The 54,379-nt window shown below is 68.5% G+C and carries 57 protein-coding genes, 1 tRNA gene, 1 other RNA gene and 1 pseudogene (2 of these 60 only partly in view); 18 read left to right on the top strand and 42 right to left on the bottom strand.

Annotated elements, in window-relative coordinates:
• Window positions 1-23 carry the 3' end of an ROK family transcriptional regulator gene (locus BLW44_RS11215; protein WP_060925790.1) on the top strand. The gene continues 1,123 nt to the left of window position 1, outside the view, so only the last 23 of its 1,146 coding nucleotides appear in the window; the start codon falls outside the window, past its left edge; it ends in the stop codon at window positions 21-23.
• Window positions 24-73: 50 nt separating this feature from the next.
• Here the strand turns inward: BLW44_RS11215 and BLW44_RS11220 are convergent, their stop codons facing one another.
• The 8 genes from BLW44_RS11220 to BLW44_RS11255 all read right to left on the bottom strand — a co-directional run bounded on the left by BLW44_RS11220 (window position 74) and on the right by BLW44_RS11255 (window position 10,297).
• Window positions 74-1,339, bottom strand: a complete 1,266-nt coding sequence (locus tag BLW44_RS11220) for an alpha-L-fucosidase (protein ID WP_060925789.1) — start codon at window positions 1,337-1,339, stop codon at window positions 74-76.
• A gap of 203 nt (window positions 1,340-1,542) precedes the next feature.
• Window positions 1,543-2,571, bottom strand: a complete 1,029-nt coding sequence (gene ilvC, locus BLW44_RS11225; RefSeq protein WP_060925788.1) for a ketol-acid reductoisomerase — start codon at window positions 2,569-2,571, stop codon at window positions 1,543-1,545.
• A gap of 46 nt (window positions 2,572-2,617) precedes the next feature.
• Window positions 2,618-3,127, bottom strand: a complete 510-nt coding sequence (gene ilvN, locus BLW44_RS11230) for an acetolactate synthase small subunit (RefSeq protein WP_056278631.1) — start codon at window positions 3,125-3,127, stop codon at window positions 2,618-2,620.
• 2 nt (window positions 3,128-3,129) lie between these two features.
• On the bottom strand, window positions 3,130-4,932 hold the full coding sequence (locus BLW44_RS17785; protein ID WP_060925787.1) for an acetolactate synthase large subunit: 1,803 nt from the start codon (window positions 4,930-4,932) through the stop codon (window positions 3,130-3,132).
• Window positions 4,933-4,992: 60 nt separating this feature from the next.
• Window positions 4,993-6,711 carry a dihydroxy-acid dehydratase gene (ilvD, locus tag BLW44_RS17790; RefSeq protein ID WP_060925786.1) on the bottom strand — a complete coding sequence of 573 codons (1,719 nt, stop codon included), beginning with the start codon at window positions 6,709-6,711 and terminating at the stop codon, window positions 4,993-4,995.
• A 9-nt stretch (window positions 6,712-6,720) separates the two neighbouring features.
• Window positions 6,721-7,518, bottom strand: coding sequence for a trehalose-phosphatase (otsB, locus tag BLW44_RS11245; RefSeq protein WP_082724450.1), 798 nt, complete (start codon window positions 7,516-7,518; stop codon window positions 6,721-6,723).
• A gap of 46 nt (window positions 7,519-7,564) precedes the next feature.
• The gene (locus tag BLW44_RS11250; protein ID WP_060925785.1) at window positions 7,565-8,974 is read right to left on the bottom strand and encodes an alpha,alpha-trehalose-phosphate synthase (UDP-forming); all 1,410 of its coding nucleotides are present in this window, start codon (window positions 8,972-8,974) and stop codon (window positions 7,565-7,567) included.
• Window positions 8,975-9,025: 51 nt separating this feature from the next.
• Window positions 9,026-10,297 (bottom strand): MFS transporter, encoded by a 1,272-nt coding sequence (locus tag BLW44_RS11255; protein WP_082724449.1) that lies wholly within the window; start codon window positions 10,295-10,297, stop codon window positions 9,026-9,028.
• 219 nt (window positions 10,298-10,516) lie between these two features.
• Here BLW44_RS11255 and BLW44_RS11260 point away from each other — a divergent pair, with 219 nt between their 5' ends.
• Window positions 10,517-10,795 (top strand): hypothetical protein, encoded by a 279-nt coding sequence (locus BLW44_RS11260; protein ID WP_060925784.1) that lies wholly within the window; start codon window positions 10,517-10,519, stop codon window positions 10,793-10,795.
• A 58-nt stretch (window positions 10,796-10,853) separates the two neighbouring features.
• Here BLW44_RS11260 and BLW44_RS11265 read toward each other — a convergent pair whose 3' ends face one another.
• The 3 genes from BLW44_RS11265 to BLW44_RS11275 are packed head-to-tail and all read right to left on the bottom strand — an operon-like array spanning window position 10,854 to window position 13,505.
• Window positions 10,854-12,056, bottom strand: coding sequence for an acetyl-CoA C-acetyltransferase (locus BLW44_RS11265; protein ID WP_060926023.1), 1,203 nt, complete (start codon window positions 12,054-12,056; stop codon window positions 10,854-10,856).
• A gap of 26 nt (window positions 12,057-12,082) precedes the next feature.
• Complete coding sequence (locus tag BLW44_RS11270; protein ID WP_167347447.1) at window positions 12,083-12,730, bottom strand: 3-oxoacid CoA-transferase subunit B; 648 nt, start codon at window positions 12,728-12,730, stop codon at window positions 12,083-12,085.
• Window position 12,731: 1 nt separating this feature from the next.
• Window positions 12,732-13,505 (bottom strand): CoA transferase subunit A, encoded by a 774-nt coding sequence (locus BLW44_RS11275; protein ID WP_060925783.1) that lies wholly within the window; start codon window positions 13,503-13,505, stop codon window positions 12,732-12,734.
• 102 nt (window positions 13,506-13,607) lie between these two features.
• Here BLW44_RS11275 and BLW44_RS11280 point away from each other — a divergent pair, with 102 nt between their 5' ends.
• From BLW44_RS11280 to BLW44_RS11295, 4 genes are read left to right on the top strand one after another with little or no spacing between them, the layout of a single operon-like run.
• Window positions 13,608-14,396 (top strand): IclR family transcriptional regulator, encoded by a 789-nt coding sequence (locus BLW44_RS11280; RefSeq protein WP_060925782.1) that lies wholly within the window; start codon window positions 13,608-13,610, stop codon window positions 14,394-14,396.
• Between the two features lie 36 nt (window positions 14,397-14,432).
• Window positions 14,433-14,870, top strand: coding sequence for a MarR family winged helix-turn-helix transcriptional regulator (locus BLW44_RS11285; RefSeq protein WP_060925781.1), 438 nt, complete (start codon window positions 14,433-14,435; stop codon window positions 14,868-14,870).
• Window positions 14,867-16,093: an MFS transporter gene (locus BLW44_RS11290; RefSeq protein ID WP_060925780.1), complete on the top strand. Its 1,227-nt coding sequence runs from the start codon at window positions 14,867-14,869 to the stop codon at window positions 16,091-16,093. The genes BLW44_RS11285 and BLW44_RS11290 overlap by 4 nt, the downstream gene beginning before the upstream one ends.
• Window positions 16,094-16,144: 51 nt before the next feature.
• Entirely contained in the window at window positions 16,145-16,618 is a 474-nt protein-coding gene (locus BLW44_RS11295) for a YbaK/EbsC family protein (RefSeq protein WP_060925779.1), read from the top strand.
• A gap of 5 nt (window positions 16,619-16,623) precedes the next feature.
• Here BLW44_RS11295 and BLW44_RS11300 read toward each other — a convergent pair whose 3' ends face one another.
• Together BLW44_RS11300 and BLW44_RS11305 are read right to left on the bottom strand one after the other, a co-directional pair.
• On the bottom strand, window positions 16,624-17,034 hold the full coding sequence (locus BLW44_RS11300; RefSeq protein WP_060925778.1) for a protease inhibitor I42 family protein: 411 nt from the start codon (window positions 17,032-17,034) through the stop codon (window positions 16,624-16,626).
• A gap of 114 nt (window positions 17,035-17,148) precedes the next feature.
• Window positions 17,149-17,221: transfer RNA gene (locus tag BLW44_RS11305), tRNA-Lys, on the bottom strand.
• Between the two features lie 148 nt (window positions 17,222-17,369).
• Between BLW44_RS11305 and BLW44_RS11310 the strand changes: the two genes are divergently transcribed.
• Together BLW44_RS11310 and BLW44_RS11315 are read left to right on the top strand one after the other, a co-directional pair.
• The gene (locus BLW44_RS11310; RefSeq protein WP_060925777.1) at window positions 17,370-18,167 is read left to right on the top strand and encodes an inositol monophosphatase family protein; all 798 of its coding nucleotides are present in this window, start codon (window positions 17,370-17,372) and stop codon (window positions 18,165-18,167) included.
• A 22-nt stretch (window positions 18,168-18,189) separates the two neighbouring features.
• Window positions 18,190-18,753 (top strand): hypothetical protein, encoded by a 564-nt coding sequence (locus BLW44_RS11315; RefSeq protein WP_060925776.1) that lies wholly within the window; start codon window positions 18,190-18,192, stop codon window positions 18,751-18,753.
• Between the two features lie 18 nt (window positions 18,754-18,771).
• On the opposite strand, the gene BLW44_RS11320 is transcribed toward BLW44_RS11315, so the two are convergent.
• The gene (locus tag BLW44_RS11320) at window positions 18,772-19,086 is read right to left on the bottom strand and encodes a DUF7882 family protein (RefSeq protein ID WP_060925775.1); all 315 of its coding nucleotides are present in this window, start codon (window positions 19,084-19,086) and stop codon (window positions 18,772-18,774) included.
• Between the two features lie 73 nt (window positions 19,087-19,159).
• Between BLW44_RS11320 and BLW44_RS11325 the strand changes: the two genes are divergently transcribed.
• Window positions 19,160-20,014 carry a hypothetical protein gene (locus BLW44_RS11325; protein ID WP_060925774.1) on the top strand — a complete coding sequence of 285 codons (855 nt, stop codon included), beginning with the start codon at window positions 19,160-19,162 and terminating at the stop codon, window positions 20,012-20,014.
• A 92-nt stretch (window positions 20,015-20,106) separates the two neighbouring features.
• On the opposite strand, the gene ssrA is transcribed toward BLW44_RS11325, so the two are convergent.
• Window positions 20,107-20,476, bottom strand: a transfer-messenger RNA (tmRNA) gene (gene ssrA / locus BLW44_RS11330).
• A 141-nt stretch (window positions 20,477-20,617) separates the two neighbouring features.
• Between ssrA and BLW44_RS11335 the strand changes: the two genes are divergently transcribed.
• Window positions 20,618-21,286 (top strand): SIMPL domain-containing protein, encoded by a 669-nt coding sequence (locus BLW44_RS11335; protein ID WP_060925773.1) that lies wholly within the window; start codon window positions 20,618-20,620, stop codon window positions 21,284-21,286.
• 25 nt (window positions 21,287-21,311) lie between these two features.
• Here the strand turns inward: BLW44_RS11335 and hflX are convergent, their stop codons facing one another.
• Complete coding sequence (hflX, locus tag BLW44_RS11340; protein WP_060925772.1) at window positions 21,312-22,823, bottom strand: GTPase HflX; 1,512 nt, start codon at window positions 22,821-22,823, stop codon at window positions 21,312-21,314.
• 68 nt (window positions 22,824-22,891) lie between these two features.
• On the opposite strand from hflX, the gene BLW44_RS11345 reads away from it, so the two are divergent.
• On the top strand, window positions 22,892-23,533 hold the full coding sequence (locus BLW44_RS11345) for a class I SAM-dependent methyltransferase (protein WP_060925771.1): 642 nt from the start codon (window positions 22,892-22,894) through the stop codon (window positions 23,531-23,533).
• 29 nt (window positions 23,534-23,562) lie between these two features.
• On the opposite strand, the gene dapF is transcribed toward BLW44_RS11345, so the two are convergent.
• The 18 genes from dapF to BLW44_RS11435 form a co-directional block, all read right to left on the bottom strand.
• Window positions 23,563-24,435, bottom strand: a complete 873-nt coding sequence (gene dapF / locus BLW44_RS11350) for a diaminopimelate epimerase (RefSeq protein ID WP_060925770.1) — start codon at window positions 24,433-24,435, stop codon at window positions 23,563-23,565.
• A 65-nt stretch (window positions 24,436-24,500) separates the two neighbouring features.
• A complete protein-coding gene (locus tag BLW44_RS11355; protein WP_060925769.1) occupies window positions 24,501-25,028 on the bottom strand; it encodes a dihydrofolate reductase family protein in 528 nt (175 codons plus the stop codon).
• Between the two features lie 54 nt (window positions 25,029-25,082).
• Window positions 25,083-26,018: a tRNA (adenosine(37)-N6)-dimethylallyltransferase MiaA gene (gene miaA / locus BLW44_RS11360; protein ID WP_060925768.1), complete on the bottom strand. Its 936-nt coding sequence runs from the start codon at window positions 26,016-26,018 to the stop codon at window positions 25,083-25,085.
• Window positions 26,015-27,562: a tRNA (N6-isopentenyl adenosine(37)-C2)-methylthiotransferase MiaB gene (gene miaB, locus BLW44_RS11365; protein ID WP_060925767.1), complete on the bottom strand. Its 1,548-nt coding sequence runs from the start codon at window positions 27,560-27,562 to the stop codon at window positions 26,015-26,017. The genes miaA and miaB overlap by 4 nt, the downstream gene beginning before the upstream one ends.
• 83 nt (window positions 27,563-27,645) lie before the next feature.
• Window positions 27,646-28,242, bottom strand: coding sequence for a regulatory protein RecX (locus tag BLW44_RS11370; RefSeq protein ID WP_060925766.1), 597 nt, complete (start codon window positions 28,240-28,242; stop codon window positions 27,646-27,648).
• Between the two features lie 318 nt (window positions 28,243-28,560).
• Window positions 28,561-29,604: a recombinase RecA gene (recA, locus tag BLW44_RS11375; RefSeq protein ID WP_060925765.1), complete on the bottom strand. Its 1,044-nt coding sequence runs from the start codon at window positions 29,602-29,604 to the stop codon at window positions 28,561-28,563.
• Window positions 29,605-29,869: 265 nt separating this feature from the next.
• The gene (locus tag BLW44_RS11380) at window positions 29,870-30,094 is read right to left on the bottom strand and encodes a DUF3046 domain-containing protein (RefSeq protein ID WP_060925764.1); all 225 of its coding nucleotides are present in this window, start codon (window positions 30,092-30,094) and stop codon (window positions 29,870-29,872) included.
• A gap of 23 nt (window positions 30,095-30,117) precedes the next feature.
• Window positions 30,118-30,426 (bottom strand): helix-turn-helix domain-containing protein, encoded by a 309-nt coding sequence (locus BLW44_RS11385; protein ID WP_060925763.1) that lies wholly within the window; start codon window positions 30,424-30,426, stop codon window positions 30,118-30,120.
• A 141-nt stretch (window positions 30,427-30,567) separates the two neighbouring features.
• Window positions 30,568-31,050, bottom strand: coding sequence for a CinA family protein (locus BLW44_RS11390; protein ID WP_060925762.1), 483 nt, complete (start codon window positions 31,048-31,050; stop codon window positions 30,568-30,570).
• Window positions 31,047-31,622 carry a CDP-diacylglycerol--glycerol-3-phosphate 3-phosphatidyltransferase gene (gene pgsA / locus BLW44_RS11395; RefSeq protein ID WP_060925761.1) on the bottom strand — a complete coding sequence of 192 codons (576 nt, stop codon included), beginning with the start codon at window positions 31,620-31,622 and terminating at the stop codon, window positions 31,047-31,049. Before pgsA ends, BLW44_RS11390 begins: the two co-directional genes overlap by 4 nt.
• Window positions 31,622-34,366, bottom strand: a complete 2,745-nt coding sequence (locus BLW44_RS11400; RefSeq protein WP_060925760.1) for an FtsK/SpoIIIE family DNA translocase — start codon at window positions 34,364-34,366, stop codon at window positions 31,622-31,624. Before BLW44_RS11400 ends, pgsA begins: the two co-directional genes overlap by 1 nt.
• Before the next feature lie 75 nt (window positions 34,367-34,441).
• Complete coding sequence (locus tag BLW44_RS11405; protein ID WP_060925759.1) at window positions 34,442-34,936, bottom strand: GNAT family N-acetyltransferase; 495 nt, start codon at window positions 34,934-34,936, stop codon at window positions 34,442-34,444.
• A 73-nt stretch (window positions 34,937-35,009) separates the two neighbouring features.
• Entirely contained in the window at window positions 35,010-36,686 is a 1,677-nt protein-coding gene (locus BLW44_RS11410) for a ribonuclease J (RefSeq protein WP_060925758.1), read from the bottom strand.
• Window positions 36,687-36,754: 68 nt separating this feature from the next.
• The gene (dapA, locus tag BLW44_RS11415) at window positions 36,755-37,732 is read right to left on the bottom strand and encodes a 4-hydroxy-tetrahydrodipicolinate synthase (protein ID WP_060925757.1); all 978 of its coding nucleotides are present in this window, start codon (window positions 37,730-37,732) and stop codon (window positions 36,755-36,757) included.
• 28 nt (window positions 37,733-37,760) lie between these two features.
• Window positions 37,761-38,192, bottom strand: a complete 432-nt coding sequence (locus BLW44_RS11420) for an EF-Tu/IF-2/RF-3 family GTPase (protein ID WP_060925756.1) — start codon at window positions 38,190-38,192, stop codon at window positions 37,761-37,763.
• A 67-nt stretch (window positions 38,193-38,259) separates the two neighbouring features.
• On the bottom strand, window positions 38,260-39,021 hold the full coding sequence (locus BLW44_RS11425; protein ID WP_060925755.1) for an SDR family NAD(P)-dependent oxidoreductase: 762 nt from the start codon (window positions 39,019-39,021) through the stop codon (window positions 38,260-38,262).
• Window positions 39,021-39,497, bottom strand: coding sequence for a dihydrofolate reductase (locus BLW44_RS11430; protein ID WP_060925754.1), 477 nt, complete (start codon window positions 39,495-39,497; stop codon window positions 39,021-39,023). The genes BLW44_RS11425 and BLW44_RS11430 overlap by 1 nt, the downstream gene beginning before the upstream one ends.
• Entirely contained in the window at window positions 39,494-40,303 is an 810-nt protein-coding gene (locus BLW44_RS11435; protein WP_060925753.1) for a thymidylate synthase, read from the bottom strand. Before BLW44_RS11435 ends, BLW44_RS11430 begins: the two co-directional genes overlap by 4 nt.
• Before the next feature lie 96 nt (window positions 40,304-40,399).
• Between BLW44_RS11435 and BLW44_RS11440 the strand changes: the two genes are divergently transcribed.
• The 3 genes from BLW44_RS11440 to BLW44_RS11450 all read left to right on the top strand — a co-directional run bounded on the left by BLW44_RS11440 (window position 40,400) and on the right by BLW44_RS11450 (window position 41,910).
• Window positions 40,400-40,813 carry a TlpA family protein disulfide reductase gene (locus tag BLW44_RS11440; RefSeq protein WP_060925752.1) on the top strand — a complete coding sequence of 138 codons (414 nt, stop codon included), beginning with the start codon at window positions 40,400-40,402 and terminating at the stop codon, window positions 40,811-40,813.
• Between the two features lie 20 nt (window positions 40,814-40,833).
• On the top strand, window positions 40,834-41,400 hold the full coding sequence (locus BLW44_RS11445; protein ID WP_060925751.1) for a DUF4395 domain-containing protein: 567 nt from the start codon (window positions 40,834-40,836) through the stop codon (window positions 41,398-41,400).
• An 84-nt stretch (window positions 41,401-41,484) separates the two neighbouring features.
• Complete coding sequence (locus BLW44_RS11450; protein ID WP_060925750.1) at window positions 41,485-41,910, top strand: OsmC family peroxiredoxin; 426 nt, start codon at window positions 41,485-41,487, stop codon at window positions 41,908-41,910.
• A 75-nt stretch (window positions 41,911-41,985) separates the two neighbouring features.
• Here the strand turns inward: BLW44_RS11450 and BLW44_RS11455 are convergent, their stop codons facing one another.
• The 5 genes from BLW44_RS11455 to BLW44_RS11475 all read right to left on the bottom strand — a co-directional run bounded on the left by BLW44_RS11455 (window position 41,986) and on the right by BLW44_RS11475 (window position 47,424).
• Window positions 41,986-42,420: a tetratricopeptide repeat protein gene (locus tag BLW44_RS11455; protein WP_060925749.1), complete on the bottom strand. Its 435-nt coding sequence runs from the start codon at window positions 42,418-42,420 to the stop codon at window positions 41,986-41,988.
• Window positions 42,420-43,160 (bottom strand): 4-hydroxy-tetrahydrodipicolinate reductase, encoded by a 741-nt coding sequence (dapB, locus tag BLW44_RS11460; protein WP_060925748.1) that lies wholly within the window; start codon window positions 43,158-43,160, stop codon window positions 42,420-42,422. Before dapB ends, BLW44_RS11455 begins: the two co-directional genes overlap by 1 nt.
• Before the next feature lie 59 nt (window positions 43,161-43,219).
• Window positions 43,220-43,822 (bottom strand): histidine phosphatase family protein, encoded by a 603-nt coding sequence (locus BLW44_RS11465; RefSeq protein ID WP_060925747.1) that lies wholly within the window; start codon window positions 43,820-43,822, stop codon window positions 43,220-43,222.
• An 80-nt stretch (window positions 43,823-43,902) separates the two neighbouring features.
• A complete protein-coding gene (locus BLW44_RS11470) occupies window positions 43,903-44,931 on the bottom strand; it encodes an aldo/keto reductase (protein WP_060925746.1) in 1,029 nt (342 codons plus the stop codon).
• Between the two features lie 216 nt (window positions 44,932-45,147).
• Window positions 45,148-47,424: a polyribonucleotide nucleotidyltransferase gene (locus BLW44_RS11475; RefSeq protein ID WP_060925745.1), complete on the bottom strand. Its 2,277-nt coding sequence runs from the start codon at window positions 47,422-47,424 to the stop codon at window positions 45,148-45,150.
• 364 nt (window positions 47,425-47,788) lie between these two features.
• On the opposite strand from BLW44_RS11475, the gene BLW44_RS11480 reads away from it, so the two are divergent.
• Window positions 47,789-49,099 (top strand): UDP-glucose dehydrogenase family protein, encoded by a 1,311-nt coding sequence (locus BLW44_RS11480; protein ID WP_060925744.1) that lies wholly within the window; start codon window positions 47,789-47,791, stop codon window positions 49,097-49,099.
• Window positions 49,100-49,142: 43 nt separating this feature from the next.
• On the opposite strand, the gene BLW44_RS18265 is transcribed toward BLW44_RS11480, so the two are convergent.
• Window positions 49,143-49,412 (bottom strand): hypothetical protein, encoded by a 270-nt coding sequence (locus BLW44_RS18265; RefSeq protein WP_254775126.1) that lies wholly within the window; start codon window positions 49,410-49,412, stop codon window positions 49,143-49,145.
• A 71-nt stretch (window positions 49,413-49,483) separates the two neighbouring features.
• Window positions 49,484-51,043, bottom strand: a pseudogene (locus tag BLW44_RS11485) (glycosyltransferase); the annotation flags it as partial.
• Between the two features lie 178 nt (window positions 51,044-51,221).
• Here BLW44_RS11485 and BLW44_RS11490 point away from each other — a divergent pair.
• A complete protein-coding gene (locus BLW44_RS11490) occupies window positions 51,222-51,794 on the top strand; it encodes a DedA family protein (protein ID WP_245647340.1) in 573 nt (190 codons plus the stop codon).
• A 38-nt stretch (window positions 51,795-51,832) separates the two neighbouring features.
• Window positions 51,833-52,009, top strand: coding sequence for a DUF5302 domain-containing protein (locus tag BLW44_RS18020; RefSeq protein ID WP_167347446.1), 177 nt, complete (start codon window positions 51,833-51,835; stop codon window positions 52,007-52,009).
• An 84-nt stretch (window positions 52,010-52,093) separates the two neighbouring features.
• Here the strand turns inward: BLW44_RS18020 and BLW44_RS11495 are convergent, their stop codons facing one another.
• On the bottom strand, window positions 52,094-53,533 hold the full coding sequence (locus BLW44_RS11495) for a cation:dicarboxylate symporter family transporter (RefSeq protein WP_060926020.1): 1,440 nt from the start codon (window positions 53,531-53,533) through the stop codon (window positions 52,094-52,096).
• A 161-nt stretch (window positions 53,534-53,694) separates the two neighbouring features.
• Here BLW44_RS11495 and BLW44_RS11500 point away from each other — a divergent pair, with 161 nt between their 5' ends.
• Window positions 53,695-54,379, top strand: partial view of a sensor histidine kinase gene (locus tag BLW44_RS11500; protein WP_060926019.1) — the 5' portion only. The gene runs 587 nt beyond the window's last position; 685 of the gene's 1,272 nt are visible here — the first part of the coding sequence; its start codon is at window positions 53,695-53,697; its stop codon lies off the right edge, out of view.

Raw genomic sequence — 54,379 nt, forward strand, 5'->3', positions numbered from 1 at the left:
AGCGCGAGGTGACGCCGGCCTGAGCCGCCACCCCGGCCCGTCGCTGCCTGTTCCGGCCTCAGCTCGTTCGGGCTCAGTCGTCGGCGAGCGTCAACTCGATCACCGGGATCAGCACCTCGGGGCGGCGCACAGGCAGGTGCACCGTGAGCGTCCCCTCCGCCTCCCCCGCCGGGGTCATCAGCTCTGCTTCCTGCTCCGGGTCGGAGCGGCTCGTCCGCAGCCAGGACCCGTCGTTCAGCAGACGCGCGTACACGACTCTGTCGGCGAGGTCGGGAAGGTGCACGAAACCCATGGGCCAGGAGAAGAGGCTGAGGTACAGGCGGTTCCCCCGGCGCGTGTACACCCCCTCGCGGGGCGGAGCGAACTCGGCGTGACCGGCGCCGAGCACCGCATCGCGGTGCAGCCGCATCCATTCGGCGATCTCCCCCAGCGTCGCGGCGTCGCGAGGCGCGATCGCTCCGCGGCCGTCCGGACCGATGTTCAGGAGCATGTTGCCGTCCATCGAGACCGAGTCGACGAGCATCTGCGTGAGCAGCGTCGCGGACTTCTGGTCCATGTTGTCGCGGTGGTATCCCCACGAGCCGTTGAGCGTCTGACAGGCTTCCCACGTCAACGCCACACCGTCGCGGACGAGCGGCGCGGTGGGCTGGTACTGCTCGGGTGTCACGAAGTCCGCAGGGATGCCCAGGCGATCGTTGACCAGCATGTCGGGCTGGAGCTCACGGCACAGCGCGAGCAGCCCCGCGGCATCCCAGTCCTCCGGTCCCTTGCCCGCCCAGCCGTCCTTCTCCTGCGGGTAGGTGAAGTCGAAGAACAGGTAGTCGATCTCCCCGAACTGCGTGAGCAGCTCGCGGACCTGGGCGTGCAGGTAGTCGCGGTAGACCGACATGTCCCGCCCGACGTTCAGCTCGTGCGCGTCGGCGTCATCGCGACGGGGATGATTCCAGTCGACCGTGAAGTGCGGGTGATGCCAGTCGATCAGCGAGTGGTACAGGCCGACCTTGAGACCCTCCGCTCGGAGGGCGTCGACGTACTCGCGCACGAGATCCCGCCCGGTGGCTGCGACGGAGGTGAAGTCGGTCTGCGCAGAGTCCCAGAGGCAGAAGCCGTCATGGTGCTTCGTCGTGAGCACGACATAGCCCATACCGGTCTCCTTCGCGGTGCGCGCGAGCGCCGCGGCGTCGAAGAGATCCGGGTCGAAGTGCTCGAAGTACTGCCGGTAGTCGGCATCCGTCAGCCGCTCGTAGTTCTGCACCCACTCATGGCGCGCTGCCGCGCTGTAGAGGCCGAAATGCACGAACATCCCGAAACGGGCGAGGGTGAACCAGTCCTGTCGCATGCCTCCATCCTGGCACAGACATCGGATGTCTACCCACGATTCGCCGCCTGACGAAAGAACGGGCATCCCCGAAGGGATGCCCGTTCTTTCGATGATCAGGTCGTGTAGGTCAGCGCGCAGCGCTGCCGTCCACCCAGGCCCGAAGGGCCGGCGGCCGCGGCAGCGGCCCGACCAGCACAGCCCTTCCGAGGGTTACGTGTGCGTCAGCGCGCAGCGCTGCCGTCCACGTAATCCTCATCCTGCTGCTTCCATGCGAAGAGCGAGCGCAGCTCCTTGCCGGTGGCCTCGATCGGGTGCGTCTCCTCCTTGGCGCGCAGCGCCAGGAACTCCTCGGCACCGTTGTCCTGGTCGTCGATGAAGCGCTTGGCGAAGGCGCCGTTCTGGATGTCGGCGAGGATCGCCTTCATCGACTCCTTGACCTCGGGCGTCACGACGCGGGGGCCGGAGACGTAGTCGCCGTACTCGGCCGTGTCGGAGACCGACCAGCGCTGCTTGGCGATGCCGCCCTCCCACATGAGGTCGACGATGAGCTTCAGTTCGTGCAGCACCTCGAAGTACGCGATCTGCGGCTGGTAGCCCGCCTCCGTCAGCGTCTCGAAGCCGGCCTGCACGAGGTGGCTGACGCCACCGCACAGCACGGCCTGCTCGCCGAACAGGTCGGTCTCGGTCTCTTCGGTGAAGGTCGTCTTGATGACGCCCGCACGCGTTCCGCCGATGGCCTTCGCGTACGACAGCGCGGTCGCCCACGCGTTGCCCGATGCGTCGCGCTCGACGGCGATGATGTCCGGGATGCCGCGGCCGGCGACGAACTCACGACGGACGGTGTGACCAGGCGCCTTCGGAGCGACGAGGATCACGTCGACACCCTCGGGCGCGTCGATGTAGCCGAACCGGATGTTGAAGCCGTGCGCGAAGGCGAGCGTCTTGCCCTCGGTGAGGTTCGGGGCGATGGACTCGCTGTAGATGGTGCGCTGGTGCTGGTCCGGCGCCAGGATCATGATGAGGTCGGCCCACTGGGTGGCGTCGGCGACGGTCTTGACCGCGAAACCGGCCTCTTCCGCCTTCGGTGCCGACTTCGAGCCCTCCTTGAGGGCGATGGCGACCTCGACGCCCGAGTCGCGAAGGTTCTGCGCGTGCGCGTGCCCCTGCGAGCCGTAGCCGACGATCGCGACCTTCTTGCCCTGGATGATCGACAGATCGGCGTCTGCGTCGTAGAAGATCTCGGTGCTCACTGGTTACTCTCCTTGATTGGTGTTCGTGTACGTGTGTGACGTCTGGTCAGCCGCGCAGGACGCGCTCGGTGATGCTCTTGCCGCCGCGGCCGATGGCGAGGAGGCCCGACTGCGCGATCTCCTTGATGCCGAACGGCTCGAGGGCGCGGAGCATGGCGTCGACCTTGCCCCGATCGCCGGTGACCTCGATCACCAGCGCGTCCGAGGCGTAGTCCACGACCGAGGCCCGGAACAGGTTGGCGACCTCGATCACGTTCGAGCGGGTCGCATTGTCGGTGCGGACCTTGACGAGCATGTGCTCGCGCTGCACGGAGGTCGGGAAATCGAGTTCGACGATCTTGATGACGTTGATCAGCTTGTTGAGCTGCTTGGTCACCTGTTCCAGGGGCAGATCTTCGAGGTCGACGACCACGGTGATGCGCGAGATGCCAGGCACCTCTGTGACGCCCACCGCAAGCGAGTCGATGTTGAAGCCGCGACGGGCGAAGAGCCCGGCGACGCGAGTCAGCAGACCAGGGGTGTTCTCCACCAGGAGGCTCAGCACGTGAGTCGACATGGTCAGTCCTCCTCGTCGAATGCGGGCGCGTGCTCGCGGGCGTACTGGACGTAGCTGTTGCTCACGCCCTGGGGGACCATCGGCCACACCATGGAGTCGGCGCTCACGACGAAGTCGATCACCACGGGACGGTCGTTGGTCTCGAGGGCGAGCTTGATCGCGGCATCCACCTCCTCCTCCTTCTCCACACGGATCGCGAGGCAGCCGTACGCCTCCGCGAGCTTCACGAAGTCGGGGATCCGGACGGTGCCGTGGCCGGTGTTGAGGTCGGTGTTCGAGTGGCGGCCGTCGTAGAACAGCGTCTGCCACTGGCGCACCATACCCAGCGAGGAGTTGTTGATGATCGCGACCTTGATCGGGATGTTGTTGATCGTGCAGGTGGCGAGCTCCTGATTGGTCATCTGGAAGCAGCCGTCACCGTCGATCGCCCACACCACGCGGTCGGGCTCTGCGACCTTCGCGCCCATGGCCGCCGGGACCGAGTAGCCCATCGTGCCCGCTCCCCCGGAGTTCAGCCAGGCGTTGGGACGCTCGTACTTGATGAACTGCGCGGCCCACATCTGGTGCTGTCCGACACCGGCGGCGTAGATGCCCTCCGGCCCGGTCAGCTCGCCGATCCGCTGGATCACGTACTGGGGCGCGAGCAGGCCGTCCGTGGTCGGCGCGTAGCCCAGCGGGAACTCGTTGCGGAGCCCGTCGAGGTACGACCACCATTCCTCGGTGTCCGACGGCTTCGTGCTCACGGCCGTGCGGAACGCGGACTCGAGGTCGACCAGCACGTCGCGCACGTCGCCGACGATCGGCACATCCGCCGTGCGGATCTTGGAGATCTCGGCCGGGTCGATGTCGACGTGCACGACCTTGGCATTCGGCGCGAACAGCGCGGCCTTGCCGGTCACGCGGTCGTCGAAGCGCGCACCGAGGGAGACGATCAGGTCGGCCTCCTGCAGCGCGAGGACCGCGGGGACGGTTCCGTGCATGCCCGGCATGCCGAGGTGCTGCTGGTGAGAGTCCGGGAACGCGCCCCGCGCCATCAGCGTGGTGACGACAGGGGCGTTGGTGGTCTCGGCCAGGGTCAGCAGCTCGGCGGACGCCCGACCACGGATGACTCCGCCGCCGACGTACAGGACCGGCTTCTTCGCCTCGGCGAGGAGGGCGGCTGCGGCCTGGATCTGCTTGCCGTGGGCCTTGGTGACAGGCCGGTAGCCGGGCAGGTCGAACTTCGCCGGCCAGATGAACGGCGCCATGGCTTGCTGCGCATCCTTGGTGATGTCCACGAGGACCGGACCGGGACGGCCTGTCGACGCGATCTCGTAGGCGGCAGCCAGCGCTCCGGGGATCTCGGAGGCATCCTTCACGAGGAACGAATGCTTCGTCACCGGCATCGTGATGCCCACGATGTCGGCCTCCTGGAACGCGTCGGTGCCCATCAGGGTCGAGAAGACCTGACCGGTGATGGCCAGCAGCGGCACGGAGTCCATGTAGGCGTCCGCGATCGCGGTGACCAGGTTGGTCGCACCGGGGCCGGAGGTCGCGATGCACACGCCGACCTTGCCGGACGACGACGCGTAGCCCTCGGCCGCGTGGCCGGCGCCCTGCTCGTGACGCACGAGGATGTGCCGGAGCTCCGAGGCGTCCATGAGCGGGTCGTAGACGGGCAGGATCGCGCCGCCGGGAAGACCGAAGACGTCCTTGACGCCGAGAAGCTCGAGCGTGCGGACCACGGCCTCTGCTCCGGAGATCTCCGGTGCGGCGGACTTGGGTGCGGGCGGCCTCGGCACAGCCGAGACGGTGTCAGCAGTCATGACACTCCTTCTGATGGTCTGTTGGCGACGTCGGAGGCTGTGGGCCGGAGCCGACGGGGATCAGCCGGTCGTCGCGCCTTCGGCGGCTGACCGCACGAGACGCGAGTACTTGGCAAGAACGCCACGGGTATAGCGCGGGGGTAGCGGCTCCCAGCCAGAGCGGCGGGAGGCGAGCTCCGCCTCGTCGACGAGTAGGTCGAGAGAGCGAGCTGCGATATCGACCCGTATCAGATCACCATCGCGCACGAAGGCGATAGGACCTGCGTCCACCGCTTCGGGTGCTATGTGGCCGATGCACAGGCCGGTTGTGCCGCCTGAGAATCGTCCGTCAGTCAAGAGTAGTACATCTTTTCCGAGCCCCGCGCCCTTGATGGCCGCGGTGATGGCGAGCATCTCGCGCATACCCGGTCCGCCCTTCGGACCCTCGTAGCGGATGACGATGACGGTGCCAGGCTCGATCTCGCCTTCGGCGACGGCATCCATGGCCGCGCGCTCCCGCTCGAACACGCGCGCAGGACCCTCGAACACGGCGGCGTCGAATCCGGCCGTCTTGACCACTGCGCCTTCGGGGGCGAGCGAGCCGTGCAGGATCGTGAGACCGCCGGTCGCGTGGATCGGGTTGTCGAACGTGTGGATGACCTCGCCGTCGATCGGCTGCGGGTCGAGCTCGGCGAGGTTCTCGGCGAGCGTCTTGCCGGTCACGGTGAGCGCATCGCCGTGCAGCAGGCCCTCGTCGAGCATGGCCTTCATGATCACCGGGATGCCGCCGTGGCGGTCGACGTCATTCATGACGTACTTGCCGAAGGGCTTCATGTCCGCGACGTGCGGCACCTTGTCGCCGATGCGGTTGAAGTCGTGCAGACTCAGCTCCACCTCGGCCTCGCGGGCGATGGCGAGGAGGTGCAGCACGACGTTGGTCGAGCCGCCGAGGGCCATCGCGAGCGCGATCGCGTTCTCGAACGCCTCCTTGGTGAGGATGTCGCGGGTCGTGATGCCCTGACGGAGCAGGTTGACGACCGCTTCACCCGAACGGTGCGCGAAGTAGTCGCGGCGACGGTCGGCTGCGGGCGGCGCGGCGGAGCCGGGAAGGCTGAGGCCGAGTGCCTCGGCGACGGATGCCATCGTGTTCGCGGTGTACATGCCACCGCAGGCGCCTTCACCCGGAGCGATCGCGCACTCGATGCGCTTGAGATCCTCTTCGCTCATGAGGCCGGCGCGGCAGGCGCCGACGGCCTCGAACGAGTCGATGATCGTGACGTCCTTCTCGGTACCGTCCGACAGCTTGACCCACCCGGGAGCGATCGATCCCGCGTACAGGAAGACGCTCGAGAGGTCGAGACGGGCGCTGGCCATGAGCATGCCCGGGATCGACTTGTCACAGCCTGCGAGCAGGACGGAGCCGTCCAGACGCTCGGCCATCATCACGGTCTCGACAGAGTCGGCGATGACCTCGCGCGACACGAGCGAGAAGTGCATCCCCTCGTGCCCCATCGAGATGCCGTCCGAGACGGAGATCGTGCCGAACTGCAGCGGGTAGCCGCCACCGGAGTGCACGCCCTCCTTCGCGCCCTGCGCCAGCCGATCCAGGCTCAGGTTGCAGGGCGTGATCTCGTTCCAGCTCGAGGCGATGCCGATCTGCGGCTTGTCCCAGTCGGCGTCTCCCATGCCGACGGCACGGAGCATGCCTCGGGAGGTCGTCGCCTCGATGCCGTCGGTGACGACGCGGCTGCGGGGCTTGATGTCGATGGGCGCGCTGGTGGAGGGATCATGCGAGGACATGACGGAAGTCTATTCCCGCAGAGAGGCGCGCTCGTCCGCGAGCGTCTCCAGAAGCAGGGCGATCTGTTGTGGACTCTCCACACGAAGCGCCGCCGCGCTCTCCCCCGGACCGACCCTGACGCCCAGATCGTCGCCGCTGAGCACGCGCATCGCGTCTTCATCCGTGACGTCGTCGCCCGCGAAGAGGATCGCAGTCGCGTCGAAGTGCTCGCGGAGGGCGGTCATCGCCGCGTCCTTGCCCTCGGCCCGCGAGGAGAACTCCAGCACGCGGTGGCCGGCGCGGCGACGCCAGTGCGGGAAGCGCTCGGCCACCAGCGCGTCGATCTCGGCGAACACGGCCTTCTCGACCTCTGGTGTGGCGGTGCGGGTGTGCACACCCATTCCGAAGGTCTTGGGCTCCAGCTCGGCACCCTCGTACCGATCGATGATCGGACGCGCGGCCTCCCAGAGCTCTTCGCGGGAACCCTCGGCGGTGCCGGTGGCATCGGGCTCGGCGGCGCCGACCCCCGGGTACCAGTACTGCGCGCCATGCGAGCCGGCCAACGCGATCAGGGCATCGTCCGTGTGCTCGGTGATGACACGCAGATCGTCCATGCTGCGCCCTGACACATACGCCACGACCGTGTCCGGCAGCGCGGCGAGGCGCGCCACCTGCTCGGCCACTTCGGGAAGCGCCCGCGCGGCCATCGGGTCTGGCACGAGCGGCGACGCCGTGCCGTCGAAGTCGAGGGCGACCACGAGCCTCGGGGTGGCGGCGATCGCGCTCAATGCTGCGTCTGCGTCTCCGGGCGTCCAGGTGCGGGTCACGGGGTCTCCAATCGAGGCGGGTTCCCCTCCAGTATGGCCGCCTCCGTCAGCGCCGACGGACGTCGTCGAGAGCGCGCAGGAACGACGAGGACCATGCGTTCACGTCGTTCTCCAGCACCCGGCGGCGCAGCGAGCGCATCCGCTTGCCCTGCTCCGCGGGGGTCATCTCGACCGCGGTCATGATCGCGTCCTTGAGACCGGCGATGTCGTGCGGGTTCACCCGCACGGCCTGCCGGAGCTCGTCGGCAGCTCCCGTGAACTCGCTGAGCACGAGCACTCCGCGGTTGTCGGCGCGCGTCGCCACGTACTCCTTCGCGACGAGGTTCATGCCGTCCCGCAGCGCGGTGACCAGCATCACGTCGGCCGCGAGGTAGAGCGCGACCATCTCCTCGCGCGGATACCCCTGGTGCAGGTAGCGGATCGCGGTGTGCCCCATCGTGTCGTGGTCGCCGTTGATGCGCCCCACCGCGAGCTCGATCTCATCGCGCAGATGGACGTACGCGTCGACCCGCTCACGGCTCGGGCTGGCGACCTGCACGAGGGTGACGTCGTCGACGTTCAGCCGGCCGTCCTCGAGCAGCTCCCCATACGCCTTGATGCGGTGCCGGATGCCCTTGGTGTAGTCGAGCCGGTCGACACCGAGCAGGATCTTCTTGGGGTTGCCCAGGCTGGCCCTGATCTCCGCGGCCCGCGCTCTGACCTCGGGGCGGGCGGCGAGCTCAAGGTACGGAGCGGTGTCGATCGAGATCGGGAACGCTCGCGCCACCGCCGTGCGGGTGGTGCCGTCTGCGGTCGGGACGGTCACCGACGACCCCTTGACCTCGTGCCGGAGGCGGCGTCGGACGGCGGTGAGGAAGTAGGTGGCGTCCTGCGCGCGCTGGAAGCCGATGACGTCAGCGCCGAGGAGGCCCTTGAGCACCTGATCCCGCCAGGGCAGCTGCGCATACAGGCCGTGCGCGGGGAACGGGATGTGGTGGAAGTATCCGATCGTCACGTCGTCACGGAGCTCGCGGATCATCTGCGGGACCAGCTGCAGCTGATAGTCGTGCACCCAGACCGTGCCGTTCGGGGCGACGACCTCGGCTGCGGCCTCGGCGAAGCGGCGGTTGACCTTCACGTAGGCCTCCCACCATTCACGGTGATACTGCGGTGGGGCGATCACGTCGTGGTAGAGCGGCCAGATCGTGTCGTTCGCGAAGCCCTCGTAGTAGTCCGCGACCTCTTCACCGCTCAGAGGCACGGGGATCAGGTCGATCCCGTTGATCTCGAAGCGGTCGAGCTCGATGTCGGGCTGGCCCGCCCAGCCGACCCAGGCGCCGCGGGCGCTGCGCATCATGGGCTCGAGCGCCGCGACGAGGCCACCGGGCGAGGTGCGCCACTCGTCTTCGCCGTCAGGACCCACGACCCGGTCGACGGGGAGTCGGTTGGCGACGACGACGAAATCTGCGAGTGACATGAATGGATGCTCCTGACGCGGCAGTGGGGGTGCTCCTCAGGCTACAGAAGCTCAGACCGAGGCTACGCGAGGTCGTGCAGTACTCAGCCGCCAGTTGACAAGGCCTGCGGCGAACGCTACCGCCGCCGCGATGATCGGGAGGACCAGCGCACTCCCGGTTCCCGCGTTCTCGGCGAGGTCCCCCGCCACCGCCGCTCCGAGGGACTGACCGACCACGATGCCGGAGCCCAGCATCGTCATGACCGTCGCCGAGCGACCGAGCGGGCTGCGCGCCGCGCCGAAACTGTACTGCGTGACCAGAGTCGGACCGATGCCGATACCCATGATCGCGAGGGCGATCATCATCGTCGCCGGGCTGTCGACGAGCAGGAGGAGCAGGCTGCCCCCGAGCAGGATGGCCGAGAACGTCAGCCAGCGGGCCCGCAGCGAGAACCGCACGGGCAGCCAGGCGACACCGAGAGCGAGGATCGCCGAGCCGACGCCCATGACGCCGTAGAGCAATCCCGCCTGCTCGGATGCGCCGCGGTCGGCCATGAACGAGGTGAGCGACGTCAGCATGGTCCCGAAGAACATCCCCACACCGAGGATCCCGACCACGACGACGAGCACACCGGGTGCGAACAGCTCGGACACCGCCGACGGCGCCCGGCCGTCTCCGTCGCGATGCATCGACACCGCACGGGCGCTGGGATGCAGGGCGAAGGCCCCCACGAACACCACCGTCAGTACGGCGGCACCGATCAGCGGCGCCCAGGGCGCGAGCGCGGAGGCCAGGATTCCGACGAGGAAGGGCCCGAAGACGAACACCGTCTCATCCGCGGCCGACTCGTACGCCATGGTGCCCGAGATCGTGCGCGGGCGCACGGATTCCGGCATCCGATCGGTGATCATCGTGACGAGGCGCGAGCGCGACATCGGGGCGACCTGTGGTGCGGTGGCACCGATCCCGACCGCCGAGAGGAGGACGAGGGCGTCAGCCCCGCCGGCGTAGACGACGAGGGTGAAGAGCACCAGCATCGCGCCGTTCGCGATCGCGAGGACGAGCAGCACCATCCGCTGCCCGAACCGATCGGCGGCCGCGCCGAGCAGCGGTCCGAAGCAGGCGGTGCCGAGGCCGACGGCGGCGGACGTGAGCCCGCCCAGTGAGAGCGAGCCGCGTGCGGAGACGACGACGGTGAGGACGCCGACGACCATCATCGCGAAGGGAAGGCGGGCGATGAAGGCGATGAGGAAGTACGGAAGGCCGGCGATCCGGAGCAGTCCTGCGCTCTCGGTGGTCGGCGCGGGGACGTGATCGTGTGGCGTGGAGGGTGCGTGTGACATGGCTCTCGCGCGTCCGCAGACGCGGGGTCGGGTGCCGCCGCTGTCCGCCGGAATGCCGACGGCCGGTAGATACACGGATTGCGGCCGCGGACGAGCCGCGACTCCCTCATGATACCGCGTCCCTCCGAGCACCGCCTGGGTGCCCTCGCGCCCTGACAGAACCCGTACAGGCTTGTCAAGGCAGGGCGCCGCACGAGCTGCTGCCGGTAGCGTGAGGGCATGAACTACCTCTCGGGTACCGGAATCGTCGGCGCGATCATGACCGGGGTCACTCTTCTGCGTGGCTCACGCGACACGAAGCTCACGTGGCGCTCGGCACTCGCCTGGCTCAGCTGGGGCATCACCCTCGCTCTCTCCATCGGCGCGGTGATCGACACCCGCCGAGCCAAGCAGGGCCGTCCCGTCTCCCCTGACTCGCCCGTCTACGCGAAGCAGCAGAAGGAGCACGAGAAGGAAGCCAAGAAGCAGTCCAAGGGCATCAAGCCGCTGAAGCGCTGATCGTTCGCGCGGATCCCGTCCGGCTGTTCGTCAACGCGTGAGGATCAGCGCGTGAGGATCAGCGCGTGAGGATGAGCGCCTCGCCCTGACCGCCGCCGCCGCAGAGTCCGACCGCAGCAGTGCCGCTCCCCCGGCGCGCGAGCTCGTGCGCGGCGTGCACGACGAGTCGTGCTCCGGATGCTCCGATCGGGTGACCGATCGCGATGCCGCCGCCATGGATGTTCATGATGTCGCTCGACAGTCCGAGCTCGACCTGGGAGCGCGCGACGACGGCACCGAAAGCCTCGTTGATCTCCACGAGGTCGAGATCGGCGGGGACGATGCCCTGCTTCTCGCAGGCCCGTTCGATCGCCCGCGCGGGCTGCGCCTGCAGCGAGTTGTCCGGCCCCGCCGTCTGTCCGCTCGCGCCGACGGTGACCAGCACCGGCCAGCCGTGCGCGAGCGCCGTGCCGCGGCTCGTCACCACGACTGCCGAGGCACCGTCGGAGATCTGCGATGAATTCCCCGCCGTGATCGACCCGCCCTCCGCGAAGGCCGCACGCAGACCGCCGAGGGATTCGACGGTGGTGTCGGGCCGGATGCCCTCGTCCGCGCTCACCTCGACGGGCTCGCCCCGTCGCTGCGGCACCAGGACAGGGACGATCTCGGCATCGAAGACGCCGGCGGCCTGCGCGGCCGCGGCCCGCTGGTGAGAGAGTGCGGCGACCTCATCCTGGTCCGCCCTCGACAGGTCGTACCTGGCGTTGTGGCGCTCTGTCGACGCACCCATGCTCTCCCGGTCGTACGCGTCGGTGAGCCCGTCGTAGGCCATGTGATCGAGGACCTCGACGCTGCCGTAGGTCCATCCGTCACGCGACCCCATCAGCAGGTGCGGCGCGCGCGTCATCGACTCCATCCCGGCCGCCACCACGACCTCGGCGTCGCCGGTGCGGATCATCCTCGCGGCGTCGATGATCGCGGTCAGCCCTGACAGGCAGACCTTGTTCACCGAGTGCGCCGGCACGTCCCATCCGATACCCGCGCCGATCGCCGCCTGCCTGGCGGAATTCTGACCGGATCCGGCGGAGAGCACCTGTCCCACGATCACTGCATCGACGACCTCGGGATCCACGGACCCCTGCTCGAGCGCACCGCGGATGGCCAAGGCTCCGAGCTGCGGCGCGGTGAAGCTCGCCAGCTGTCCCTTCAGTCGGCCCTGCGGGGTGCGCGCGGCCGCGACGATGACGATGTCCTGGTCGGTGATCTGGGGGGTGATACTCATCTCGCGGTCCTCGCTTCGGTCGTCCATCAGTTCTTCAATCCGTCGGCGACGATCAGTGGCGGTTCGGTCGCCGCCACGATCTGGTCGATGCTGGCCCCGGGTGCCACCTCGACGAGCACGAGACCGTGCTCTGTCACATCGATCACGGCCAGGTCTGTGATGATCCGGTCCACGACACCTCGGCCGGTGAGGGGCAGCGAGCACTCGTCCACGATCTTCGCCGAGCCGTCCTTGGCCACGTGCTCCATGAGCACGATCACCCGCGCGGCTCCGTGCACCAGATCCATCGCTCCGCCCGGCCCCTTGACCATCTTGCCGGGAATCATCCAGTTCGCGAGGTCGCCCCTCGCCGAGACCTGCATCGCGCCGAGGATCGCGGCGTCGATCTTGCCGCCCCTGATCATGCCGAAGCTCGTCGCGGAGTCGAAGAACGCAGCTCCCGGCAGGACCGTGACCGTCTCCTTGCCGGCGTTGATCAGGTCCGGGTCCACGGCCTCCTCGCGCGGATACGGCCCGACGCCCAGGATGCCGTTCTCGGACTGGAGCACCACAGTCACGCCGGCCGGCACGTGATTCGGAACGAGCGTCGGCAGTCCGATCCCGAGGTTGACGTACGAGCCGTCCTGCAGTTCGGCCGCCGCGCGTGCCGCCATCTGGTCACGGGTGAGCGCCATGTCAGGATCCTTCCGCGGCGACGGTGCGCCGTTCGATGCGCTTGGGTGCGTCGGCGCCGACCTCGACGACCCGGTGCACGAAGACACCGGGCAGGTGGATCCGGTCGGGGTCGAGGTCTCCGGGTTCCACCAGGTGCTCGACCTGGGCGATGCAGATGCGGCCGGCCATCGCGGCGAGCGGATTGAAGTTGCGAGCGGCCTTGTTGAAGACGAGGTTGCCGTACCGGTCGCCCGCGAGAGCATGCACGAGTGCGAAGTCGGTGGTGATGGCCTCCTCCAGCACGTACTCTCGTGCATCATCGCCGAGCCCGAAGGTGCGCACGTCCTTGGCGGGTGAGCCGACGGCCACCGTGCCGTCGGGATGGTATCGCTGCGGCAGACCCCCCTCGGCCACCTGTGTGCCGACACCGGTCTGCGTGTAGAACGCGGCGATGCCGGAGCCGCCGGCCCGGAGCTTCTCGGCAAGCGTCCCCTGCGGCGTCAGTTCCAGTTCGAGTTCGCCGGAGAGGAACTGACGCTCGAACTCCTTGTTCTCCCCGACGTACGACGATGTCATCCTGCGGATCCGACCGGCCGCGAGCAGGATCCCCAGTCCCCAATCGTCCACGCCGCAGTTGTTGCTCACGATGCGGAGGTCGGTCGTCCCCTGCGCGAGCAGCGCCTCGATCAGGGCGATCGGGTTTCCGGAGAGCCCGAATCCCCCGACCGCGAGAGACGCGCCGTCCGAGATGTCGGCGACGGCTTCGGTCGCCGATGCCCACTGCTTGTCGATCACGTGCTCTCCTTCGAACGGTGCTCTCTCCAGCATCCGCCCTGGATGCGGGAGAGCGAAGCATGCGCTTGCGATGTGGACACTCATCCGCGTAGCGTCCACATCATGGAATCCACTCGCCCGTCGGTGCCCGGCGCTCAGGCGATCGCCCGGGCGGCGGCGCTCCTTCGCCTCGTGACCGCCAGCGGCGCGGACGGCGCGGCCCTGCACGACCTCGCCCGTTCGGCCGATCTGTCGCGCTCCACCGCCCATCGACTCCTGTCAGCGCTCCGCGCCGAAGGGCTGGTCGACAGGGACGCCGACACCGCGCGCTGGATGCCGGGACCGGAGCTCTTCCTCATGGGGTCAGTGGCGGCGGCGCGATATGACGTCACGGCGCTCGCGCGCGACATCGTCCGCTCCCTCGCGGTCAAGACGGAGGAGAGCGCCTTCCTCTCTGTGCGTCGAGCCGACGAGACGGTCTGCCTCCTCCGCGAGGAGGGCGCCTTCCCGATCCGCTCCTTCGTGCTCAGCGAGGGCGTCCGGTTCCCGCTGGGAGTGGCGAGTGCCGGCCTCGCGATCCTCGCCTTCCTCCCTGACCACGATGTGGACGCCTATCTCTCGCGGCATCCCGAGCTGGAGTCCACGTGGGGCCGGACGCATGCGAGCGGCCCGCTGCGAGAACGGCTCGCCGAGACGAAGGAGCGCGGGTACGCCGTGAATCCAGGACTGATCGTCGAAGGAAGCTGGGGGTTGGGCGCCGCCGTCTTCGATCGGTCGGGGCGTCCGGAATGGGCGCTGAGCCTCACAGGAGTCGGCTTCCGCTTCGGCCCCGACCGCATCGCCGACCTCGGTCGGATCCTGCTCGCACATGCGCACCAGCTGTCCGCCCGGATAGCGAACGCTCGCCGCTGAGTCCAGGTACATACCATCAGATATATACTGGATGGTATGAACAGATCGGACGTCATCCCCTCCCTCGTGCTCTCGGGGTACGCACTCGGCCGCATCGCCGCACAGGACGCCGGCAACGACGCTCCTGCCGCCCAGTGGCGCGTGCTCAGCCTGCTCGAGCAATCGGGCCCCAGACGCGTCGGCGAACTCGCCGCAGCAGCACGGACCACCCAGCCGGGGATGACGCGTCTGATCGGCGTACTGGAGCGCGACGGCCTCGTCCTCCGCTCTCCGGTCCCAGAGGACTCGCGGGCGATCGCGGTCGACATCACCGATGAGGGTGCCGGCGCGCTGAGCGCATGGCGCCGTGAGTTCCGGGACACCCTCGCTCCCCGATTCGCCGATCTCGGCGACGACGACTGGAGCATCCTCACCCGCGCGGCAGAGATCCTCGCCGCGCGCATCACCCCCGACTCGACAGGAGCATCAGAGTGAACACCCCCGCCCCCTCCGTGTGGAGGCAGCCAGCCCAGGTCTGGGCCGTCGCCTTCGCGTGCGTCGTCGCATTCATGGGCATCGGACTGGTCGACCCGATTCTCCCCGCGATCGCCGATTCGCTGCAGGCGAGTCCGTTCGAGACCGAGCTGCTCTTCACGAGCTACCTCGCGGTGACGGGGCTCGCGATGCTGGTCACCAGCTGGATCTCGAGCCGCATCGGCGCGAAGAAGACCCTCCTCATCGGTCTCGCTCTCATCGTCGTCTTCGCACTGCTGTGCGCACTCAGCGGCAGCGTCGACGCCGTGATCGGCTTCCGCGCCGGGTGGGGCCTCGGCAATGCGCTGTTCATCTCCACCGCGTTGGCGACGATCGTCGGCGCGGCGTCCGGCGGCAGCGCCGCGGCGATCATCCTGTACGAGGCAGCCCTCGGCCTCGGCATCGCGATCGGTCCGCTGCTCGGCGGGCTGCTGGGCGAGCAGAGCTGGCGCGCACCGTTCTTCGGCGTCGTGGTGCTCATGGCGATCGCCTTCCTCGCCGTCCTCTTGCTCCTGCGGGGGCCGGAGGAGAAGCGCACGCCTGTCCCGTTCTCGGCGCCGTTCACCGCGCTCCGTCGTCCCGCGCTCGCAGTGCTCGCCGTGGCCGCGTTCTTCTACAACATCGGCTTCTTCATCCTGCTTGCATTCTCGCCGTTCCCGCTCGGCTTCGGAGCGATGGGCATCGGGTTCACGTTCTTCGGCTGGGGCCTGGCACTGGCGATCACGAGCGTGTGGGTCGCTCCCCTGCTCATGCGTCGGATGTCGCGCACGAGGGTCATCCTCACCGTTCTCCCGCTCCTCGCGGTCGACCTCATCGTCGCCGGACTCCTCGTCGATTCCGCCGCGGCACTCGTCGTCTGCATCGTCGTCGGCGGACTGCTGCTCGGCATCATGAACACCGTGCTCACCGAGGCCGTGATGGAGGCCACCGACCTCCCGCGCTCGGTCGCCTCCTCCGCGTACTCCTCGGTCCGGTTCCTCGGCGGAGCGATCGCCCCGCCGCTGGCGGCCGCCCTGTGGCACGCCTTCTCCGCCACGGTTCCGTATCTGGTCGCGGCGATCGCCGTGCTCGTGGCGGCACTGACGGTGTTCCTCGGTCGCCGGGTGCTCTCGCACATCGACGACGAGCCCGATGACGCCGCCGTCGAGGACGCCGAGGCGATCCTGATGGGTGACGCCGCCTGACGGTGACGCCGCGTGATCGCCCGGCCTGCTGCGTTCGGTAGCGTGGAGGCTATGGACGCCCTCCCCGAACGCAGCAGGCCGGTGCAGCGGGACCTGGACGCGGCCGGCGTCGAGACCTCGATCCGGGTCCTCCCGGACTCCGCACGCACAGCGCAGGAAGCCGCCTCGGCGATCGGATGCGAGGTCGCGGCGATCGCGAACAGCCTCGTGTTCGTGGCCGACGGATCCCCTGTCCTGGTCATGACGAGCGGTGGCCATCGCGCCGACGTCGAGGTGCTGGCGCGCGAGATCGGCGCGAACGCCGTCTCGATGGCTCCCGCGTCCGTCGTCCGGGAAGCCACCGGCCAGGCCATCGGCGGCGTGGCGCCTGTGGGGCATCCTGCACCGTTGCGCACCTACCTCGACGAGTCGCTCGCGGCCCACGAGGAGATCTGGGCCGCCGCAGGGCATCCCCATACCGTGGTGCCGCTGACGTTCGAGGCGCTGCAGCGGCTGACCCGCGGAACCGTGATCCAGGTCGCCTGAGGACTCTACTTCACGGTCACCGTGATCTCGGCGCTCTCCTGGTCGGCCGCGTCTTCGGGTACAGCCCCACGGAAGCGGTACTCGAAGCGGATGACCGTCGTGCCGTCGCCCTCCGGCGCGAATCGGTAGGAGACCTCACTCGGGGCTCCGGTCTCGCCGTCGTCGCCGAGGTAGCGCGAGCGCTGCTCGCCCGGCTCGAGGACCGACGGGTCCGGCTCGTTCGTGATCACCCACTCCTCGCCGACCGTCGCGTTGACCTCGCCGAAGTCGACGACGAGGCTCTCGCCGGGCGCGAGCGTCACGGACGAGGTCGTGTGCTCGACGACCTTCTCGCTCGCCCCGGAGCAGCCGGTCAGTCCCAGTGCGAACAGCGCGGCGATCGCCCCCGCTGCGCACGCTCTCTGCAGTACTCGCATCACCACATCCCCCAAGCGTTTGCATCAAACTAGCGCACCGCGGGCTGCATGCGCGGCAACGCCGCGGACATGAAAAAGCCCCGATGACTGGCGAGAGTCATCGAGGCTGATCCGTGCACCCCCTCGGACTTGAACCGAGAACCCACTGATTAAGAGTCAGTTGCTCTGCCGATTGAGCTAGAGGTGCGTGGCCCGGGGAATCCCCCGGCCGAGGAATTACATTACCAGCCGATGGCCGCGGTGCGAAATCGAGCCGGGCTGGAGGCGACCGCCGCGCGTGTCGCCCCATGTCAAGCCCTCGCAGGGTCCGACGCGGGGGCGGTTATCCTGAGGGGGTGACCGCCTCCCCCCGCGCCGATCAGTTCTCGCTCGACCTCGAACTCGCCCTGCGACTCGCGGACGCGGCTGACGCGCAGTCCCTCCCCCGCTTCGACAGTCCCGACCTCGAGGTCTCGACCAAGGCGGACAGTTCGCACGTCACTGACGCGGACCTCGCGACGGAACGTGCGATCCGCGAGATCCTGACCGCCGAGCGTCCCGACGACGGCATCTTCGGCGAGGAGTTCGGCGCCGAGGGCAGCACGCATCGGCAGTGGATCATCGACCCGATCGACGGGACAGCGAACTTCCTGCGCGGAGTGCCGCTCTGGGGCACCATGATCGCGCTCGCCGTCGACGGCGTCCCCCAGGTGGGCGTGGTCAGCATGCCGGCGCTCGGACGCCGGTGGTGGGCGTCTGCGGGGGCCGGCGCGTGGACGGCGACGGATGCCGAGCCCCGCCGCATCCGCGCATCCTCCGTCGCGACTCTCGATGAGGCGAGCGTGAGCTTCCAGAGCATCACCCAGTGGGCGGAGTCGGGCCACCTCGAGCAGCTCCTGACCCTCGCGGATCGGGTCTGGCGCGACCGCGCGTACGGCGACATCTACGCCTACATGCTCCTCGCCGAGGGGCGCCTGGAGATGGTGGCGGAGTTCGGCGTCAAGGAGTACGACGTCGCCGCAGCCGTGCCGATCGTCCGCGAGGCGGGTGGGCGCATGACCGGTTTCGACGGAGCGGAGACGATCTCCGACCTCTCGACACTGGCCAGCAACGGTGTGCTCCACGACGCCTTCCTCGAACTGCTGCACGACTGATCCCCGACGAAGGCCCGCGACGATGAACCGCTTCACCTCTGCCGCTCTCGGCGCTCTGCTGCTCGCCGTCGCCCTCACGTCGTGCTCCGGCGCGCCGGAGACTGCCGCGTCCCCCACGCCTCAGGCTCCGAAGCCCTCGCCGACCGCCTCGGCGGAGCCGGCGTCTACGCCCACGCCGACCGCCGCTGCTGAGCCCGCCTGCGACACGATCGTGTCGGCCGGCACGGTCCAGGTCCTCACGGACCAGGGATGGACCTTCGAGGAGAAGGAGTTCGTGGTCGGCGGCGTGACCCTCGATCAGGGCCTGCTGTGCTTCTGGGCCGACTACACCGTCGCCTCCGACCACGGCCAGCTGTACGGCTGGTCCGAGATCAGTGCCGAGGATGCGGCGACCGCGCAGGCTGCCCTGCTGAAGGAGGGCTGGACGCGCGAGGACGGCGCGGACGGCGTGTACATCACCGAGAACCCGCAGTTCGCGATGGGCGTCGATGAGGACGGCTACGGCATGACGTATTTGTTCGGCGACGGCTGGGTGAAGTTCGCCGACACCAGGCAGGGCCTGATCCTCATCGAGTGGGCCGGCTGATCGCCCCCTCCGCCGGCGTCACTCGACCGGCGCGTCGATGACCTCGTCGACGAGCATGATCCCGCCGGTGGAGTTCACCGACTGCATGAGGTCTTCGATCCACCGCGAGTTGAGCTGAGGCTGCTCGGGCTCGTCGAAGCTGAAGCGCAGCGGGATGGACGGGTGGATCCAGATCGTCGACCGACCGCCGGGTTCTCCCTCGGTGTGCTGCCACGACAGGGTGAAGCTCTCCTGCCGACGGAGTTTGGTCGCGATGACGATCTTCAGGTGCGCGAGGGCGCGATCCTCGATGTGGATCGGCACATCAGACGCGCCATAGAACAGCGTTGCCATGCGCCCAGAATACTGGTCTGCGGTCGGGCGTCCAGAACGGCGACGCCTCGTGTCGCGGTGTATCGTCGCTCGCATGAGCGATCCCCTCACGGACATCGCGGCTGATCTCTACACCGGCTCGCTGGACGACTTCGTGAGCGCCCGGAACGAGCGCGCCGCAGCGGCGGACGACCGCGAACTCGCCACCCGGATCCGGGCGCTGCGCAAGCCCTCGGTCGCGGCCTGGGTCGTCAACGTCTTCGCCCGGGAACGAGCCGCTCAACTGGGCGAGGCGCTGCAGCTGGCGCAGGAGCTGCGCGAGGCGCAGGACGATCTGGACGCCCGGGCTCTGTCGCAGTTGGGCCGTGACCGACGAGCCCTCACCCGACGGCTCGCAGCGACCGCCGTGGAGCTGGCCGAGGCGCGGGGCGAGCGCGTCACGGCCTCGACCCAGGACGCCGTGCAGCAGACGATCACCGCCGCATTCTTCGACCCGGATGCCGCGGCGGCCGTCGCCTCGGGGCGGCTCATCCGCGAGCTCGAGCCGTCCGGCACCTTCGCCGACATCGTCGACACCCTGGTGGGCGGTGGCGCCCCCGCTCCGCCCGACCTTCCCGACGCGCCCGTCGACGAGGTGACGGCTCGCCGGGAGCGCCGGCAGCGGGAGCGCGCGCTGAGGGATGCCGAACAGGTCCTGCACCGTGCCGAGCGCGAGGCCGCCGCCACGGACCGCGCTCTCCGGGATGCCTCGCTGAAGGTCGACGAGCTCGCCCGGCGAGAGCGCGAACTCGAGAAGGAGCTGGAGTCCGTCCGTCGGGACGCCGACCGCGCACGGGCCGACGCCGCGGAGGCAGGCGGACGGCAGGCGGAGCTCGCCCAGCGCGTGGCGGACGCCGAGGACGCTGTGCAGGAGGCACAGCGCGCGCTCGAAGGCGATCAGCGCAGCTGACCCGCCCGAATCTCGAGGTGCCCGGACACGGAAGAACCCCGGGGCCGGTGCATGCGCACGACCTCGGGGTTCTCACTCCTGTGACAGCGACCTGGTGGAGCTGGGGGGAATCGAACCCCCGTCCAACGCTGAGTCTCCACGCCTTCTCCGGGCGCAGTCTGTGAAGACGTTCTGCTCGGCTCCGACCTTTGTCACAGACACCTAAGTCGACGAGCCCAGCCTGGGAAGAGTCCCACGTGACGTCCAGACGCCGTCACGCAGCAAGATTCCTAGATGACGCCAGGATCCGTATCGGAATCACATACGGCCTGACGGACTATCGGGCTCGCTTATGCAGCGAGGGCGAAGTCGTTGCGCTTGGTTTCGGCAACTATTTTTTTGCAGAGAGCGTTTACGAGATAACTCTGCATCCTCGGCCCGCTTCTCGTGGATTCACAGGCGCTGTCGAAACCGATCAGCCCCGTGGTCCTTCTCTCGAAGGAGCCGCTGTCACACTGTGGAGTTTTCAACCCGGGAACCGGAGTCCCCGAGCCTCATAGACTACAACGTCCCGGGCTCGGATGCCATTCCCCGACTCCCCCGGTGCTCGCGTAGAGTCGCCCCATGAGCGATGTCACCGTCACCGTCCGCGGCGAGCACGAAGCGCGTCTAGCCCCCGAACGCGCCACCATCCGCGTCAGCGTGCGAGCCGAGGGCCCCGAGCGTGCGGCCGTCGTCGATCGCGTCATGCGACTCGCCGAGCCCGTGCGCGAGAGCATCACCGCGCGCCAGGAGGGCGGCTCGGTCGTGGACTGGAGCAGCAAGCGACTGTCGGTGCGCGCCGACCGCCCCTGGAACAACGAGGGAAAGCGGCTGGCGCCCGTGTACTACGCGAGCATCGATCTGACCGCGACTTTCGCCGAGGCATCCGAGCTCTCGATCTGGGTGTCCGATGTCTCCCCCTGGGACGGCGTCGAGCTCGGCTGGGTCGACTGGCACCTGACGCCGGAGACCACGGCGCGCGTGGAGCGCGAGGTGGCAGCCGAGGCGGTCAGGGTCGCCGTCGCACGAGCCCAGGCATACGCGACGGCACTGGGACTCGGCGATGTCGTCCCCCTCGAGATCGCCGATGTCGGGCTCATCGCGCCCACGCCCACGCAGCCCATGGCCGGTATGGCGAAGGCACGAGGCGCCGCACTCATGTCGGCCGACGCCGGCGGCGGCTCGATGGAGTACGAACCCGACGAGATCGTGATCTCCGCGACGGTCGAGGCGCGATTCCTCGCACGCTGACCATCGCTCGGGCTCGGGCTCTCGCTCAGACTCCCGCGGCGAACGGGGCGAGGTCGGCAGCGAGACGCTCGGACACTCTCGCATGCACGACGGTGCCCTCCTCGCTGTGATCCACCGACAACAGCATCCCGGTCTCATGGATCGCCGCTACCAGGTCTCCACGGTCGTACGGCACCACCGCGTGCACTTCGATCGCCGGCTTCGGGAGAGCCTCTTCGATCGCCGCACGCAGCTCCTCGATGCCCTCCCCCGATCGTGACGACACGAAATGCGCCTTGGGCTCGAGGCCCTGCAGCACGAGACGCTCGCCGTCGTCGATGAGGTCGGCCTTGTTGAAGACCACGAGCTCGGGCATGTCACGCACGCCGACATCGCCCATCACATCGCGGACCGTCTGGAGCTGACCGGCCGGATCCGGGTGCGACCCGTCCACGACGTGCAGCACGACGTCGGCATCGCCGACCTCTTCGAGCGTCGAACGGAACGCCTCCACCAGCTGATGAGGCAGGTTGCGGACGAAGCCGACGGTGTCGGTCAGTGTGTACACGCGGCCGTCCGAGGTCTCCGAGCGGCGCACCGTCGCGTCCAGGGTCGCGAACAGGGCGTTCTCGACGAGGACCCCGGCGCTCGTGAGCGCATTCAGGAGGCTCGACTTTCCCGCGTTCGTGTAGCCGGCGATGGCCACGGACGGGATCGTGTTGCGCTTGCGCTCAGCCCGCTTCGCTTCGCGAGCAGGGCCGAAGTCCCGGATCTGCCGACGCAGCAGCGCCATCTTGGTGCGGATGCGGCGCCTGTCGAGCTCGATCTTCGTCTCACCCGGACCACGCGACCCCATACCGGCACCGCCCGCGCCGACCTGGCCACCCGCCTGGCGGCTCATCGAGTCACCCCACCCGCGCAGACGCGGCAGCAGGTACTCGAGCTGCGCGAGCTCGACCTGCGCCTTGCCCTCGCGGCTCTTCGCGTGCTGGCTGAAGATGTCGAGGATCACGGTGGTGCGGTCGATCACCTTGACCTTGACCACGTCTTCGAGGGCGCGTCGCTGGCTGGGGGCCAGCTCAGTGTCGGCGATGACGGTGTCAGCACCGGTCGCGGCGACGATGTCCTTGAGCTCCTGAGCCTTGCCGCGTCCGATGTAGGTCGCGGCGTCGGGATGCGGCCGTCGCTGGAGCACGCCGTCGAGCACCACTGCTCCGGCCGTCTCCGCCAGGGCCGCCAGCTCACGGAGGGAGTTCTCGGCATCCTCCTGAGCGCCCTGCGGATACACGCCGACGAGCACCACGTTCTCGAGGCGCAGTTGGCGGTACTCGACCTCGGTGACGTCTTCGAGCTCCGTGGAGAGGCCACCGACTCGCCGCAGCGCGTGGCGGTCCTCGAGGTCCCACTGGTCGCCGTCCGAGGACGCGTGGGACGCGGTCGCGTCGTCCTGCAGCGCCTGTGCGGCGCCGAAGACACGAGCCTCCGTCCGCTTCTCGGCATTCGCGAGCACGCGATCGACTGCTTCGTCACCGGTGGAGGGTGTGCTGGTCTCCGTCATCCGTCCCTTATCTCTGGGTTTTGTTGCGAGCCTTAACCTTAGCCCGCGCTGTCCGCTACGCTCACGGTATGGGGTCCGACCATTACTTCACCGCGGCCCCGGCAAGCCCCGAGAACCTGCGTACGATCCGTGTGACGCTCGCAGGCCGTGAGCTGGACGTCACAACCGCTGGTGGCGTCTTCAGCCCGGATCGGCTGGATGCCGGTACTGCCGTCCTTCTCGCAAACATGCCTCCCGTCCCGCCGGGAGGTCACCTTCTCGACCTCGGAAGCGGGTGGGGACCGATCACGCTCTCGATGGCACTCGCCGCTCCGCACGCCACCGTGTGGGCGGTCGATGTGAACGAGCGAGCCCTGGATCTCGTGCGTCGGAACGCAGCGGCTCATGGTCTCACCAATGTCAACGCGTCATTGCCGCAGGATGTTCCCGCCGACGTCACGTTCCGCTCGATACGGTCGAACCCGCCGATCCGGGTCGGCAAGAACGAACTGCACGGACTGCTGGAGAAGTGGATCCCGCGCCTCGACGAGCGCAGCGATGCCTGGCTGGTCGTGCAGCGCAATCTCGGTGCCGACTCGCTGCAGCGCTGGATCGGGGCGACGTTCCAGCCGGGATTCAGCGTGTACCGCACAGCGACGGCCAAGGGCTACCGCGTGCTGAAGGTGCGCAAGCACGGCACTCCCCCGACCGAGCCGATCTCCGTCGTCTGACTCGGCCCGTCGCGCCGTCCTTCCGAGGATCAGATCAGGTCGATCTCGCCGCTGAAGACGAGCTGCGCCGGGCCGGACAGCGCGACGTGCTCACCGTCCTCCGCCGGGAACATCCGGACCCCCAGCGTGCCGCCGGGAACCTCCACGCGCCAGTGGTTCGGCGCTTTGTCGCCGGCCCAGTACCGCACAGCCAGGGCCGTTGCTGCGACCCCGGTGCCGCAGCTCAGGGTCTCGCCCACACCGCGCTCCGACACGCGCATGGTGACGTGGCCGATGCCATCACGCACGAGCGGCTCACCGGGGACGACGAACTCGACGTTCGCCCCCGCCGGCAGCTCGGGATCGAGCAGCGGCGACCGGTGCAGCTCGAGCGAGGAGAGTTCTGCGTCGGACGCGAGAGCGACCACGACATGCGGATTCCCGACGTCGATGCCGAGACCCGGCCGAGCGACCGGCAGTCCGTCGGCCGTGACGAGCGGATCGTCGCCGGACAGCTTCCAGAGGCCCAGGTCGACCTGATACCCGGTCTCACTGCGGGTCACGTCGCGCACGCCCGCTCGCGTTCCGATCGGGAGCGTGGAGCCGGGCTCGATCGTCGCGAGTCCCGAGCGCACCAGAAAGTGCGCGAAGACACGGATGCCGTTGCCGCACATCTCGGCGATCGAGCCGTCGGCGTTGCGATAGTCCATGAACCATTCCGCTGCGGGCTCCTCGGCCAGCGCTGCGGCGCCATCGGGAATGGCCACCGAGCGGACGACCCTCAGAATGCCGTCTGCGCCGATGCCGAAGTGCCGATCGCACAACACGGCGACCTGCTCCGAGGTCAATTCGAGAGCGCCGTCCGGATCGGCGATGATGACGAAGTCGTTGCCGGTGCCGTGCCCTTTGGTGAATGCGACCATTCGTCCAGTCTAGGAGCCCGGCACCACTCGACGTGTCGAGTGGCCACCCTCGACGCGTCGAGCGCTCAGCCCCGCAGCACGCGATAGCGCCCGCAGAGGAAGTTGCGGTTGCGCGCGACGTCGAGAAGCTCGAGGTCGAGCTGTCTCGGCAGCAGCGGAGCTCCCGACCCCAGCGTCACCGGCGCATACTGCACCCACACCTCGTCGAGGAGTCCCGCATCCGCGAACTGCCCCGCGAGGCCTCCTCCGCCGACGACCCACAGATCCTTGCCCCCTGCGGCAGTGACCATCTCGGCGTGCACGTCTGCGACGTCACCGCTCGTCAGGCGAACATCTGCTCCCTCCGGCACCGCCAGAGATCGATGGGTGAACACCCACGTCGGCTGCGTGTAGCCCCAGCGTCCGTCTTCGTGACGCATGACCCATTCGAACGTGGACGCGCCCATCGCGAGGGCGCCGATCGTCTGCTCGAACGCCGGATAGGCCATCGGGCCGTCCTGGTCGATGTCCTGCTTCAGGAGCCAGTCCAGCGAATGCTCCTCGGTCGCGATGAAACCGTCGAGACTGCTTGCGGTGTAGAAGTGCGTCGCCATGGGTTCATGGTGACACCGACCACCGACATCTGCGAGGCAGCCGCAGTGAGACGGTCAGCCCCGCAGGAGCGCTTCGGCGTCCACGGGCGGTTCGAGCCACCTGATCTCGGGGTAGCGCTTGAACCAGGAGGCCTGACGACGCGCATAGCGACGGGTGAGCGCCTGAGTCTCCGCGATCGCCTCCGACTCGCTCAGACGACCGTCCAGCTGACCGAGTGCCTGTGCGTACCCGATGGCGCGCGGAGCAGTCGTGCCGGCTTCGAGTCCCTGCTCGCGCAGCATCCGCACCTCATCCACCAGGCCGGACTCCCACATCCGGTCGACGCGCGCGTCGAGCCGTTCGACGAGGGCGGAGCGGTCCACGTGCAGGCCGATCACCCTGGTGTCGGCGTGCCACAGCGTCGGCTTCTCCGGGAGCGCCGCGCCGTGGGTCGTGCCGCCCTGTTCGATGACCTCCAGCGCGCGGACGATGCGCCTGTCGTTGCGGGGGTCGACGCGGCGCGCCGTCTCGGGGTCGAGCGCGCGCAGACGCTCGAGCAGCGCGGCCGCTCCGTGGGCCTCGAGTTCGCTCTCGAGTCGCCTGCGGACCGTCGGATCACGCGGCGGGAACCGGAAGTCGTAGATCACGCTGGACACGTATAGACCGGAGCCGCCGACCAGGATCGCGTCGCCTCCACGGCTCCAGATGTCGAAGACGGCCTGACGCGCTCGCGGCTGATACCAGGCCACGGCGGCGTCGTCCCGAACCTCCCTCACGTCGAACAGGTGGTGTGGGATGCTACGGCGCTCGTCGACCGGCAGCTTGGCCGTGCCGATGTCCATCCCGCGGTAGAGCTGCATCGCATCCGCGTTGACGATCTCCGCGGCGTTGCCCTCCCGTCGGAGAGCATCGGCGAGATCGAGCGCGAGGTCGCTCTTGCCGGTTCCCGTCGCGCCGACGATCGCCCAGAGGCGCTGCCCCTCGGACGTACTCGCGCTCGGGGTGGTCACACGCCGATGCGCAGCGTCGGAAGCCCGAGGGAGACGGCGCGGGGCGCGCCGTCGGCAGCCGGGGCTGGCACAGCGCACGAGTCCGCCTGCGCACGATCCCAGGCGTCTCCGCCACGAGTGCGTCGGATTCGCAACGGAGCCCCTGAGGGGTCGTCGGCGAGCAGGTGGAAGGGAGCCGCGTGGGTGACGGTCACCGTGACGACGTCTCCAGGGCGCGGCACCGCCGAACCGGGGGTGACCTCGAAGTGCACGAGGCGGTTGTCCTCGCCGCGGCCGGTGAGGCGGTGCGTCTCCGCATCCTTCTTGCCCTCACCCGTCGATACGAGCACCTCGACTTCGCGGCCGACCTGCTTCTGGTTCTCTTCGAGCGAGATCCGCTCCTGCAGGGCGAGAAGGCGGTTGTAGCGTTCCTGCACGACCGCCTTGGGCACCTGGTCTTCCATCGTCGCCGCCGGCGTGCCCTCGCGGATCGAGTACTGGAAGGTGAACGCGCTCGAGAAGCGCGCCTGCTCGACGACTCTCATCGTGTCTTCGAAGTCCTCGTCGGTCTCACCGGGGAAGCCGACGATGATGTCCGTGGTGATCGCCGCGTGCGGGATCCGCTCGCGAACCCGATCGAGGATCCCGAGGAAGCGTTCGCTGCGGTACGAGCGGCGCATCGCCTTGAGGATCCGGTCGCTCCCCGACTGCAGAGGCATGTGGAGCTGCGGCATGACGGCCGGCGTCTCGGCCATCGCATCGATGACGTCGTCGGTGAAGGCGGCAGGGTGCGGGCTCGTGAAGCGGATGCGCTCGAGTCCGTCGATCTCGCCCGCGGCACGGAGCAGCTTGCCGAACGCCTGCCGGTCGCCGAACTCGACGCCGTACGAGTTCACGTTCTGCCCGAGGAGCGTGACCTCGATCGCCCCGTCATCGACGAGCAGCCGGATCTCGTTCAGGATGTCGCCAGGACGACGGTCCTTCTCCTTGCCTCGCAGGCTCGGGACGATGCAGAAGGTGCAGGTGTTGTTGCAGCCGACCGAGATCGACACCCAGCCGCTGTGCGCGGAATCCCGCTTGGTCGGGAGCGTGGACGGGAAGACCTCGAGCGACTCGAGGATCTCCAACTCCGCGTCACCGTTGTGACGTGCCCGCTCGAGAAGCCCCGGGAGCGAGCCCATGTTGTGAGTCCCGAAGACGACGTCGACCCACGGTGCCTTGTCGAGAACGGCCTGCTTGTCCATCTGCGCCAGACAGCCGCCGACGGCGATCTGCATGCCGTCCTTTCGCCGCTTCACCGCAGCGAGCTGGCCCAGGGTTCCGTAAAGCTTCCCCGCCGCGTTGTCGCGCACGGCGCAGGTGTTGATGATCACGACATCGGGCTCGTCGCCGACGGCGGCGCGCACATACCCGGCGCTCTCGAGCGACCCCGACAGGCGCTCCGAATCGTGGACGTTCATCTGGCACCCGAAGGTGCGCACCTCGTACGAACGCTGCCGTCCGTCGAGGTCGAATGCTGCCGACGACGAGCTGATGATCGTCGGCTCACTGCGAGGGATAGTCATGATCTCCCTATTCTACGAGCGCTTCGATGCACCGTGAGCGAGGAACGACCGAGTGCCGACGCTCTGGACGCCCGGGGGAACAGTCAGTCGGACTCGACGAAACGGACGCCCGACGTCGGACGGCCGGACGTCACCTCGGACAGAGCCGCCTTCGCTGCCGTCATCGCGACGGAGCCGTTGTATCCCCGCCTGGCCAGCTGTCCCATCAGGCGACGCAACGCGGTGTCACCGTCGAGTCGCGCCATGCTGCGTGCCTTTGTCCGTGCGTACTCCAGCGCACGATCGGCGTCGTCGTCCGGGAGCTCATCGAGAGCGGCATCGATCACGTCGCGGGGAATGCCGCGCTGTGCGAGGGCCCTCGACAGAGCGACCCTTCCCTGGCCTTTGCGCTCGACACCGGAGGTCACCAGCTGCCCGGCCAGTATCGCGTCGTCGAGGTAGCCGCGCCGGCAGAAGTCGTCGATCACCTCGTCGATGACCGCCGGATCGAGCCTGCTCGACTCACGCTCGTACCCCCTGAGCACCAGACGCGCCTCGGAGAGAGACAGCGACCTCGACCTCAGCTTGCGAACGAGGAGCTCCTCCGCCCCTTCACGCAACTGCTGCGGATCGATGGGAGATGCGTCGCCGGCCGGCGAGCCACCGGCGCTCTGCGGCTGCAGAGCACGGAGGCGCGGCACTGTTCGCGCGCCACCGCGCGCCGGATGACGATCGCTCGGACCCTGTGTCTCCAGAGAGGCGATCGGGCGTGACCGCCCTGCCTTCTCTTGTGCGATGGTTCCGTCACGGCTGTCAGTCCACGTCGAACGCCAGGACGCCTCAGCACCGGCGGCAGTCGCAGCTGGATCGTCAGCCCCTCGGTCGAGCTCACCCTCCACGGGAGACGGACCTGCCGTTTTCCGCCCGAACAGCGGGATGACGGGGGCGATCTGTTCGGAATCGCCCCCGCCGTCACTCACTGTGCGCTCCTGCCACGAATGATCCCGGAGCGATCATGATCACGCGGGGCGACGCTCGGCGAGCTCGTCGGCCGGTGCGTCGACGGCTCCGCCGATGCCGAGCTTCTGCTTGATCTGCGACTCGATCGCCAGCGCGATGTCAGGGTTCTTCAGAAGGAACGTGCGAGCGTTCTCCTTACCCTGCCCGAGCTGGTCGCCGTCGTAGGTGTACCAGGAACCGGACTTCTTCACGATGCCGTGCTCGACGCCGAAGTCGATCAGGCTGCCCTCACGGGAGATGCCGACGCCGTAGAGGATGTCGAACTCCGCCTGCTTGAACGGCGGTGCCATCTTGTTCTTGACGACCTTGACCCTGGTGCGGTTACCGACGGCGTCGGTGCCGTCCTTGAGAGTCTCGATGCGGCGGATGTCCATCCGGACGGACGCGTAGAACTTCAGCGCCTTTCCACCTGCGGTCGTCTCGGGCGAGCCGAAGAAGACGCCGATCTTCTCGCGCAGCTGGTTGATGAAGATCATCGTGGTGTTCGTCTGGTTGAGTCCACCCGTCAGCTTTCGCAGAGCCTGCGACATCAGTCGAGCCTGCAGACCGACGTGGGAGTCTCCCATCTCGCCCTCGATCTCTGCGCGCGGCACGAGGGCGGCGACGGAGTCGATGACGATCAGGTCGATGGCGCCGGATCGGACCAGCATGTCGGCGATCTCGAGAGCCTGCTCACCGGTGTCCGGCTGCGACACGAGAAGCGCGTCGATGTCGACGCCCAGCTTGGCTGCGTAGTCGGGATCGAGCGCATGCTCGGCGTCGATGAAGGCGGCGATACCGCCGGCGCGCTGAGCGTTCGCGATCGCGTGCAGCGTCAGCGTCGTCTTACCCGAGGACTCAGGTCCGTAGATCTCGACGATTCTTCCACGCGGGAGGCCTCCGACGCCGAGCGCGACGTCGAGGGCGATGGAGCCCGTCGGGATGACGGCCACAGGGGCGCGCTCATCACTGCCCAGTCGCATGACCGAGCCCTTTCCGAACTGGCGATCGATCTGGGCGAGGGCGGTCTCGAGGGACTTCTCGCGGTCAGCGGGTGATGGCATGACGTGCTCCTAATGCTCGCGTGGTGCCGCCTGTAGGCTGTCGCGGTCCTCCCGGCTGGGCGGAACTCTCCGACAAGGCGTATGGCTCTTGGCTTGCTTTCACCGTACGAGGCACCTCCGACATTGCGTCGCCAGCACCACGAAACGGGGAGAACGAACCCTCCGAACCACTTGTGCAGAACACTACGCCGGTTTCGAACAGATCTTCGACGACACGCCGACCACAGCGTGTCGGGGATCCGAAGACGATGGACGCAGAGGCGCGTCAGCGGCGGCGCGGCTCCAGACGACCTGCACCATGGCGGCGCTCGATCGGCACGTCGGTCTCGACGCAGAGCGCGAGCCAGATGTCACGAGGAGGCACGCCGGCATCCAGCGCCTCATCTGCTGTGCGCCCCCCGAGCTGCGTCAGGACGAGGTCGCTGACGAGCGAAGAAGCACGTCCGCCGAACTCATCGTCGACGGCACGGAGGAACTCACTGCGACGCATGATCGATCAGGCCGAGCAGACGCTCAGTGGAGCGAGAGCTCGGGTTCGATCGAGGCGACGAGATCGTCGGGAACGACATCAGGGAACACCTGGATGCCTTCGAGGACCGAGATGCGGTCTCCGACCTCGCGCATGATGGTCGAGATCGGGACGTCGAGTGCGTCGGCGACCGATGCGAGAATCTCGCTCGATGCCTCCTTCTGGCCCCGTTCCACCTCACTGAGGTAGCCGAGAGCGACAGACGCCTTGCTTGCAACCTGCCGGAGCGTACGCCCCTTCTGCAGGCGGAAGTCCCTCAGCACATCGCCGATTTCCTGTCGTACAAGAATCATCGGAACCTCCTCCCAGATCGCCTTCTCGAGGTCTCCCTCGATGAGACCGCCAGTCTAGTCTTACCGACCTTCACAAAATCTACCTTCGCACGCTGTGCAATCGGTGTGAGCACATCGGAGATAACGGATCATGCGCGTCGTCTATTCCCGAGCGAGTCTGCTCAGCAGCGCGAGCGCCGCATCCACCGCCTGCGAGCGGACGGCGGCTCGATCGCCTGCGAAGACGAAGGCCTCGGTCCGGGACGCGATCGGCGTCACGACTGCGATGTGCACCGTGCCGACAGGCTGGCCGTCCGGCGAGTCCGGCCCCGCGATCCCGGTGGTCGAGACGCCGACGTCGGCATCCCGTCCGTCGACCCGCACCGCCCGGCGGACTCCGACGGCCATCTGGCGTGCCACCTCGGCTCGGACAGGGCCCTGCGTCGACAGCAGGTGCTCGTCGACTCCGAGCAGAGTGTGCTTCACCGGCGTCGCGTATGCGACGACGGCCCCGAGCAGCACCGACGACGCACCCGGGACGGAGACCAGCTCCGCGGCGACGGCGCCGCCCGTGAGCGACTCCGCCACGCCCAGGGTCCAGCCCCGTGCATCGAGCGCGGACAGCGCGTCGGCCGCCGTCGTCACCGTGCGTGCCTTGCGCCTCTGACCTGGGCGACGATGTAGTCGATCCCGCTCGCGACGGTGAGGATGAGCACCACGATCATCAGGACGACGGTCACGAGGACCCATGCCTCCACCCCGATGAGCACGTACAGCGGAAGCAGCGCCCACGACAGGGCGACGCCCTGGACCGCAGTCTTGATCTTGCCCATCCATGCGGCAGCGACCACGTGCTCTTTCGCCACCATCAGGCGGTGCACCGTGATGCCCCACTCCCGGATCAGGATCACGACGACGATCCACCACTGCAGCTCGCCGAGCACCGCGAGACCGATGAAGCCCGCACCCGTGAGCAGCTTGTCGGCGATCGGATCCCAGAGCTTGCCGAAGTCGCTGACGATGTCGTAGCGCCGGGCGAGGTACCCGTCGACCCAGTCCGTGGAGATCGCGACGATGAAGAGGATCGCTGCGATCCAGCGCACCGCGATGTCCGCCAGACCAAAGGTGCCGCCGAGCAGGAGCAGGACGAAGAAGACGACCGCCAGCGGGATGCGGGCGATGGTGATCGCGTTCGGAAGCTGCCGTGGAATAGCCATCACTCGCGCCCCGTCAGTCCCCAGGCGTCTTCATCGCCCTCCGATTCCGATTCGACCACGGGAAGGCCCTGATACTGGGCCTCGACCGGGTCGTGGGGAGCGCCTGAGGCCATCGCCGAGGACGCGGCGGGTGCCGAGGACGGCGCTGCGGGCACATCCTCGCCGCGCAGCTTCGCCATGACCTGCGGGAGCTGCTCGGCCGTCGCGAGCACGTCTCTCGCCTTGGATCCCTCGGAGGGACCGACGATCTCGCGCGACTCCAGCAGGTCCATCAGGCGTCCTGCCTTCGCAAAGCCGACGCGCAGCTTGCGCTGGAGCATCGAGGTCGAGCCGAATTGCGACGAGACGATCAGCTCGGCGGCCGCCAGCAGCAGCTCGAGATCGTCTCCGATGTCCTCGTCGACCTCCTTCTTCTTCGTCGGCTCCAGGGCTTCCTGCACGTCGGCACGGTAGTCGGGACGGGCCTGACGGGTGACGTGCTTGACGACGGCGTCGATCTCCTTCTCGTCCACCCAGGCACCCTGAAGGCGGAAGGGCTTCGAGGAGCCCATCGGCGAGAAGAGCGCGTCACCCTGACCGATCAGCTTGTCCGCGCCCGGGCTGTCGAGGATGACCCGGCTGTCCGTGACGCTGGTCACCGCGAACGCCAGGCGGGACGGGACGTTCGCCTTGATCAGACCCGTCACCACGTCGACGCTCGGACGCTGCGTGGCGAGCACGAGGTGGATCCCCGACGCTCGGGCCAGCTGCGTGATGCGGACGATCGAGTCCTCGACGTCACGCGGTGCGACCATCATCAGGTCGGCGAGCTCGTCGACCACCACGAGAAGGTACGGATAGGGCTTGAGGACACGCTCGCTGCCCACGGGCAGATCGATCTCATTGGCCCTGACCGCTCTGTTGAAGTCATCGATGTGACGGAAGCCGAACGACGCGAGGTCGTCGTACCGCATGTCCATCTCCTTCACGACCCACTGCAGCGCCTCGGCGGCCTTCTTCGGGTTCGTGATGATGGGGGTGATCAGGTGCGGCACACCCGCGTAGCTCGTCAGCTCGACACGCTTCGGGTCGATCAGCACCATCCGCACGTCGGAGGGACGCGCGCGCATCAGCAGGCTCGTGATCATCGAGTTCACGAAGCTCGACTTACCCGACCCGGTGGAGCCGGCGACGAGCAGGTGAGGCATCTTCGCAAGGTTCGCGATGACGATGTTGCCGCCGACGTCCTTGCCGACACCGATGGTCATGGGGTGCGTGCTCTTGTGCGCCGCGGGTGAGCGCAGCACGTCGCCGAGGGCGACCATCTCCTTGTCGGCGTTGGGGATCTCGATGCCGATCGCGCTCTTGCCGGGGATCGGCGAGAGGATGCGGACATCATTGGATGCGACGGCATAGGCGAAGTTGTTGCTGAGCTGCAGGATCTTCTCGACCTTGACCCCGTGCCCGACCTCGACCTCGTACTGAGTCACCGTCGGACCCCGCGAGAAGCCGGTGACCTTGGCGTCCACCTTGAACTGCGTCAGGACGCTGGTGATCTGCTCGATCACCTTGTCGGTGGCCTCGGACCTCGCGACCGGAGGCGGCCCCTCGACCAGCAGCCCTGGCGAGGGCAGCACGTACGGAGCGACAGGGGCCTGCGGGCCCTTCTCCCCCGGGCCGGCGGTTCCGAAGCCGTCGAGCCCCGGCAGCTCCGGCATCTCTCCCGTGTCGGACTCGTCGTCGAGCAGCGCCGTGGACTGCTGCCCGGCCAGCGACTCCGTCACGGCGCGCACGTCGGAGAGCACCTCGGTCGCGGCGTCGTAGGGATCTTCCACCACGACCGCCTGGTCGTAGGCAGGGGTGGGCTCCGAGGTCGTCAGCAGGGCGGTGATGTCGTCGGAGCCGAGGGTCCCCTCGTCCGGGTCCTCCTCGCGTCCGGTCTTGTTGCGGCGCCACCAGGGCAGCACGTCGGGGTCGTCCGACTTGTCCGCCTCGTCGATCGCCGCGGCGTCCTTCGCCGGCTTCTCGACGCGTTCGGCGTCGAACATCCACGCGTACAGGTCGCCCAGACGCTGACCGATGCGGTTCGGCGGGGTCTTGGTGAGGATGAGGATGCTGAGGCCAGCGAGGAGTGCCAGCACGATGTAGGCGCCCACCGGCGTCAGATAGGACAGCGGCTCGCCGACCATCCAGCCGAACAGGCCGCCGGCGTCGCTCAACGCGAGCATCCCCTGCCGCGGTTGCGCGCGGACGAGGACCCCTGCGGAATCGACGTGACCGGCCGCGATGTGGCAGAACCCGGCGAGGGTGAGCACGAAGAGACCGAAGCCGATGCCGATGCGTCCGTTGTCATGGACCGATGAGGGGTGGCGGAACAGCCATCCGGCGAGCAGGAGCAGCAGTACCGGCATCACGAAGGCGACGCGTCCGACGAGCGCGCCGACGGAATAGGCGCTGATGTTGGTCGCCACCTCGTTGCCGATGAAGAACCACTCGTTCACGGCGCCCGCGACCGCGAGGAGGACCAGGAGGAACGGGAACCCGTCACGCCTGTCATCTTTCTCGAGCGTCTCGGGACCGAACGCGCGGAAGAGCCCACCGACCCCGTGCGCGAGGCCGCCCCATGCGCGAACGGCGACCGGCGGCTTGTCGAGCTCGTCGATGTACTTCTTCGGCGCAGCCTGAGCCTTCGGAGCTGCCTGCCTCTTGGGGCGAGGCGTGGCGCTCTCGGATGCGCGCGCTGACTTCGTGGAACTCCTGGCCATGTTCTCACGTTACGACGGGAGGGCGACATTGCCCGTAATGACGCGGCTTTCCGGCGTCTTCCGCACGAAGCGGGCTCACGCCAGGCGGTGCACCATGGTCTCCCGTGCGGCTCCCTGCTCGGACCCCACGAAGCCCTCCGACCGGTACAGCGCGCGGGCGAAATTGTCCTTCTCGACGCTCAGACTGAGTCGCGAGTGGCCGTGGGCGCGCGCGAGCGCCACCAGATCGCGCAGCAGGGCTCGCCCGACGCCGTGCGCCCGCCAGATCGGCTGGACGCCGATGATGAGCTCCGGCACCGCAGTGCCGACGAAGCCGAAGCCGGGGTCGTCCTGCGAGAGCATCCGGTACCACGCGGCGCCGATGGCCTGTCCCTCCTGATCGACGGCCACCACGCCCGCGTCCGCAGGACGCATCCAGCCGCTGATGTATCTGCGATGCTCGGGCGCGGTCAGGATCTCGTGGCGCGCCCGTGCTGCGCCCGAGCGCCAGTTCGCGGCCTCGACGACCATGTCGGCGAGGAAGCTCCCGTCCGCCTGCACGGCGGGTCGGATCGAGAAGGCATCCGGCATGGACAGAGACTACGACCAGCCGGTTACATCAGGATGACGGCGGACTGTGAATCCGTGCCGCCACCGGCGGCGACTACGCCTCGATGACGAGCGGCACGATCATCGGGCGACGACGCAGCTTCTGGTTCACCCAGCGCCCGATGGTGCGGCGGACGACCTGCGACAGCGAGTGCGTGTCGCGGACGCCGTTTCCGGACGCCTCCTTCAGCGCGGCGACGATCTTGGGGGCCACATCATCGAACACCGAGTCGTCCTCCGCGATCCCTCGGGCGTGGATCTCCGGGCCGGAGATGATCCGGCCGGTCGCGGCGTCCACGACGACGATGACCGAGACGAAACCCTCCTCCGCCAGAATGCGACGGTCCTTGAGGTCGGCATCCGTGATGGCGCCGACCGTGGAGCCGTCGACGTAGACGAAGCCCAGGTCGAGCTGACCGGCCACGCGCGCCTCGCCGTCCTTCAGGTCGATGACGGTGCCGTTGGAGGCGATGATCGTCCGCTCGGCGGCGATCCCGGTGTCCTGCGCGAGCTTGGCATTCGCGATCAGGTGACGGTACTCGCCGTGCACCGGCAGCACATTCTTGGGGCGGAGGATGTTGTAGCAGTAGATCAGCTCGCCCGCGGCGGCGTGCCCGGAGACGTGCACCTTCGCGTTCGCCTTGTGCACGACGTTCGCGCCGAGCTTGGTCAGACCGTCGATGACGCGGTAGACCGCGTTCTCGTTGCCGGGGATGAGGCTCGACGCGAGGATCACGGTGTCACCGGGGCCGGGCTCGATCGCGTGGTCGAGGTTCGCCATGCGGCTCAGCACCGCCATCGGCTCGCCCTGGGACCCGGTGGACATGTAGACGATCTTGTCGTCGGGAAGGTCGCGCGCCTTCTTGTAGTCGATCAGCAGTCCGCTCGGCACCTTGAGGTATCCGAGGTCCTCCGCGATGGTCATGTTGCGCAGCATGCTGCGGCCGAGGAGCGCGACCCGACGCCCGTGGGCGTGCGCGGCATCCAGAACCTGCTGCACGCGGTGCACGTGGCTGGAGAAGCTCGCGACGATCACCCGACGAGGGGCCTTGCCGATCACCTGGTCGAGCACGGGGCCGATCGACCGCTCGGTCGGGGTGAAACCGGGCACGTCGGCGTTGGTGGAGTCGACGAGGAACAGGTCGACGCCCTCCTCGCCCAGACGCGCGAAGGCGCGCAGGTCGGTGATGCGTCCGTCGAGCGGCAGCTGATCCATCTTGAAATCGCCGGTCGCCAGCACGAGGCCGGCCGGCGTGCGGATCGCCACGGCGAGAGCATCCGGGATCGAGTGGTTGACGGCGACGAACTCGAGGTCGAACGGTCCGACCTGCTCGCGCTGGCCCTCCTTCACGGTGAGCGTGAAGGCCTTGATGCGGTGCTCCTTGAGCTTCGCCTCGACCAGGGCGAGGGTGAGGCCGGAGCCGATCACGGGGATGTCGCTCTTCAGGCGGAGCAGGTACGGCACGGCGCCGATGTGGTCTTCGTGACCATGGGTCAGCACGACGCCGACGATGTCATCCAGTCGGCTCTTGATCGGCTCGAAGTCTGGGAGGATCAGGTCGACACCCGGCTGGTGCTCCTCGGGGAACAGCACACCGCAGTCGACGATGAGGATCTTGCCGTCGAACTCGAAGATCGTCATGTTGCGACCGATCTCACCGAGCCCGCCGAGGGGGGTGACCCGCAGCGTCCCCTCGTCGAGTGATGTGGGTTCTGCGAGCGGGATGGACATGCTGTCTCCTCAGTCGGACGCTGCGCGCGTCCGTTCGTTCGTGGTGACGCGCCTCGGCGCGTCGATGCTCAGCGGGTCGTGCCGTGCACCTTCGGCAGGGCGCCGCCCGCGGCCGCGTTGCGGTCGGGGCGGAAGTTGGAGAAGTCGGCACCGGGGACGTCCGCGACGAGGTCGAGCTCGTCCTCGATGAGGGCGGCCTCCCACTCTTCCGGGCCGACCAGGGGCAGACGCACGCGCGGGCTCGAGATGCGGCCGAGTCCGTGCAGGATGTACTTCGCGGCGACGGTCCCGGGCACATGCGTCATGACGGCACGGACCAGCGGTTCCAGGCGCTTGTGCTCGGCCGTGGCCGTGGCGAGGTCGCCGCGGTTCACGGCGTCGATGATCGTGCGGTAGGGCGTCGCGGTGATGTTCGCCGTCACGCCGATGAGCCCGGTGGCGCCGATCGCGAGGTGCGGGAGCACGTTCGCGTCATCGCCGGAGAAGTACATCAGGTCGGTCTGGTTGAGGACCCGGCTCACCTCGGAGAAGTCGCCCTTGGCGTCTTTCACCGCGAGGATGTTCGGGTGCTTCGCGAGGCGCAGGATCGTCTCGTACTTGATCGGCACACCGGTGCGGCCGGGGATGTCGTACAGGATCACGGGAAGGTCCGTGGCGTCGGCGACCAGGCGGAAGTGCGTGAGGATGCCGGCCTGCGTGGGCTTGTTGTAGTACGGCGTGACGATCATGATGCCGTCGGCGCCGGCCTTCTCGCTCGCCTTGTAGAGCTCGATCGCGTGGGCGGTCTCATTCGACCCGCCACCGGTGATGATCTTCGCGCGTCCGGCGGACACCGACTTGCCGATCTCGACGAGCTTGAGCTTCTCGGGGTCCGTCAGCGTGGAGGTCTCGCCGGTCGTTCCCGTCACGACGACGCCGTCAGCACCCGCGGTGATGACGTCGTCGATGTGCTTCTCGACGGCGGGCCAATCGACTTCGCCGTCGGCCGTCATCGGAGTGACGAGCGCGACGAGAACCTGTCCGAAGGGGTTGCCCGAATGCGTCATGCCCCCAGCGTATCTGGTCAGGTGCCGCTCACCCAGACGAGGCGTGCACGATGACGTCGCCCCTGGCCACATCCACCCGGTCGCGCAACACGAGTCCGGACATCTGCCCCGGAGTGGTCTCGTCCGTGTGCGCGCGGAAGACCTCGATCCCGACGATCCTGGTGGTGCCCTGGGTACTGCCTTCGCGCAGGATCGCGATGTCGTCCTCGACGCGGAACACCCCGGAGGCCGCCATACCCGTGACCACCTGACCTCGGCCCGTGATCGTGAAGACGTCCTCCACCGGGAACCGTGCCGAGGTGAGGGACACCGAGATCGGCGCACCGGCACCCGGAAGATCAGCGCCCGAAGCGGGCGCGGACGTCAGGTCTTCGAGTCGTCTCGCTTCGGCCTCGTTGTACCGCCGCAGCGTCTCGTTCGCGTCCGCGGGCTCGCGCTTCCTGCCGAACAGCCATCCCATGGGTCCGATCCTAGAGGCGACGACGTGTCGACCTCGGTGGCCCGGACCAGGATGCCTCCGGGTGCGATCAGACGCGTCCGCGCCGCGCGACTCCCGATGTGAGGGAACTCGGCAGCAGCCGCGCGAGGGCGACGATGGTCTTGTAGCGCAACGACGGGACCGACACCGCCTTGCCACGGGCCGCGTCACGCAGCCCCTCGCGCACGACATCGCGCGCGTCGAGCCACATGAACGAGGGCACGCCCTCGTGTCCGGGGGCGAGACCCATGCGCTCATGGAACGACGTGTGGGTGAATCCAGGGCACACAGCCGTCACGGTCACGCGATCGCGCGCGTACTCTGCGTTCGCCCAGCGGCTGAACCCGATCAGCCAGCTCTTGCACGCCGAATACGTCGACCTGGAGATGAACCCCGCGACCGAGGCGACGTTGATGATCCGTCCGCCTCGACCGCGCATCGAACCGAGCGCTGCATGCATGAGCCGCATGGACGCCTCGACGTGCACGCGCAGATGCCGCACCTCGTCGTCGATGTCGTTGTCCGCGAACTGCAGGGGCAGACCGAAACCCGCGTTGTTGATCAACAGATCGACCGGGTCGGCCGCATCGCGGAGCCGGGCGGCCACCCGATCGACGTCGGCCTCCTCCGCCAGATCGGCCGCGAGCACCTCGACCGCGACCCCGTATTCGCTGCGGAGTGCGGCAGCGGCCTCGTCGAGTGCATCCGTCGAACGGGCGACGAGGACGAGATCCGCCCGGCGTCGCGCGAGCTGCCTCGCGAACTCGAGACCGAGTCCCGCGCTGGCGCCGGTGATGAGTGCGGTGGGCATCAGCGCTCGTATCCCAGGAAGCGGTATCGGATGCCGGAACGAGACGTCATCCACTCCCCCTCATCGACCAGACGCCACCCGTTCTTCGACGGCGCGTAGGCGTCTCCCGCGACCTCGAGGTCGAGTTCCGTGACCTCGAGGCGATCGGCGTCGGCGATCACGAGGCGGAAGATCTCGGCCCCGCCGATGATCCAGACCCGTTCGTGTCCCCGTACCGCATCGGTGATCGTCGCGGCACGACGAGCTCCCTCGGCCGCCCAATCCTGCTGGCGTGTGATGACGATGTTGTCGCGACCGGGAAGCGGCCGGAAGCGCTCCGGCAGCGAATCCCAGGTCTTGCGCCCCATGATCACCGGAGCGCCGAGCGTCGTCTCCTTGAAGTGCGCGAGATCCTCCGGAACGTTCCAGGGCATCCCGCCCTCCGCGCCGATGACTCCGCCGTGCGCCTCCGCCCAGATCAGGCCGACCCAGGTCATACCGCGACCGCCGCCCTGATCGGCGCGTGGTGCTGGTAGTCCTCGACGATGAAGTCCTCGTAGCGGTAGTCCGAGATCGACTCGGGCGTGCGCCCCAGCCGCAGCGTCGGGTACGGGAAGGCGTCCCGCGTCAGCTGTTCGCGGACCTGCTCGAGGTGGTTGTCGTAGATATGGCAGTCGCCACCCGTCCAGACGAAGTCTCCGGGTTCGAGCCCGACCTGCTGCGCGACCATCAGCGTCAGCAGCGCATACGACGCGATGTTGAAGGGCACACCCAGGAAGAGGTCTGCGCTGCGCTGGTACAGCTGGCAGGACAGCTTGCCGTCGGCGACGTAGAACTGGAAGAGCGCGTGGCATGGTGCCAGTGCCATGTCGGGGATGTCGGCGGGGTTCCACGCCGACACGATCAGGCGGCGGGAGTCCGGCGTCGCGCGGATCTGCTCGATGACCTGCGCGAGCTGATCGATGCTCGTGCCGTCCGGCGCGGGCCAGGACCGCCACTGCACGCCATACACCGGACCGAGATCGCCGGAGTCATCGGCCCACTCGTCCCAGATGGTGACGCCGTTCTCCTGCAGCCAGCGCACATTCGAATCGCCGCGGAGGAACCAGAGCAGCTCGTACGCGATCGACTTGAAGTGCACGCGCTTGGTCGTGATCAGCGGGAAGCCCTCGGAGAGATCGAACCTGATCTGTCGACCGAACACGCTCGTGGTGCCGGTTCCGGTGCGATCCGACTTGTGCGTGCCGGACTCCAGCACGTCGCGGAGCAGATCTTCATACGGCGTCGGGACGGCTGCGCTCATGTCAGCCAGACTACCCGCCCCCGGGCCCGCGGAGCCGGATCGTCACGATGCGACACATCCGCCTCCGCCACGATCCATCGCCTCTATCCTCGAGGCATGTCCCCCGCGCTCGCCCTGACTGCAGCCCTCGCACTGCTCGTGCTGGCGGCAGCGGCAGGCCTGACCCTGCGCCTCCTCGACGGACGTCGGCGCGACGGGGGCCGCCTGCGCTTCGACCCGGCGGACGCGGATGCCGCGGAACTGGGCGCCCGCGCCACGCTCGTGCAGTTCAGCACCGAGGTCTGCACGCGATGCCCGCAGGTGCGCCGGATGCTCAGCGGCTACGCCGCCGCGCACGAGGGCCTGCGTCATGTGGAGGTCGACCTCACCCGTCGACCCGACCTGTCGGCGCGGTACCGGATCCTGCAGACGCCCACCACATTTCTCGTCGACGGCACCGGCACGGTGCGCGCACGATTCAACGGCGTTCCACAGCGCGACGCCCTCATCGACGCACTCGCCGCCGTCTGAGGCGGAGGATCGGAGCACCCATGACGACTCCCGCAGGCATCGACCCTCGAGGACCGCGGTTCGCGGCCACGATCACGACCGTGCTGCTCCTCGCGGCCACCTTCCTCGGACTGATCGGCATCTCGACGGCGCGTTCCTTCGGCTGGTTCGCCTACCAGCCTCTCGCCTCTGCGCGACTCGATTGGCACACCTGGGCCGTGTCCGCCGCCTCGCTGCCCGAACGCGCGCTCGACCCGGGCTTCCTCCTCAGCCTCCTCGTGGCGCTGCTCTTCCTCTGGAGCGTCGTCTCCCCCGCCACCGCACCGTGGGGCGTCGTCTTCCGCCGGTTCGTGCGCCCCCGCCTCGCTCCTCCGACGGAGTTCGAGGATCCGCGTCCCCCGCGCTTCGCGCAGGGCGTCGGGCTCTTCGTCGTCACGGTCGGCCTCATGCTGCACCTCGCCGGCGTGCCGTGGGCGCTCCCCCTCGCGACGGCGGCGGCCTTCATCGCCGCGTTCCTCAACGCGGCGTTCTCGTTCTGCCTCGGCTGCCAGCTCTACCTGCTGCTGCAGCGCGCCGGCGTGCTCGGCCGCCCGGCATCCCCGGCGTGAGCGCTGTTCCGCCGCCGAGCGCCGCTCGGTAGGCTGGCCGGACACGCGCCTCGCACATCCCGCAGCGCGAGAACCGGAGGAATCATGCCCGTCACCAGCGAAGCGACCACCACCTGGACCGGCTCCCTGGCCGAGGGCTCGGGCACCGTGGCATTCTCCTCATCCAAACTCGGCACCTTCCCGATCAACTGGAAGGCCCGCAGCGAGGGCAGCGACACGACGACCACGCCGGAGGAGCTGATCGCAGCCGCGCACGCCTCGTGCTTCAGCATGGCGCTCTCGCACGCGCTGTCGGAGAACGGAACCCCGCCCGAGCGCGTGGACACCAGCGCCTCGGTCACATTCAAGCCGGGCGTCGGCATCACCGGCAGCCACCTCAACGTCAACGCCGTCGTGCCGGGACTCACGCCAGAGGCCTTCCAGACCATCGCCGCAGAGGCGAAGGTCGGCTGCCCCGTATCCCAGGCTCTCGCAGGGATCGAGATCACCCTCGAGGCGACGCTGGCCTGATCGCAGTCGCGGCCGCGGTCGGCACCGCGGCCGCACAGTCAGCGCGCGAGAGACCGTCCGCTCACCGCGCGACGCTCAGCTGCGTGCGAGACGGATCGCCTGGCGAATGCTCGCTCGCGCGTCCTTGCGACGGCCCGAGGCGTCCTGGACCACGCCCAGACGGTAGCGCGCCCGCCAGTCCTCGGGCGCCGCATCGGCTTCTGCGCTGTAGCGGGCGATCAGCGCATCCGCATCGGCGCGCGCGATCCGTCCGCTCGGCGTGAGCTCGGTCTCGACCGGGGGCATCCCGCCCTCGGCGTCCAGGGTGCGGCCGAGGCGATCGGCGGAGAAGCCGAACTGCATCTCCCGCACCAGCGCCCAGGCGCCGATCGGAGCGAGCACGATGAGTGCGATGCCCATTCCGATCGACACCGGTGTGCCGACGGCGAAGAACATCACCGCGAGCCAGACGGCGACCGCGAGGTAGACGAGCAGCGCGGCGGCCATGAGGCCGACGCCGATGCGCGACATCACGAGCGGATGCCGATGTCGATCATGCTCTCGAGGCCGACGAAGACGCCGACGGCGTCGGCCGCGAACGGGACGGCGAGGCGGATGCCGGGCGCATAGGCCAGCGCCGGCTCGACGGTGTCGTGCGTGAATGTGAGCGACTCACCGGGGCCGGAGAGGATGACCTCCTGCTTGGCCACGACACCAGGGCGCCGCAGCGAGTGGATCGGCACGCTGCCGACCTGCTGACCGCGGGCACGCTGATCGGCGTGCGGCGCGCTGACCGGGCCCTGTTCGGAGCGGGCGGCGGCGATGAGCTCTGCGGTGCGCACGGCGGTGCCGCTCGGAGAGTCGACCTTCGCCGCGTGGTGGGCCTCGACGATCTCGGCCGACCCGAAGAACGGCGCGGCCGCTGCAGCCAGAGCCGACCCCAGCACGGAGCCGAGCGAGAAGTTCGGGATGAAGACGACGCCGGATCCGGCATCCACCACCAGCGGGCGCACGAGTGCGATCCGTTCGTTCGACCAGCCGGACGTCGCGACCAGCACGTTGATGCGCCGTTCGACGGCGGCGCGCACGACGTCGACGCTGACCTGAGGAGTGGTCGCGTCGATGACCAGGTCGGCCCCCGCGATCTCCGCCAGATCGCTCTGAGAGGTGAGCACGCGGCTCACCTCGAAGCCCTCGAGATCGTCGATCACCGCGTGGATGATCGACCCGAGCTTCCCGGTTCCGCCGACGAGTGCTACCTGCGTGGTCATGCGTTCAGTCTATTTCTCGCAAGCACGCCGACCGCCGCGGCGGGCCGCAGCACACCGAATCAGACCGGCATCGCGTCGGGGATGCCCGTACGGAGCTCCACCGGGAGGTGCCCCGTGTCATTGTGGGTCAGCAGTGTCCAGGGGCGGCCCTGCTTCTGAGCGATCACCGTGAGGCCGCAGTGCGCCTGGTTGAGGGTCATCCAGCGCCATTCCGGGGCCCCGAGGACCTCGCGCACGAACCACGAGATCACGAAGTTGTGTGTGATGAGGACCTCGTGCACGTCTCCTGGCTTGCGCACCAGGAACTCGTTGACCGCATCGAACATCTGCGCGCGCCCGGCATCGAGCTCCGCTTCGGTGATCGAGCCGAAGAAAGGCTCGTACGACGCCGGGGTCTCCTCGGTCATCCCCGTCGGCACACAGTCGAACAGGAGCGCCGTCGGCTCGGGGTCGACAGACGGCAGGCGCGCCGCGATCGCTCGCGCTGTTTCGTTCGCGCGTAGCAGCGGCGAATGCCAGACGGCGTCGAGCGGCAGACCGGAGAGCCGGTCGGCGATGAGCTCCGCCTGCCGCTGACCGCGCGGCGAAAGTGGTCCGTCGGCGAGACCGTGTTCGGCGTCCTGATGTTCACCGTGTCTGACCAGATATATGTAATGCGTCACAAACTCGCTCGCTTCATCGACAGCGTCCGCCGGGATTCACTCCACCCTATGCCAGGGATGTGACAGGGGTGTGACGACGCTCAGTTGCCGGCGCGGGTGAGTTCGGCGACCTGGGCACGTGAGAGCGTGACCCCTGCGCCCTGCATCAGCTCATCGACGTGGTCCGTTGCGAACGTGTTGACGATCGGGGCGGCGATGGTGCGCTGCGCGAGCAGCCAGGCAATCGACACCGCCGCGACCGGCACGTCCAGCTCCGTGGCGACCTGGTCGAGCGCGCGAAGGATCTTCGTGCCCCGCCGGTTGAGGTGGCCGCGCAGCTGCTCGCCCCGGACTCCGCGGGAGGCGAGCGCTTTGCTGCGATGCCGCCCCGAGAGGAACCCGTGCTCGAGGGCATGCGATGGCGTCACGGCGAGGTTCTGAGCCCCGGCCACGAGTCGCAGGTCTCCCTCGAAAGGCTGCCGGCGGATGAGGTTGTACGGCGAGTCGATGACCTCGATGCGGGGGTAGCCCGCTGACGCGAGGATGCGCGCTTCGACGAGTCGCTCCGGCGCGAACCCGAATGCGCCGAGTGCACCGATCTTGCCGGCATCGACCAGCCACTCGACCGTCGCGAGCGTGTCTTCGAGGTTGGTGGTGCGATCGAGCGTCGCATCGAGGTAGAGCACGTCGATCCGCTCGACCCCCAGCCTGGTCAGCGATCCCTCGACCGCGCGGACGAGGTTGACCGACCCGAGACCGGGATTGTCGGCGTGCGCACCGATACGCACGCTGAGCAGGGAGCGATCACGCTGTCCGCGCGAGCGCAGCCACTGCCCGATGATGTGCTCGCTGCGGCCGCCGGAGAAGCCGTCGGCGGTGTGGATCGCGTTGCCGCCGAACTCGACATAGCGATCGAGGATGCCGTGACTCGTCTCGAGATCGACATTCCAGCCGAACTCCGCGGCGCCGAGCATCAACGGGAAGGTGTCGATGCCCGTCTCGCCGAGCGGCACCCGGATGCTCTCACCGACGCCGGGTCCGACGATCGGGATCGGGGCGGAAGGGTGCTCTGCCGAGTCGGACTGAGCGCGCTCAGCCGACGCTCCTGCGCCTACGCTGAACAACCGCATATCCCTCACCCCCGCGTCGATCGGTGCGAACCGACCTGCGTCACTGCCATGGATGCACCCCCCGGTGCGTACTTCGAGAGTAGGCGACAACGGCGAACTCGCCGACCAATCCGGGGAACGGCGCAAGAACTTCCCATAACGGTTTGATCACAGCGGATACGACGAAGCCCGGACCGTCCGCGAGGACGATCCGGGCTTCGGTTCGAAGCGGCTCGATTACTCGGCTGCGGCCTCTTCTGCAGGAGCGGCGTCCGCTGCGGGAGCGTCGTCGAGCACGGGCTCGAGCGACAGCTTGCCGCGGTCGTCGATCTTCGTGATCTTCACGAGGATCTTCTGACCGACCGACAGGACGTCGTCGACGTTCTCCACCCGCTTGCCACCGGCGAGCTTGCGCACCTCAGTGACGTGGAGCAGTCCGTCCTTGCCCGGGAGGAGCGAGACGAACGCACCGAATGTCGCGATCTTGACGACGGTTCCGAGGAACTGCTCGCCGACCTCGGGGTTCGTCGGGTTCGCGATCGCGTTGACCTGGGCGCGGGCGGCCTCGGCCGACGGGCCGTCGGTCGCGCCGATGTAGACGGTGCCGTCCTCCTCGATGGAGATCTGTGCACCGGTCTCGTCCTGGATCGCGTTGATCGTCTTGCCCTTCGGGCCGATCAGCTCGCCGATCTTGTCGACCGGGATCTGCACGCTGATGACGCGAGGCGCGGTCGGCGCCATCTCGTCGGGAGCGTCGATCGCCGAGTTCAGCACGTTGAGGATCGTCAGACGCGCGTCGCGGGCCTGGGTCAGCGCGCCGGCGAGGACCGACGACGGGATGCCGTCGAGCTTCGTGTCGAGCTGGATCGCCGTGACGAACTCGCTCGTTCCGGCGACCTTGAAGTCCATGTCGCCGAGTGCATCCTCAGCGCCCAGGATGTCGGTGAGAGCGGCGTAGCGCGTCTCTCCATCGACCTCGTCGGACACGAGCCCCATGGCGATGCCGGCGACGGCTGCGCGCAGCGGCACACCCGCGTTCAGCAGCGACAGGGTCGATGCGCAGACGGAGCCCATCGACGTCGAGCCGTTCGAGCTCAGCGCCTCGGACACCTGGCGGATCGCGTAGGGGAACTCCTCGCGGCTCGGCAGCACCGGCACGAGCGCGCGCTCGGCCAGGAAGCCGTGCCCGATCTCGCGACGCTTCGGCGACCCGACACGGCCGGTCTCACCGGTCGAGTAGGGCGGGAAGTTGTAGTGGTGCATGTAGCGCTTGCTCGTCGTGGGCGACAGCGAGTCGATCTGCTGCTCCATCTTGAGCATGTTCAGCGTGGTGACACCCATGATCTGGGTCTCGCCGCGCTGGAAGATCGCCGAGCCGTGCACGCGCGGGATGACCTGCACCTCTGCGTCCAGCGGACGGATGTCCGCCAGGCCACGACCGTCCATGCGCACGCTCTCCGTGAGGATGCGACCACGGACGATCTTCTTCGTGACCGACTTGTAGGCCGCGGAGAACTCGAGCGGAGCGCCCGCGGGCAGGTTGCCTGCCTCGACCGCTTCGATGAGCTGCGCCTTGACGCGGTCCTTGACGGCGTCGTCTGCGGCCTGACGCTCCTGCTTGTCGGCGATCTGGTAGACGTTCACCAGGTCGTCGTAGGAGCGCTCTGCCACGAAGTCGTAGACCTCGCTGGAGTACGGCGGGAAGACCGGGTACACACCCGGCTCCTTCGACGCGGTGGCGGCGAGCTCTGCCTGAGCCTTGACGAGCTGGGCGATGAAGGGCTTCGAGGCCTCGAGACCCTGGGCGACGATCGCCTCGTCGGGCTTCGTGGCGCCGGCCTTGATCAGGTTCCAGCTGCCCTCGGTGGCCTCGGCCTCGACCATCATGATCGCGACGTCTTCAGAGCCGTCGGCCTTGGTGACGACGCGACCGGCGACGATGAGGTCGAACACGGCCTCGCTGACCTGCTCGGCCGTCGGGAACGCGACCCACTGGTCCGCGTGGTCCCCGTGACCCGGGATGAACGCGAGGCGCACACCGGCGACGGGGCCGGAGAACGGCAGGCCCGAGATCTGGGTCGACGCGGAGGCCGCGTTGATCGCGAGTGCGTCGTAGAACTCACCCGGGGCGATCGAGAGGACCGTGATGACGATCTGGACCTCGTTGCGCAGACCGTCGACGAACGACGGGCGCAGCGGACGGTCGATGAGACGGCAGACCAGGATCGCCTCGGTCGAGGGGCGACCCTCGCGACGGAAGAACGAACCGGGGATCTTGCCTGCGGCGTAGGAGCGCTCCTCGACGTCGACCGTCAGCGGGAAGAAGTCGAAGCCCTCGCGCGGGTGCTTGCCTGCGCTGGTGGCCGAGAGGAGCATGGTCTCGCCGTCGAGGTACGCGGCGACTGCGCCCTGAGCCTGCTGCGCGAGGCGGCCGGTCTCGAAGCGGATGGTGCGGGTGCCGAAGCGGCCGTTGTCGAGAACGGCCTCGGTGGCGGTGATTTCAGGACCTTCCAAGAGGTCTCTCCTTCTTTGTTTAGACTCGCGAATCCGTGTGACGCGCGAGCGTGTTCATGAAGGAGCGGATGCGGCCGGATACGGGCGCGCGGGCAATCCCGCGAATCTCACCTGCGCTGGCCACCAGTAGAAAGCCACCCGACATCGCGCCGAGGAACCCACCACAGGGGACCAGCTCTCCGCCGATCGCTCCATGAGTCGATATGCAATTGTGCGGTCGACATGCGTCGACCGCATCCCAGCCTATCAGCGGCGCCCGCGAATCCCTCGTGATCGGCCGTGCCGTCGGTTCCGACATCGTCCGGTCATCCGCGGTTCACCACCCGGTCGCCCGCGGGAGAGGAGCATCCGCTGTCCTGAGTGAATGCGCATGTCAGTGATCGGATGCGGGTACCTCGGTGCCGTGCACGCCGCCGCGATGGCCTCGATCGGACACGACGTCGTCGGCATAGACGTCGACGAGCGGAAGGTCGCCGCGCTCGCGGACGGTGTGGCGCCGTTCTTCGAGCCGCAACTGGGCGAACTCCTGCAGGAGGGTCTCGCGAGCGGGAGGCTGAGGTTCAGCACGGACATGTCGGATGCCGCGGGATCCGACATCCACTTCCTCGCCGTCGGCACTCCGCAGATCGTCGGCGGCCACGCGGCCGACCTCCGGTTCGTCGATGCGGCGATGTCGGCGCTCCTCGCCCACCTGCGGCCAGGCGACGTCGTCGCCGGCAAGTCGACGGTGCCCGTCGGCACCGCGGAGCGGCTCGCATCGCAGATGGCCGGGTCGGGGGCGACGCTCGTGTGGAACCCGGAGTTCCTGCGAGAGGGGTGGGCCGTGCACGACACGCTCACGCCCGACCGGCTGGTGGTGGGCGTCCCCTCAGGCCCGGACGGCGAACGCGCTGCCGACCTGCTCCGAGAGGCATACCGCCCGGCTCTCGAAGCCGGGACGCCCTTCCTGATCACCGACCTCGCCACGGCGGAGCTGGTGAAGGGCGCGGCGAACGCGTTCCTCGCCACGAAGATCTCGTTCATCAACGCGATGGCCGAGATCGCGGAGGCCGCCGGCGCCGATGTCACCCTGCTCGCCGACGCCATCGGCCATGACGGTCGGATCGGTCGCCGCTACCTGGGATCCGGTATCGGCTTCGGCGGCGGCTGCCTCCCCAAGGACATCCGCGCCTTCGCCGCACGCGCCGAAGAGCTCGGGCGGGGCGAGGCGGTCGGCTTCCTCCGCGAGGTCGACTCGATCAACCTGCGGCGCAGGGATCGAGCGGTCCGACTCGTCGTCGACGCCCTCGGCGGCCTCGTCTTCGGACGCCGGATCGCCGTGCTCGGCGCTGCTTTCAAGCCGTTCAGCGACGATATCCGCGACTCTCCGGCGCTCGATGTCGCCGTGCGGCTGCGTGGACTGGGCGCAGACGTCGTCGTCACCGATCCCGCCGCCCTCGCGAACGCGGAGGCCGCGCATCCGCAGCTCGGCTATGCGGCCGAGCGCGATGACGCTCTCCGGGATGCGGATGCCGTGGTGATCGTCACCGAGTGGGACCTCTACCGCCGCGACCTGACGCCGGAGCACGCCGGGTCGCTCGTCGCGGGACGGATCGTGATCGACGGCCGCAACTGCCTGGATGCCGCCGCCTGGCGTGCGGCCGGGTGGAAGTACCACGGCATGGGGCGTCGCTGACCCGACTCGCACCACCGGACGTCGCGGCGCTCGGCCGCGACGCTCAGCCGACCTCGACGCTCCGGGGCGCGGAGGACCGCCCGAGGTAGACGTAGTCGTCGTGCTTGGCCGCCCGGCCGTCACCGGCGGCGCGCCCTCGCAGCCGGCGCCATGCCCAGGGAAGCGCGTGCCGTCGCCACCACAGCCCCGCGCCGATCCGCTCGTGCTCGTGCAGTGCGGCGTCCAGGGCACCCAGCGCCTCGGCGTGCGGGACTCCGAGCACCTCGCCCGCCCGGTAAGCGAGGAAGCGGTGCCCTCGACTGCTGAGATGCACGAGGTCCTCCCCCAGTTCTCCCGGTCCGGCAGCCTGGGGTGCAGGTCGGTGTCGATGAGTATCGCGCCCGTGCGCGTCGCGATGCCGGCGAGCGCGACGGCGAACGCCGCGAACCGTCGCGTATAGATCGACGCCGCGCGCCGTCGAGGCAGGAACGGCGTGACGAGCACGACATCCGCTCCGGCGCTCCTCAGGCGCACCACTGCGTCTTCGAGCTCCGCGGCGAGCGCGGGCACGTCGACGGTCGGCTTCACGAGGTCATTCGCGCCGATGAGGATCGAGACGAGGTCGGGTCGGAGTTCCAGCGCCCTGGGCAGCTGGATGGTGCAGACGTCGCGGACGCGCTTCGACCGGATCGCGAGGTTCGCGTAGTGGAGTCCACCCCTTGCGGAGAGCAGAAGTGCGAGTCGGTCGGCCCATCCCCGCAGGGCTCCATCGGGCGCCGGATCGCAGAGGCCTTCGGTGAGCGAGTCGCCGAGTGCGACGTAGCGGCGCCACGGTCGACGCTCGACCGGAGCCGAGGTCTCGGGACGGGTGGCGCGGCGAGCGCTCAGACCGGAGTCGACGGCACGCAGCGCGCGCGCCTCCTCGAAGTGTCCGAGCAGCTGGTCGCAGACACTCGCCCAGCTGCGCTCCTGCACTGACAGGCATCCTGCGTCGCCGAAGGCGCGACGCTTGCGGGCGTCTCCGACGAGGTCGGCGACCCGCATCCGAAGGTCGTCGAGGTCACCAGGGCGGTAGAGCCAGCCGTCGATCCCCATCCGCACCAGATCGAGTGGTCCTCCCCGCCCTGTGGCGACCACCGGCACTCCGCTCGCATGAGCTTCCTGGAGGGTCTGGCCGAAGGTCTCGCTCTCCCCTGGGTGCACGAAGATGTCGAACGAGGCCATGGCCGCCGCAAGGCTGTCGCCCTCGAGATGACCGAGGAAGAGCGCGGACGGCACCTTCGCCTCCAGCTTCGCTCTGGAGGGGCCGTCACCGACGATCACGAGTCGGACCCCCGGGAGGTCCTGCAGGACGGCCAGGTCCTCCACCTGCTTCTCAGGGGCGAGGCGGCCGACGTATCCGATCACCACGGGCGCATCCCACCCTGCGCGCAGCGCGGCGCTGCGCCGAGACGGCTGGAAGCGCTCGGCATCCACTCCCCTGCCCCAGCGCCGCACCCTGTCCACTCCGAGGGCGGCGAGCTGACTCGCGGACTCGGCCGAGGGCGCGAGCGTCAGCGTCGCCCGCCGGTGCAGCCTCGCGATGTGGGTCTGGGCGAATCCGGTCGTCGCCGGCACCCGGTACCGCTCGGTGTAGGCGGCGACATCCGTCTGGTAGGCGGCGACGGAGGCGATGTCGAGCTGCTCCGCGGCGAGCGCCCCTCGCCACCCGAGGGCGAACGGGGAGGCGAGATGCACGACGTCGGGGTGGAAACGCCGCAGCGACGCGGCGACTCTGCGGGCCGGTGACGTACCCACCCGCACTCCCGGGTAGCCCGGGAGTGCGAGGCTGGGAATGGGTTCGATCGCGACCTCGCCGATCGCCGTAGGCATGCCGACGGCATCCGGGGCGATCACGTGCGCCTCGTGCCCGGTGCGCTCGAGGTGTCTGAGGATCTGCAGCACGGATCCGGTCACACCGTTCATGTGCGGAAGGAAGGACTCTGTCACGATCGCGACTCTCACATCCCCAGGATGCAGCGCGATGACGCCTCGGGAACGCGGAACCCCACCGGAGCACCAGAAGTTCACCGGATGCTGGATCGCCGGTCACCGGCTATCCCGCCGTCGGTTGCCGTTCACCTGCGGACCGCACTGTGGAGGTGTGCCCTCCGACCTGCTCTCCGGCCCGTGGAGCCTGGCGATCATGGTCCTGCTCGTCTTCGGCGACGCGTTCTTCGTGATCGTCCCTGGTGAGATCGCCGTCACCGCGCTCGGCGCACTGAGCTCGACGGCGGGTACCCCACCGCTCTGGAGCGTGGTGGTCTGCGCGGCCGTCGCCGCCGCTGCCGGAGACGTCTGCTGCTACCTGATCGGGCGCACGGTCGGCACCGAACGCTGGGCCTGGATGCGGGCTCCACGCGTGCAGCGCGCTCTGGGGTGGGCACGACGACGGCTGGACGGTGGCACGGCGACCGTGCTGTTCACGGCGCGGTTCGTTCCGTTCGCGCGGCTCGCGATCAACCTGGTCGCCGGCGCCTCGCGTCTCCCGGTCGGCCGGTACCTCTGCCTGGTCTCCCTCGCCGCACTCGGATGGGCGGCGTACCAGGCCTCCGTCGGTGCCGTGGTCGCAGTGCTCGTGCCAGGCGGCCCGGTGGTGGCCGTCGTGGTCTCGGTCGCGGTCGCAGTCGCCCTGGGCGCCGCGATCGACGTCGTGTCCCGCCGCCTGCGCCGGTGATCTCGCATCGACACCAGGCGTGGCATAGGCTGGCGAGCATGAGCACCGACGATGGCGCCTCCTCCACCGAGGAGATGAAGCGCAAGTTCAAGGAAGCGCTCGAGAAGAAGAACGCGCACCACCGGCAGGGCGAGTCCCACCTGGATGGCGACTCCGCCGTCCACGGCGCGGCAGCTCCGCAGACGCGGCGCGAGTTCCGACGCAAGAGCGGTTGACCACACGGATGCGGGAGCCGACGACCGTCGACTCCCGCATCCCCTTCGGTGGAGCAGGGCTCAGGTGCTGCTCAGGCCTGTCTGTCAGCCCTGCGCGGCGCGAGCCCGAGCCCGCTCCTCCTTGGCTGCCATCTCATCGAGCGCCGACTCCTTGAGCCCCTGGATGTCGACGGCTGCGCGCTCGTCCGTCATCCCGTGCTCGTCGACGCCGTCGAGCTGCGACTCCTCGAACGGGATCGCCCCGCTCAGCACCTGCTGCACACGCTCCCGGTCGATCTGGCGGGTCCAGGTGCCGATGAGCAGGGTCGCGACCGCGTTACCGGTGAAGTTGGTCAGCGCACGTCCCTCGGACATGAAGCGGTCGATGCCCACGATCACACCGACGCCGTCGACCAGGTCGGGTCGGTAGGCCTGCAGTCCGCCGGCGAGCGTGGCGAGCCCCGCCCCTGTCACGCCGGCCGCCCCCTTGCTCGCGATGATCATGAAGACGAGCAGGCCGATCTGCTCGCCGATCGACATCGGCTGCCCCATCCCGGTGGCGATGAAGAGCGAGGCCATCGTCAGGTAGATGGCGGTGCCGTCGAGATTGAAGGAGTAGCCGGTCGGCACCGTGATGCCGACCACCGGCTTGGAGACGCCGATGTGCTCCATCTTGGCGATGAGCCGCGGCAGCGCGGATTCGGACGACGAGGTGCCCACGATCAGCAGGTACTCCCTGGCGAGGTACTTCACCAGGCTGAAGATGTTGACCCGCGTCACCGCGAACAGCAGCGTGCCCAGCACGACCACGATGAAGACGATGCACGTGATGTAGAACGCGACCATGAGCACGCCCAGGCTCCAGATCGCCGCGATGCCCGTCTTGCCGACGACCGCCGCGATGGCGCCGAACGCTCCGAGCGGTGCGAGCCACAGGATCATGCCGAGGATGCGGAAGACGAGCTTCTGCAGGTTCTTCACCGCATCCATGATGGGAGCGCCGCGTTCGCCGAGCCCCTGGAGCGCGAAGCCGACCAGCAGGGCGATGAACAGCACCTGCAGCACGCTCTCGCCGGTGAAGGCCGAGAAGAACGTCGTCGGGATGATGCCGAGGATGAACTCCGTGGTCGTCTTGGCCTCGGTCTCGGTCGCGTCGTACGACGAGTTCGCCATGTCGAGACCGGCACCCGGGTGGATGATGTTGCCGACCACCAGGCCGATCGCGAGTGCGAACGTGGACATCACCATGAAGTACAGCAGCGCCAGGCCGCCGATCTTGCCCACGGTCGCCGCCTTCGCGATCGAGCCGACGCCCACCACGATGGTGCAGAAGATGATCGGCGCGATCATCATCTTGATGAGCGAGACGAAGCCCTTGCCGATCGGCTCCAGACTCTGACCGACCTCCGGCCAGATGAGCCCGACAGCTGCTCCGAGGACGACCGCGATGATCACCGACACGTACAGCCAGGTGTGCCGGTCCCACGCCTGCTTGCCTCGGCGCCAGTGGAATCCGGGAAGGGAGAACCCTGTCGTGATGGCCATGTTTTCCTCCTTGAGCATGAACGTCTTCGTCACATGAGCGTCGGCTGCGTCGCCGTCGGTACGTTCACCGTCCTCGACTTCCCCTCGGCACGCCATTTGTGGTCGTATTGGTCCCTACCGAGATCACGACCCCCGCGATCACCGTCGATCGGAAGGATGCGATGAGACCCGCCCGCAGCACGGCATCACGGGTGTTCCTCGTGCTCATCGCCGCAGCGGTCGTGGTCGGCGCCCTCGTGGCCGTCTTCCTGGTCGTCGACGCGCAGCGCGCCACCCACACCGAGGCCGAGCGGGTCACTGCGGCGACAGCCGTGACGCTCGCCGCGTCGCCGCTCGTGGTCGAGACGCTCAGGGATCTGGATCCCGACGATGCGACCCGCACGCTGGAGCCGTACGCCCTCGACGTCGTCGCCGGGGCCAGCCTCGACTTCGTGACCATCATGCTGCCGGACGGCACCCGGATCACCCATCCCGACGTGGATCGCATCGGCGAGCGCTATCTCGGCACGATCCCCGACCGACCGGTCGCCCACACAGAGGTCTTCACCGGGACGCTCGGGCCCTCCGTCCGCACGATCGTCCCCGTCCGGACGGCGGACGACGAGCTGATCGGCTGGGTGTCTGCGGGGGTGACCATCGAGTCGATCTCGGAGACCCTCGTGCGCCGCCTCCCCCTGTCGATCGGCATCACCGTCGGCCTGATCGCGCTCGGGGTGCTCGGAGCCCTCGTCGCCCGCCGGGTGACCAGGCGGATCGCCGGCGACCTGCCGCCCGGACAGGTGCGCGACGCGGTGGCATCGTACGAGTCGCTGCGCACTCTCGGGGACGCGCTGCGCGCCCAGACGC

Source organism: Microbacterium hydrocarbonoxydans (assembly GCF_900105205.1).
Classification (GTDB): domain Bacteria; phylum Actinomycetota; class Actinomycetes; order Actinomycetales; family Microbacteriaceae; genus Microbacterium; species Microbacterium hydrocarbonoxydans.

What these genes read in the sequence shown, in the direction of transcription:
- BLW44_RS11220 (WP_060925789.1), bottom strand. Translation starts at nt 1,339, where the DNA reads ATGCGACAGGACTGGTTCACCCTCGCCCGTTTCGGGATGTTCGTGCAT.
- ilvN (WP_056278631.1), bottom strand. Translation starts at nt 3,127, where the DNA reads ATGTCGACTCACGTGCTGAGCCTCCTGGTGGAGAACACCCCTGGTCTG.
- BLW44_RS17785 (WP_060925787.1), bottom strand. Translation starts at nt 4,932, where the DNA reads ATGACTGCTGACACCGTCTCGGCTGTGCCGAGGCCGCCCGCACCCAAG.
- ilvD (WP_060925786.1), bottom strand. Translation starts at nt 6,711, where the DNA reads ATGTCCTCGCATGATCCCTCCACCAGCGCGCCCATCGACATCAAGCCC.
- BLW44_RS11250 (WP_060925785.1), bottom strand. Translation starts at nt 8,974, where the DNA reads ATGTCACTCGCAGATTTCGTCGTCGTCGCCAACCGACTCCCCGTCGAC.
- BLW44_RS11255 (WP_082724449.1), bottom strand. Translation starts at nt 10,297, where the DNA reads ATGTCACACGCACCCTCCACGCCACACGATCACGTCCCCGCGCCGACC.
- BLW44_RS11260 (WP_060925784.1), top strand. Translation starts at nt 10,517, where the DNA reads ATGAACTACCTCTCGGGTACCGGAATCGTCGGCGCGATCATGACCGGG.
- BLW44_RS11265 (WP_060926023.1), bottom strand. Translation starts at nt 12,056, where the DNA reads ATGAGTATCACCCCCCAGATCACCGACCAGGACATCGTCATCGTCGCG.
- BLW44_RS11270 (WP_167347447.1), bottom strand. Translation starts at nt 12,730, where the DNA reads ATGGCGCTCACCCGTGACCAGATGGCGGCACGCGCGGCGGCCGAACTG.
- BLW44_RS11280 (WP_060925782.1), top strand. Translation starts at nt 13,608, where the DNA reads ATGGAATCCACTCGCCCGTCGGTGCCCGGCGCTCAGGCGATCGCCCGG.
- BLW44_RS11285 (WP_060925781.1), top strand. Translation starts at nt 14,433, where the DNA reads ATGAACAGATCGGACGTCATCCCCTCCCTCGTGCTCTCGGGGTACGCA.
- BLW44_RS11295 (WP_060925779.1), top strand. Translation starts at nt 16,145, where the DNA reads ATGGACGCCCTCCCCGAACGCAGCAGGCCGGTGCAGCGGGACCTGGAC.
- BLW44_RS11300 (WP_060925778.1), bottom strand. Translation starts at nt 17,034, where the DNA reads ATGCGAGTACTGCAGAGAGCGTGCGCAGCGGGGGCGATCGCCGCGCTG.
- BLW44_RS11315 (WP_060925776.1), top strand. Translation starts at nt 18,190, where the DNA reads ATGAACCGCTTCACCTCTGCCGCTCTCGGCGCTCTGCTGCTCGCCGTC.
- BLW44_RS11320 (WP_060925775.1), bottom strand. Translation starts at nt 19,086, where the DNA reads ATGGCAACGCTGTTCTATGGCGCGTCTGATGTGCCGATCCACATCGAG.
- BLW44_RS11325 (WP_060925774.1), top strand. Translation starts at nt 19,160, where the DNA reads ATGAGCGATCCCCTCACGGACATCGCGGCTGATCTCTACACCGGCTCG.
- BLW44_RS11335 (WP_060925773.1), top strand. Translation starts at nt 20,618, where the DNA reads ATGAGCGATGTCACCGTCACCGTCCGCGGCGAGCACGAAGCGCGTCTA.
- hflX (WP_060925772.1), bottom strand. Translation starts at nt 22,823, where the DNA reads ATGACGGAGACCAGCACACCCTCCACCGGTGACGAAGCAGTCGATCGC.
- BLW44_RS11345 (WP_060925771.1), top strand. Translation starts at nt 22,892, where the DNA reads ATGGGGTCCGACCATTACTTCACCGCGGCCCCGGCAAGCCCCGAGAAC.
- dapF (WP_060925770.1), bottom strand. Translation starts at nt 24,435, where the DNA reads ATGGTCGCATTCACCAAAGGGCACGGCACCGGCAACGACTTCGTCATC.
- BLW44_RS11355 (WP_060925769.1), bottom strand. Translation starts at nt 25,028, where the DNA reads ATGGCGACGCACTTCTACACCGCAAGCAGTCTCGACGGTTTCATCGCG.
- miaB (WP_060925767.1), bottom strand. Translation starts at nt 27,562, where the DNA reads ATGACTATCCCTCGCAGTGAGCCGACGATCATCAGCTCGTCGTCGGCA.
- recA (WP_060925765.1), bottom strand. Translation starts at nt 29,604, where the DNA reads ATGCCATCACCCGCTGACCGCGAGAAGTCCCTCGAGACCGCCCTCGCC.
- BLW44_RS11380 (WP_060925764.1), bottom strand. Translation starts at nt 30,094, where the DNA reads ATGCGTCGCAGTGAGTTCCTCCGTGCCGTCGACGATGAGTTCGGCGGA.
- BLW44_RS11385 (WP_060925763.1), bottom strand. Translation starts at nt 30,426, where the DNA reads ATGATTCTTGTACGACAGGAAATCGGCGATGTGCTGAGGGACTTCCGC.
- pgsA (WP_060925761.1), bottom strand. Translation starts at nt 31,622, where the DNA reads ATGGCTATTCCACGGCAGCTTCCGAACGCGATCACCATCGCCCGCATC.
- BLW44_RS11400 (WP_060925760.1), bottom strand. Translation starts at nt 34,366, where the DNA reads ATGGCCAGGAGTTCCACGAAGTCAGCGCGCGCATCCGAGAGCGCCACG.
- BLW44_RS11405 (WP_060925759.1), bottom strand. Translation starts at nt 34,936, where the DNA reads ATGCCGGATGCCTTCTCGATCCGACCCGCCGTGCAGGCGGACGGGAGC.
- BLW44_RS11410 (WP_060925758.1), bottom strand. Translation starts at nt 36,686, where the DNA reads ATGTCCATCCCGCTCGCAGAACCCACATCACTCGACGAGGGGACGCTG.
- dapA (WP_060925757.1), bottom strand. Translation starts at nt 37,732, where the DNA reads ATGACGCATTCGGGCAACCCCTTCGGACAGGTTCTCGTCGCGCTCGTC.
- BLW44_RS11420 (WP_060925756.1), bottom strand. Translation starts at nt 38,192, where the DNA reads ATGGGATGGCTGTTCGGCAGGAAGCGCGAGCCCGCGGACGCGAACGAG.
- BLW44_RS11425 (WP_060925755.1), bottom strand. Translation starts at nt 39,021, where the DNA reads ATGCCCACCGCACTCATCACCGGCGCCAGCGCGGGACTCGGTCTCGAG.
- BLW44_RS11430 (WP_060925754.1), bottom strand. Translation starts at nt 39,497, where the DNA reads ATGACCTGGGTCGGCCTGATCTGGGCGGAGGCGCACGGCGGAGTCATC.
- BLW44_RS11435 (WP_060925753.1), bottom strand. Translation starts at nt 40,303, where the DNA reads ATGAGCGCAGCCGTCCCGACGCCGTATGAAGATCTGCTCCGCGACGTG.
- BLW44_RS11440 (WP_060925752.1), top strand. Translation starts at nt 40,400, where the DNA reads ATGTCCCCCGCGCTCGCCCTGACTGCAGCCCTCGCACTGCTCGTGCTG.
- BLW44_RS11445 (WP_060925751.1), top strand. Translation starts at nt 40,834, where the DNA reads ATGACGACTCCCGCAGGCATCGACCCTCGAGGACCGCGGTTCGCGGCC.
- BLW44_RS11450 (WP_060925750.1), top strand. Translation starts at nt 41,485, where the DNA reads ATGCCCGTCACCAGCGAAGCGACCACCACCTGGACCGGCTCCCTGGCC.
- BLW44_RS11455 (WP_060925749.1), bottom strand. Translation starts at nt 42,420, where the DNA reads ATGTCGCGCATCGGCGTCGGCCTCATGGCCGCCGCGCTGCTCGTCTAC.
- dapB (WP_060925748.1), bottom strand. Translation starts at nt 43,160, where the DNA reads ATGACCACGCAGGTAGCACTCGTCGGCGGAACCGGGAAGCTCGGGTCG.
- BLW44_RS11470 (WP_060925746.1), bottom strand. Translation starts at nt 44,931, where the DNA reads ATGCGGTTGTTCAGCGTAGGCGCAGGAGCGTCGGCTGAGCGCGCTCAG.
- BLW44_RS11480 (WP_060925744.1), top strand. Translation starts at nt 47,789, where the DNA reads ATGCGCATGTCAGTGATCGGATGCGGGTACCTCGGTGCCGTGCACGCC.
- BLW44_RS18020 (WP_167347446.1), top strand. Translation starts at nt 51,833, where the DNA reads ATGAGCACCGACGATGGCGCCTCCTCCACCGAGGAGATGAAGCGCAAG.
- BLW44_RS11495 (WP_060926020.1), bottom strand. Translation starts at nt 53,533, where the DNA reads ATGGCCATCACGACAGGGTTCTCCCTTCCCGGATTCCACTGGCGCCGA.